At 59.3% G+C, this 56,897-nt stretch carries 55 protein-coding genes (2 of these 55 cut by a window edge); 23 read left to right on the forward strand and 32 right to left on the reverse strand.

Going from position 1 to position 56,897, the window contains the following annotated elements; translation table 11 throughout:
• From NOR97_RS14335 to NOR97_RS14350, 4 genes are all read left to right on the forward strand, one after another.
• Positions 1-367, forward strand: partial view of a peroxiredoxin gene (locus NOR97_RS14335; protein WP_257599531.1) — the 3' portion only. 119 nt of this gene lie to the left of the window's left edge; only the last 367 of its 486 coding nucleotides appear in the window; the start codon falls outside the window, past its left edge; the stop codon is at positions 365-367.
• Positions 368-468: 101 nt separating this feature from the next.
• The gene (locus NOR97_RS14340) at positions 469-714 is read left to right on the forward strand and encodes a glycine zipper 2TM domain-containing protein (protein WP_170346723.1); all 246 of its coding nucleotides are present in this window, start codon (positions 469-471) and stop codon (positions 712-714) included.
• 11 nt (positions 715-725) lie between these two features.
• The gene (locus tag NOR97_RS14345; RefSeq protein WP_170346724.1) at positions 726-1,073 is read left to right on the forward strand and encodes a hypothetical protein; all 348 of its coding nucleotides are present in this window, start codon (positions 726-728) and stop codon (positions 1,071-1,073) included.
• A 21-nt stretch (positions 1,074-1,094) separates the two neighbouring features.
• Positions 1,095-1,403 carry a hypothetical protein gene (locus tag NOR97_RS14350; protein WP_170346725.1) on the forward strand — a complete coding sequence of 103 codons (309 nt, stop codon included), beginning with the start codon at positions 1,095-1,097 and terminating at the stop codon, positions 1,401-1,403.
• Here NOR97_RS14350 and NOR97_RS14355 read toward each other — a convergent pair.
• From NOR97_RS14355 to NOR97_RS14370, 4 genes are read right to left on the reverse strand one after another with little or no spacing between them, the layout of a single operon-like run.
• Positions 1,400-1,693 carry a 4a-hydroxytetrahydrobiopterin dehydratase gene (locus tag NOR97_RS14355; protein WP_152459417.1) on the reverse strand — a complete coding sequence of 98 codons (294 nt, stop codon included), beginning with the start codon at positions 1,691-1,693 and terminating at the stop codon, positions 1,400-1,402. The two genes, NOR97_RS14350 and NOR97_RS14355, sit on opposite strands and share 4 nt — an antisense overlap.
• Positions 1,690-2,877, reverse strand: coding sequence for a GNAT family N-acetyltransferase (locus tag NOR97_RS14360; RefSeq protein ID WP_257599532.1), 1,188 nt, complete (start codon positions 2,875-2,877; stop codon positions 1,690-1,692). Before NOR97_RS14360 ends, NOR97_RS14355 begins: the two co-directional genes overlap by 4 nt.
• Positions 2,878-2,922: 45 nt before the next feature.
• Positions 2,923-3,690, reverse strand: a complete 768-nt coding sequence (locus NOR97_RS14365) for a glycerophosphodiester phosphodiesterase family protein (RefSeq protein WP_257599533.1) — start codon at positions 3,688-3,690, stop codon at positions 2,923-2,925.
• Positions 3,687-4,142: a RidA family protein gene (locus tag NOR97_RS14370; RefSeq protein ID WP_171172046.1), complete on the reverse strand. Its 456-nt coding sequence runs from the start codon at positions 4,140-4,142 to the stop codon at positions 3,687-3,689. Before NOR97_RS14370 ends, NOR97_RS14365 begins: the two co-directional genes overlap by 4 nt.
• Positions 4,143-4,487: 345 nt before the next feature.
• Between NOR97_RS14370 and NOR97_RS14375 the strand changes: the two genes are divergently transcribed.
• Together NOR97_RS14375 and NOR97_RS14380 are read left to right on the forward strand one after the other, a co-directional pair.
• Entirely contained in the window at positions 4,488-5,258 is a 771-nt protein-coding gene (locus NOR97_RS14375; RefSeq protein ID WP_257600881.1) for a VacJ family lipoprotein, read from the forward strand.
• Complete coding sequence (locus tag NOR97_RS14380) at positions 5,248-5,847, forward strand: phospholipid-binding protein MlaC (RefSeq protein ID WP_257599534.1); 600 nt, start codon at positions 5,248-5,250, stop codon at positions 5,845-5,847. The genes NOR97_RS14375 and NOR97_RS14380 overlap by 11 nt, the downstream gene beginning before the upstream one ends.
• Positions 5,848-5,949: 102 nt before the next feature.
• Here NOR97_RS14380 and fliP read toward each other — a convergent pair whose 3' ends face one another.
• From fliP to fliF, 4 genes are read right to left on the reverse strand one after another with little or no spacing between them, the layout of a single operon-like run.
• Complete coding sequence (gene fliP / locus NOR97_RS14385) at positions 5,950-6,678, reverse strand: flagellar type III secretion system pore protein FliP (protein WP_257599535.1); 729 nt, start codon at positions 6,676-6,678, stop codon at positions 5,950-5,952.
• Complete coding sequence (locus NOR97_RS14390) at positions 6,678-6,965, reverse strand: FliM/FliN family flagellar motor C-terminal domain-containing protein (RefSeq protein ID WP_171229950.1); 288 nt, start codon at positions 6,963-6,965, stop codon at positions 6,678-6,680. Before NOR97_RS14390 ends, fliP begins: the two co-directional genes overlap by 1 nt.
• Entirely contained in the window at positions 6,958-7,557 is a 600-nt protein-coding gene (locus NOR97_RS14395; protein WP_257599537.1) for an ABC transporter ATP-binding protein, read from the reverse strand. Before NOR97_RS14395 ends, NOR97_RS14390 begins: the two co-directional genes overlap by 8 nt.
• Positions 7,554-9,137: a flagellar basal-body MS-ring/collar protein FliF gene (gene fliF, locus NOR97_RS14400; RefSeq protein ID WP_257599538.1), complete on the reverse strand. Its 1,584-nt coding sequence runs from the start codon at positions 9,135-9,137 to the stop codon at positions 7,554-7,556. Before fliF ends, NOR97_RS14395 begins: the two co-directional genes overlap by 4 nt.
• 119 nt (positions 9,138-9,256) lie before the next feature.
• Between fliF and fliL the strand changes: the two genes are divergently transcribed.
• The 5 genes from fliL to NOR97_RS14425 are packed head-to-tail and all read left to right on the forward strand — an operon-like array spanning position 9,257 to position 13,870.
• Positions 9,257-9,754, forward strand: a complete 498-nt coding sequence (gene fliL / locus NOR97_RS14405; RefSeq protein ID WP_254440083.1) for a flagellar basal body-associated protein FliL — start codon at positions 9,257-9,259, stop codon at positions 9,752-9,754.
• Positions 9,755-9,763: 9 nt separating this feature from the next.
• A complete protein-coding gene (locus NOR97_RS14410) occupies positions 9,764-10,240 on the forward strand; it encodes a hypothetical protein (protein ID WP_170346734.1) in 477 nt (158 codons plus the stop codon).
• Complete coding sequence (locus NOR97_RS14415) at positions 10,237-10,821, forward strand: MotE family protein (protein ID WP_257599539.1); 585 nt, start codon at positions 10,237-10,239, stop codon at positions 10,819-10,821. The genes NOR97_RS14410 and NOR97_RS14415 overlap by 4 nt, the downstream gene beginning before the upstream one ends.
• Positions 10,822-10,868: 47 nt before the next feature.
• Complete coding sequence (gene motA, locus NOR97_RS14420; protein WP_170346736.1) at positions 10,869-11,738, forward strand: flagellar motor stator protein MotA; 870 nt, start codon at positions 10,869-10,871, stop codon at positions 11,736-11,738.
• A complete protein-coding gene (locus NOR97_RS14425; protein WP_257599540.1) occupies positions 11,735-13,870 on the forward strand; it encodes a hypothetical protein in 2,136 nt (711 codons plus the stop codon). Before motA ends, NOR97_RS14425 begins: the two co-directional genes overlap by 4 nt.
• A gap of 166 nt (positions 13,871-14,036) precedes the next feature.
• Here the strand turns inward: NOR97_RS14425 and NOR97_RS14430 are convergent, their stop codons facing one another.
• Both NOR97_RS14430 and betB read right to left on the reverse strand, forming a co-directional pair.
• Positions 14,037-14,381, reverse strand: coding sequence for a hypothetical protein (locus tag NOR97_RS14430; RefSeq protein WP_257599541.1), 345 nt, complete (start codon positions 14,379-14,381; stop codon positions 14,037-14,039).
• A 77-nt stretch (positions 14,382-14,458) separates the two neighbouring features.
• Positions 14,459-15,913, reverse strand: coding sequence for a betaine-aldehyde dehydrogenase (gene betB / locus NOR97_RS14435; RefSeq protein WP_257599542.1), 1,455 nt, complete (start codon positions 15,911-15,913; stop codon positions 14,459-14,461).
• Positions 15,914-16,100: 187 nt separating this feature from the next.
• Here betB and NOR97_RS14440 point away from each other — a divergent pair, with 187 nt between their 5' ends.
• Positions 16,101-16,430, forward strand: coding sequence for a hypothetical protein (locus tag NOR97_RS14440; RefSeq protein WP_257599543.1), 330 nt, complete (start codon positions 16,101-16,103; stop codon positions 16,428-16,430).
• A gap of 7 nt (positions 16,431-16,437) precedes the next feature.
• Here the strand turns inward: NOR97_RS14440 and NOR97_RS14445 are convergent, their stop codons facing one another.
• Entirely contained in the window at positions 16,438-16,947 is a 510-nt protein-coding gene (locus tag NOR97_RS14445) for a potassium channel family protein (protein WP_257599544.1), read from the reverse strand.
• 65 nt (positions 16,948-17,012) lie between these two features.
• A complete protein-coding gene (locus NOR97_RS14450) occupies positions 17,013-17,918 on the reverse strand; it encodes a rhodanese-related sulfurtransferase (protein ID WP_257599545.1) in 906 nt (301 codons plus the stop codon).
• A gap of 96 nt (positions 17,919-18,014) precedes the next feature.
• Here NOR97_RS14450 and pncA point away from each other — a divergent pair, with 96 nt between their 5' ends.
• On the forward strand, positions 18,015-18,608 hold the full coding sequence (pncA, locus tag NOR97_RS14455) for a bifunctional nicotinamidase/pyrazinamidase (protein WP_257599546.1): 594 nt from the start codon (positions 18,015-18,017) through the stop codon (positions 18,606-18,608).
• On the opposite strand, the gene NOR97_RS14460 is transcribed toward pncA, so the two are convergent.
• On the reverse strand, positions 18,605-19,135 hold the full coding sequence (locus NOR97_RS14460) for a hypothetical protein (RefSeq protein ID WP_257599547.1): 531 nt from the start codon (positions 19,133-19,135) through the stop codon (positions 18,605-18,607). The two genes, pncA and NOR97_RS14460, sit on opposite strands and share 4 nt — an antisense overlap.
• Before the next feature lie 164 nt (positions 19,136-19,299).
• Here NOR97_RS14460 and pncB point away from each other — a divergent pair, with 164 nt between their 5' ends.
• Positions 19,300-20,592 (forward strand): nicotinate phosphoribosyltransferase, encoded by a 1,293-nt coding sequence (gene pncB / locus NOR97_RS14465; protein ID WP_257599548.1) that lies wholly within the window; start codon positions 19,300-19,302, stop codon positions 20,590-20,592.
• An 87-nt stretch (positions 20,593-20,679) separates the two neighbouring features.
• Positions 20,680-21,840, forward strand: coding sequence for a hypothetical protein (locus NOR97_RS14470; RefSeq protein ID WP_257599549.1), 1,161 nt, complete (start codon positions 20,680-20,682; stop codon positions 21,838-21,840).
• Between the two features lie 16 nt (positions 21,841-21,856).
• Here NOR97_RS14470 and NOR97_RS14475 read toward each other — a convergent pair whose 3' ends face one another.
• The 6 genes from NOR97_RS14475 to NOR97_RS14500 form a co-directional block, all read right to left on the reverse strand.
• Positions 21,857-23,308 carry an aldehyde dehydrogenase family protein gene (locus NOR97_RS14475; protein ID WP_257599550.1) on the reverse strand — a complete coding sequence of 484 codons (1,452 nt, stop codon included), beginning with the start codon at positions 23,306-23,308 and terminating at the stop codon, positions 21,857-21,859.
• 33 nt (positions 23,309-23,341) lie between these two features.
• Positions 23,342-24,940, reverse strand: coding sequence for an ABC transporter ATP-binding protein (locus NOR97_RS14480; protein WP_257599551.1), 1,599 nt, complete (start codon positions 24,938-24,940; stop codon positions 23,342-23,344).
• The gene (locus NOR97_RS14485) at positions 24,937-25,752 is read right to left on the reverse strand and encodes an ABC transporter permease (protein ID WP_257599552.1); all 816 of its coding nucleotides are present in this window, start codon (positions 25,750-25,752) and stop codon (positions 24,937-24,939) included. The genes NOR97_RS14480 and NOR97_RS14485 overlap by 4 nt, the downstream gene beginning before the upstream one ends.
• Positions 25,749-26,696, reverse strand: a complete 948-nt coding sequence (locus tag NOR97_RS14490) for an ABC transporter permease (protein ID WP_257599553.1) — start codon at positions 26,694-26,696, stop codon at positions 25,749-25,751. Before NOR97_RS14490 ends, NOR97_RS14485 begins: the two co-directional genes overlap by 4 nt.
• A gap of 40 nt (positions 26,697-26,736) precedes the next feature.
• Complete coding sequence (locus tag NOR97_RS14495; RefSeq protein ID WP_257599554.1) at positions 26,737-27,807, reverse strand: hypothetical protein; 1,071 nt, start codon at positions 27,805-27,807, stop codon at positions 26,737-26,739.
• A 62-nt stretch (positions 27,808-27,869) separates the two neighbouring features.
• Complete coding sequence (locus tag NOR97_RS14500; RefSeq protein ID WP_257599555.1) at positions 27,870-29,357, reverse strand: ABC transporter substrate-binding protein; 1,488 nt, start codon at positions 29,355-29,357, stop codon at positions 27,870-27,872.
• Between the two features lie 169 nt (positions 29,358-29,526).
• Between NOR97_RS14500 and panB the strand changes: the two genes are divergently transcribed.
• From panB to glpK, 3 genes are all read left to right on the forward strand, one after another.
• On the forward strand, positions 29,527-30,366 hold the full coding sequence (panB, locus tag NOR97_RS14505) for a 3-methyl-2-oxobutanoate hydroxymethyltransferase (protein WP_257599556.1): 840 nt from the start codon (positions 29,527-29,529) through the stop codon (positions 30,364-30,366).
• Positions 30,363-31,214, forward strand: coding sequence for a pantoate--beta-alanine ligase (gene panC, locus NOR97_RS14510; RefSeq protein ID WP_170346753.1), 852 nt, complete (start codon positions 30,363-30,365; stop codon positions 31,212-31,214). The genes panB and panC overlap by 4 nt, the downstream gene beginning before the upstream one ends.
• Before the next feature lie 69 nt (positions 31,215-31,283).
• Positions 31,284-32,762, forward strand: a complete 1,479-nt coding sequence (gene glpK, locus NOR97_RS14515; RefSeq protein ID WP_257599557.1) for a glycerol kinase GlpK — start codon at positions 31,284-31,286, stop codon at positions 32,760-32,762.
• Here glpK and smpB read toward each other — a convergent pair.
• The 10 genes from smpB to NOR97_RS14565 all read right to left on the reverse strand — a co-directional run bounded on the left by smpB (position 32,759) and on the right by NOR97_RS14565 (position 40,977).
• Positions 32,759-33,235, reverse strand: coding sequence for an SsrA-binding protein SmpB (gene smpB / locus NOR97_RS14520; protein WP_170346755.1), 477 nt, complete (start codon positions 33,233-33,235; stop codon positions 32,759-32,761). The genes glpK and smpB overlap by 4 nt on opposite strands.
• Before the next feature lie 58 nt (positions 33,236-33,293).
• A complete protein-coding gene (idi, locus tag NOR97_RS14525; RefSeq protein ID WP_257599558.1) occupies positions 33,294-33,836 on the reverse strand; it encodes an isopentenyl-diphosphate Delta-isomerase in 543 nt (180 codons plus the stop codon).
• Between the two features lie 201 nt (positions 33,837-34,037).
• Entirely contained in the window at positions 34,038-34,451 is a 414-nt protein-coding gene (locus NOR97_RS14530) for a cytochrome c family protein (protein ID WP_170346757.1), read from the reverse strand.
• Positions 34,452-34,564: 113 nt separating this feature from the next.
• Complete coding sequence (locus NOR97_RS14535) at positions 34,565-35,581, reverse strand: P1 family peptidase (protein ID WP_257599559.1); 1,017 nt, start codon at positions 35,579-35,581, stop codon at positions 34,565-34,567.
• Positions 35,582-35,663: 82 nt separating this feature from the next.
• Positions 35,664-36,410, reverse strand: a complete 747-nt coding sequence (locus NOR97_RS14540) for an SDR family oxidoreductase (protein ID WP_257599560.1) — start codon at positions 36,408-36,410, stop codon at positions 35,664-35,666.
• Positions 36,411-36,470: 60 nt separating this feature from the next.
• Positions 36,471-36,890 (reverse strand): alternative ribosome rescue aminoacyl-tRNA hydrolase ArfB, encoded by a 420-nt coding sequence (gene arfB / locus NOR97_RS14545; protein ID WP_170346760.1) that lies wholly within the window; start codon positions 36,888-36,890, stop codon positions 36,471-36,473.
• Positions 36,891-37,153: 263 nt separating this feature from the next.
• The gene (locus NOR97_RS14550) at positions 37,154-37,801 is read right to left on the reverse strand and encodes a queuosine precursor transporter (protein ID WP_257599561.1); all 648 of its coding nucleotides are present in this window, start codon (positions 37,799-37,801) and stop codon (positions 37,154-37,156) included.
• 91 nt (positions 37,802-37,892) lie between these two features.
• A complete protein-coding gene (locus NOR97_RS14555) occupies positions 37,893-38,777 on the reverse strand; it encodes an esterase-like activity of phytase family protein (RefSeq protein ID WP_257599562.1) in 885 nt (294 codons plus the stop codon).
• Entirely contained in the window at positions 38,750-39,613 is an 864-nt protein-coding gene (mepA, locus tag NOR97_RS14560; protein WP_170346763.1) for a penicillin-insensitive murein endopeptidase, read from the reverse strand. The genes NOR97_RS14555 and mepA overlap by 28 nt, the downstream gene beginning before the upstream one ends.
• Positions 39,610-40,977, reverse strand: a complete 1,368-nt coding sequence (locus NOR97_RS14565; protein ID WP_257599563.1) for an MFS transporter — start codon at positions 40,975-40,977, stop codon at positions 39,610-39,612. The genes mepA and NOR97_RS14565 overlap by 4 nt, the downstream gene beginning before the upstream one ends.
• A 128-nt stretch (positions 40,978-41,105) precedes the next feature.
• Between NOR97_RS14565 and NOR97_RS14570 the strand changes: the two genes are divergently transcribed.
• From NOR97_RS14570 to yaaA, 3 genes are all read left to right on the forward strand, one after another.
• The gene (locus NOR97_RS14570) at positions 41,106-41,393 is read left to right on the forward strand and encodes a YggT family protein (protein WP_005980077.1); all 288 of its coding nucleotides are present in this window, start codon (positions 41,106-41,108) and stop codon (positions 41,391-41,393) included.
• A 76-nt stretch (positions 41,394-41,469) separates the two neighbouring features.
• Entirely contained in the window at positions 41,470-43,509 is a 2,040-nt protein-coding gene (recQ, locus tag NOR97_RS14575) for a DNA helicase RecQ (RefSeq protein ID WP_257599564.1), read from the forward strand.
• A gap of 33 nt (positions 43,510-43,542) precedes the next feature.
• Positions 43,543-44,313, forward strand: coding sequence for a peroxide stress protein YaaA (gene yaaA / locus NOR97_RS14580; protein ID WP_170346766.1), 771 nt, complete (start codon positions 43,543-43,545; stop codon positions 44,311-44,313).
• A 90-nt stretch (positions 44,314-44,403) separates the two neighbouring features.
• Here the strand turns inward: yaaA and NOR97_RS14585 are convergent, their stop codons facing one another.
• A complete protein-coding gene (locus tag NOR97_RS14585; protein ID WP_257599565.1) occupies positions 44,404-46,662 on the reverse strand; it encodes a response regulator in 2,259 nt (752 codons plus the stop codon).
• A gap of 117 nt (positions 46,663-46,779) precedes the next feature.
• On the opposite strand from NOR97_RS14585, the gene NOR97_RS14590 reads away from it, so the two are divergent.
• Positions 46,780-52,206 carry an alpha-2-macroglobulin family protein gene (locus tag NOR97_RS14590; protein ID WP_257599566.1) on the forward strand — a complete coding sequence of 1,809 codons (5,427 nt, stop codon included), beginning with the start codon at positions 46,780-46,782 and terminating at the stop codon, positions 52,204-52,206.
• A 36-nt stretch (positions 52,207-52,242) separates the two neighbouring features.
• Positions 52,243-54,279, forward strand: a complete 2,037-nt coding sequence (gene pbpC / locus NOR97_RS14595) for a penicillin-binding protein 1C (RefSeq protein ID WP_257599567.1) — start codon at positions 52,243-52,245, stop codon at positions 54,277-54,279.
• On the opposite strand, the gene NOR97_RS14600 is transcribed toward pbpC, so the two are convergent.
• Together NOR97_RS14600 and NOR97_RS14605 are read right to left on the reverse strand one after the other, a co-directional pair.
• A complete protein-coding gene (locus NOR97_RS14600) occupies positions 54,276-56,318 on the reverse strand; it encodes a hypothetical protein (RefSeq protein WP_257599568.1) in 2,043 nt (680 codons plus the stop codon). The genes pbpC and NOR97_RS14600 overlap by 4 nt on opposite strands.
• Positions 56,315-56,897: the 3' end of a DUF4159 domain-containing protein gene (locus NOR97_RS14605; protein ID WP_257599569.1), read on the reverse strand. 2,180 nt of this gene lie beyond the right edge of the window; the window shows 583 of its 2,763 coding nt (coding positions 2,181-2,763); the start codon falls outside the window, past its right edge — the gene reads right to left on this strand; the stop codon is at positions 56,315-56,317. Before NOR97_RS14605 ends, NOR97_RS14600 begins: the two co-directional genes overlap by 4 nt.

Consider the following 56,897-nt stretch of genomic DNA (forward strand, 5'->3'; position numbering starts at 1 on the left):
GCCCGGCGCCTATACCGGCACATGCACCACCGCACATGTGCCAAGCTTCATTCGTACAAAAAAACAGTTTGACGACAAAGGCGTGGACGAGATCATGTGCCTGTCGGTCAATGACCCGTTCGTCATGCACGCCTGGGGTGAATCCACCGGCGCGACCGCGGCCGGATTGACGATGGTTTCAGACGCGGCTTCAGAATTCACCAAGGCCATCGGCATGGATTTCGACGCCCCGCCTGTGGGTTTGTTCGCACGCTCCAAACGCTATGCGATGCTGGTCGAGGACGGCAAGGTCACAGCCCTGAACCTGGAAGATAACCCCGGTGCCTGCGGGATCTCGGCGGGTGAAGGCCTGTTGGAGGCGATCTGAATTTGGCCGGCCCCGGTTTGTCCGGGGCCGCGTGAGCCCAATTTAACTTGAAGCAGCGCCCCAATGCGCGAATACTCGTCGCATAATTTGGGGAGATTTTTATGAAACTTAAGTTGATTTTTTCCTTCCTGACCGGCGCGGCCCTTCTGGCAGCCTGCGGTCCGGCCCCAACCCCGCAACAGCAAGCCGCACGACAGCACGAGATTGCCTGCCTTGGCGGCACACTGGGCGGCGCCTTGATCGGCGGTGCAATCGGCAACCAGTTCGGCGGCGGATCGGGCAAGACGATCCTGACCGCAGCCGGCGCTGCCGCCGGTGGCATTGAAGGCCAAAGATTTGCATGCTGAGGAGATTGGACATGAAACGGGCGATTTTTGTATTCACGGCTGCCTTCCTGGCCTCGGCGACCAATGCCGAAACCGTGGCTGAATTGCATGAAAAAGAATTGAACGCCATCGACGCGAACAATGACGGATTCCTGTCCAAAGACGAATTCGACGCTTTTTCGGACTATGCGTTTCAGGCCATGGACGAAGACAAGAACGGCACACTGGGTCAGGCCGAGGCCAAGCCGTTTCTGGACATAAAGCAGTTCCAGAATGTTGACCGCAACAAGGACAGCTTTATCTCAAGATCGGAATATGATGCACAGATGAATGAAGATTTCGGCGCGGCAGATCAGAATGGCAATGGTCAACTGGACTAAGCCCGTTTGAAGGAGCTTGCTATGAAAAAATGGATCGGAATGGGTGCTTTGGCACTGGCCGCGGCCTGTGACGTTCCGCAAGCTCCGGTGGTGACGGGGCCGAACGGACAGGCCCGCATCCAGATCAATCTGTCTGGCCTGACCTGCTATGAAAACCGGTGTCTGGATATCAACCCAGCGGCGCGCAGCGTGCGCCAGATCGGGAACAAGACCACGGGTATCCCAAGATCCATCGATGTCAGCGACGGCACCGTCACACCTGCTGAATTCAAGCAGATGGGCACGGCTGCGTCGCTGGCCGGTGGCCAGGGGTCAGGCAACGACCGTTAACACAGACTGTCCATCTTTCGGGCCAGCTTGGCGTCCAGTGACGACAGGCCACCTACGTCATGGGTGGACAGAACCACCTCGACCGTGCGGTAGACGTTGGACCATTCTGGGTGGTGGTTCCATTTCTCGGCCCAGATCGCCACTTGCGTCATCCAGCCAAAAGCGTGCACGAAGTTGTCGAATATGAAGGTCTTGGTGATCGCATCGCGGCCTTCGACCATGGTCCAGCCGTTTTTGAACAGCGGATCCAGCAGCGGGCCACGGGTCTCGGCGGACAAAAGTTCAGTCATTGCTGTTCCTCCGGGTTCGATTTCCTGAACGGGCCGTAATCCGTCAGAATCTCGATCTCTTCTCCCACTGCGCGGCCTTCGGCGTCCAGATATTTTTTGACGGCATCGGCAAAACCCGGATCACCGACCCAGTGCAAGCTATGCGTGCGCGTCGGCAAATAGCCACGCGCCAGCTTGTGCTCGCCCTGAGCGCCCGCTTCCACCCGGGCCAGACCGTGGGCAATGGCAAAATCTATCGCCCTATAGTAGCACAGTTCGAAATGCAGGCAGGCATGATGTTCAATGCAGCCCCAGTACCGCCCAAAAAGCGTTTCGCGGCCTATGAAGTTCAGCGCACCCGCGATGGCGTGACCATCCCGTTCCGCCAAAACCAGGGCCATGTCATTCGCCATCGTCTCTTGTACGATGTCAAAAAACTGGCGTGTCAGATAGGGTGACCCCCATTTTCGTGCACCGGTATCCTGATAGAACCGCCAAAACGCATCCCAGTGTTCCGGGCGCAGGTCATCGCCTGTCAATGTATGGATTTCGCCGCCAAAACCGTTGGCCTGCGCCCGTTCCTTGCGGATGTTCTTGCGCTTGCGTGACGACAACGCGGTGAGGAATTCGTCGAAATCAGCATAGCCATCATTCAGCCAGTGAAACTGTTGCGAGCTGCGTGGCATAAGCCCCATCTGCTCACCGGCCAATGCCTCGGCTTCCGTACAGAAGGTCACGTGAACCGAAGAAACCTGATTGTCGACCGCCAGTTGAACGGCACCCTGCACCAAAGCCGACATTCCGATCCTGTCATAGCCCGGACGCACCAGAAACCGCCGCCCGGTGGCGGGTGTGAACGGCACCGCAATTTGCAGTTTGGGATAATACCGCCCGCCTGCGCTTTCATAGGCATGGGCCCAGCTGTGGTCAAAGATGTACTCGCCCTGGCTGTGCGATTTGGCATACATCGGGGCCGCTGCGATCAGGATCCCGTCAAGAAAGGCTGTCAGGTATTGCGGTTGCCAACCCGTACCGTGCCCGACCGAGCCGCTTTCTTCAAGCGCCAGCAAAAAGCGATGCGTGGTGAAGGGATCAAGGGGCCGCCCACCATCGGCGGCCTCGGGGCAGGCGCAGGCATCCCACTCTGCCGCTGAAATCTGCGACAGAGACCCAAGTGCCTGAACTTCGATTTGAGCCTGATCCATGTATCCTCCGCGCCAGCCCTTTATCTGTGACCGAGGCGCCAAGGTTCAAGCTGAATGCGCAGCCAGATACCCTTCGAAGGTCACATTGTCGGCAACCATGCGGGCCTCTGCCTCTTGTTCGGGCGTCCGAACGGTCCAGCACAGGATCGGCACGCCCTGCGCCTTCAGTTCGGCCACACGCGGGCGGGAAAGGTCTTCCGCCTCATGGCTGATGAAACCGGCCCCGACACGGTCAAAATCAGGAACATCGCGCAGGGTGTCGCAGACGGCTTGCGGAAGAAGCTCGACACTGGGCTCATAGGCGCAGGTCGTGATGCCCCGCGGCAGATGCGGAGCCAGCCGCGCCAGTTCCGCGACCGAGTTGGGATTGAAGGACATCAGGGCCACCGGACCTTCGTACCCCTGCAATGCGCGCACGGTGTCGTGCTCGAGGGCACCGATATTCATACCCATAACGCCGTCCTGATCCTTCAGCTCGATCAGCAGCGGCACCTGGCCTGCCACCATATCCAGCACCTCATCCAGCGTCGGAATGCCGTCATCACCATACAGAAGGGTCAACTCTGACGCCGCCGCCGCCGACACCTGCCGGATCGGCCCGGGCTGGCCGGTCAGACGCCCCATATCGTAGTCATGGAACACGACGGCACGATCGTCAGCTGTCAGTTGAAGGTCGATCTCGATCCCGTAACCGGCATCAATGGCGGCACGAATGGCCGCCCGACTGTTTTCCGGGCGGTTGTTCGAGACGTCATGCAGCGCCCGATGAGCAATCGGGGCCTGCAAAAACGCAGCTGGCAGGGGCGGTATCATTCGATCTCGAAAATGCCTTCTATCTCGACCGCCACGCCCAAAGGCAGCGACGCGGCACTTACGGCAGAGCGCGAGTGGCGACCGGCGTCGCCCAGCGCTTCGACCAGAAAGTCGGATGCGCCGTTGATCACTTGCGGCTGCGCAGTGAAATCTGCGGTCGAGTTCACGAAACCGGTCAGCTTGATGACACGCACCAGTTTGTCGATATCTCCGCCACAGGCCGCCTTGACCTGTGCCAACAGATTGATCGCGCAGACCCGCGCCGCTGCCGCTCCGGCTTCGACATCCATATCATCGCCCAGCTTGCCGGTGATCAGTTCATCCGTTTTCGATATCTGGCCGGACACGTACACGATATTGCCCACACGTACATACGGCACATAGTTTGCCGCTGGAGCGGGTGCGTCGCCCAGCGTGACACCGAGGCTTTCCAGTTTTGCAGCGATGCTCATTGAAAGGGTCCTTCCCTGATTGACTCTGCCGGACGCTAACCGGGAAGCACAGCCGTGGAAAGACGGAATGCGGCAAATTCCGGCTTGCATGCGATCTGAGCATATCTTTACTTATTATGACTTTTAGATACTCAATTGCTTTACCCGGACCTGACGGACAGGTTACACGCTAGGTGTTTCATTTGAGACCTGAAACGACTATGTGACAAGAACTTGTGCCATACCGGCGAGTAAGTATTGGTAAATTGTGATTGTTTGCCCGACAGAACGTATGCCGGGCATTTGGGAGAAGCAAAGATCGTGTCGAGCAGATTTCGCCTGAAACACCTGGTTGTCCTGTCGCTCATGGCCATTCTGTCCGCCTGTGCAACGACACCTCCCGAGGGTGCCTCACGCAGCGACGTGTTTGACCCTTACGAAAACACGAACCGGGGAATTCACAAGTTCAATCTGGGCGTTGACCGGTTTCTGTTTCGCCCTGCGTCCAAAGGGTACGTGAAGATCGTTCCCGATCCCATGGTCACCAGTTTCAGCACATTCGCCGAAAACATTTCGCTGCCCGGGCAGGCGGTCGACTACCTGCTTCAGGGCAACCCGAAACAGATGGGCAATGCGCTGCTGCGCTTCGTGATCAACATGACCGTGGGCGGCTTTGGCCTGTCCGCGCCCGCAGATGAGCTGAACCTGCCGCCCGTCGATACTGATTTCGGCGAGACCCTGCACGTCTGGGGGGTCGGTGAAGGGGCTTATGTTGAACTGCCTTTCTATGGCCCGTCGACGCAAAGGGATGCCATCGGCGTCGTGATCAACCTGTTCTCGAATCCGATCAATTTTACCCCGGTCCGGCCCGCCGACAATCTGGGCGTCTATGCCGAAGTCGTTCGCCGCATGGGTGATCGTGGACGGTTCTCGGATACCGTGGACTCGATTCTGTATGAAAGCGCCGACAGTTATGCACAGGCCCGCCTGATCTATCTGCAAAACCGCCGCTTCGAACTGACAAGAGATGACGAAGACGCCTATCTGGATTTGTATTCTGACCCCTATGCCGAAACCGGGACAGACCCGGTTAGGGACCCCTATCTAGACCCCTACGAGGACCCCTATGCTGAATAACGAGTTGAACCGCCGTAACTTTGTCGCAGCTGGTCTGGCCTTGGCGGTCCTGCCCAAATCCGCGTTTGCCCAGACCGAAGCAACAGCCAAGGCACTGGTCAGCAGCGTGGTCAACGACATCAACAGGGTTATCGAATCCGGCAAGTCCGAGACTGCGATGCTGCGTGATTTCGAGAAGATTTTCGTGCAATATGCCGACGTCCCGATCATGGCGCGTTACGCCCTCGGTGCCGATGCCCGCACGGCCACCCCATCCCAGCTGAAGCAATTCACCAAGGCGTTTCAGGGCTATATCTCGCGCAAATATGGTCGCCGCTTCCGCGAGTTCATCGGCGGTGAGGTCAGCGTGCGCAATGCCCGCAAGATCAAGGCCGGATATGAAGTTCGCACATTGGTCAAACTGCGCGGCTCGGCTCCGTTTGATGTGACGTTCCTTGTTTCGGACAAGTCGGGGCGTGAAAAATTCTACAACATGTTCATCGAAGGCGTGAATCTGTTGCTGACCGAACGCACCGAAATCGGCGCGATGCTGGATGCCCGAAAAGGCAACCTGAACCAGTTGATCAAAGACCTGAAAAAGACGGGCTGATCCGGTTCACTTGCGGTTGGGTGTTGAAATACGCCTTTGACAACAGTGGACCAGAGGCATCTGACCACCTTTTTTTCTGCGCACCGGGGCTAAATGTCGAGGTCACGGCATGTAACTGCGCACCAACGCGCCCGCAATCAAAGCCCACCCGTCGGCAATCACGAAAAAGGCCAGCTTGAATGGCAAGGATACGATTGCCGGAGGCACCATCATCATGCCCATCGACATCAATACCGCAGCCACGACAAGATCGATGATCAGAAACGGCAGGAAAATCAGAAACCCGATCTGAAACGCCCGCGCGATTTCCGACAGCATGAAGGACGGCATCAAGACCGACAACGGCGCTTGTGCGGACAACTCCATAGCCTCACCACCGGGGCGCAAAGCCGCCATGGCATAGAACGTGTCCGCATCCAGTCGGGCCGCCATGAAGGCGCGGAACGGCTGCAACGCGCGCTCCAACGCAGGTTCCACTTCCATCGTCTCTTCCATCATCGGTCGTATCCCTGTCGCCCATGCTTCTGAAAACACCGGGTCCATGATGAAATAGGTCAGGAACAACGCCAGGCTGACCAACAGCATATTGGGCGGAGACTGTTGCAGGCCGATGCCTTGCCGCAGGATCGACAGAACGGTGATCAGGAAGGGAAAGCAGGTGATCATGATCGCCAACCCCGGAGCGATGCTCAGCACTGTGATTAGCAGAATCAGCTGGATCGTCCGGGCGGAAATCGACCCGCCCTCGCCCAGGGACAAGGTCAAATCCTGGGCAGCGGCCAGTGAGGGCGTCAACATGGCCACCAAAGCCAGGCAGATTACATAGCGCATCAACCGATTCCGTTGTGCAAATCCGCAATCTCGGTCAAGCGCACTGCAAGTTGCCCTGCCTGATCGCCGTCCATTTCTTCCAACAGCCCGCGCGCCACCAACTGATCCCCAACATAGAGGTCAACCGGATCTTCGATCCGTTTGTCCAGGGTCAGCACGGCATTCTCTCCCATGTTCAACAGGTCCTTGATCAATGGGCGCGCACGACCAACGGAAACGGTCACTTCAATCGGGACCGAGTCGAATGGGTTGGGTTTTTCAGATTTCGGGATCTGGGTGTCATTCATTGGACAAAGCCTCTCTTGTCTCAAAGACATAAGCGTCAAAGGTCTGTTCGATGGCGGCGAGCAAAGCGGTGCAATCAACCTCACGTCGGCTCGTGCCGACCTGAAGGCGGGCCTGGCCCGGCTCCAGGTCCGAGTGTTCGATCACCTGAGGAGTGGAATGCAGATCTTGCGGCAACAGCGCTGCGACATTCTCGGCACATCCCGGCGGCACCAAAATCTGCATCGGCTGCTCTATCCGCGAACGCGCCATTTCACAGAGTTGCTCCACAATGCGGGCTGCCAGGCCGCGCTCGGCCATCTCAGGCAGTACGGTCTGAACCAGGCTGGTGAACATGGGCTCCAAAGACAGGGTCATGCGCGCGATAGCTTCGTGATAGGTGAAAGACATATCCTCAAGCGACCTTGCCAATTCAGCCGAAATCTGGCCGCGGCTTTGCTCCTGCGCCCGCGAGGCATCTTCCCAACCGGCCCCATACCCGTCTTCGAAGGCAGCGAGCCGTTGTTCTTCCAGCGTGTCCTCATTCAAGATCAGAACAGGCCCCGTACCGGTCTGGGTGGTGAAATCCTCAAGAAGATGAGCAATCGACATCATACCCGCTCCTCACCTTCTTCAAGCCAACTGCGCAGGATCTCGACAGTTTCTTCCTGCTTGTCACCGATCATGGCGCGCAGCCGGTCGACAGGATCCTCCGTGGCGTTCGAGCCGAGGGCCGGAACACCACGCTCTGCCGGCAGGGTCGAGAACTCTGCCGGATCCTCCGGTGCGATCTCACCAGTCAGCGCCAGGGAATCCGAATCCGCCCCTCCTGCCGCCGTCAGCAGCGCCGGTGTCGGTGTTGCTTTCGTCAGGATCGGGCGGATCACGAACAGGGCCAGCACGACCGAAACCAAAGCCAGCACAGCCATCTGTATCAAGGACATGACATCCAGATGGATGTTCTGCCAGAGCGACGACGAAACCAGAGTGCCCTGCGGTTCGACCGACGGCAAATCCATGGATTTCAGTGTTATAACGTCCCCGCGCGCCGCATCGTACCCGACTGCCGACGCCACGAGCTCTTCCAGAGCGGCCAGCTCTTCCTGAGGCAAGGGCGTGAAGACTTCGGTACCGGAGGCGTCCACCGATCTTTTCCCGTTGACCAGAACTGCAACCGTCAGACGCTTGATCGCGCCGGGGGCCTTGTGAACTTCCAGTTCCGTCTCGGAGACTTCGTAGTTCACCCGCTCACGAGTCTGGGTAGCCGTCGAGTTCGATTCGTCCCCACCCGCCGCATCACCATCCGGCAGGTTCGACGCCACGGTGACATCCGATGACTGATTTCGGGCGCTGTCCGAACGTTCTTCGACATCCGTGCTGATCGCCACGCGGCCCTTGGGATCAAAGCGCCGCTCGCGAATGGATTCCGTCTTGGTCTCGGTATCGACACTGACCTCGACCACGGCGTTGCCGGTACCGACACGCGCCTCGACCAGTCGCAGAACGCGTTCCCGCAACTGACGCGACTTGTCGTCCGCAGTGTTCGCAGGCGCTGCGGTATCCTGACCGCCAATCACGGCCCCGTGCGAATCAACCACCGTAACGTTCTCCGGCGTCAAACCGCTGACGGCCGAGGCAACAAGGAACCGGATGGCCTTGGCCTGATCCCCGGTAATTTCGGTCCCGGATGGCACGAGGTAAACAGACGCTGTTGGCGACACGCTGCGCTGAAACGGGTTTGCTGTCCCGTTGGCAATATGGACGCGCGCCTGACTTATATGCGGACTACCGACAATCGTCCGTGCCAGTTCACCCTCTTTCGCGCGCCAATAGGCAGCATCGAACATCTGAGAGGTGGTGCCAAACCCGCTTAGCGAATCAAGCAGTTCGTACCCTTTATTGCCGTTTGCGGGCAGGCCTTCGCTGGCCAGGGTCATTCGAAGCTCGTCGCGCTGCGCGCCGGATACATAGATCGATCCACCCCGAATTTCATATGTGACGCCGCGCTGGTCCAGCGCGCGTACTATTTCCCCGGCGGCACCGCTTTCCAGGCCCGCATAAAGCAACGTCATGGACGGAGCCGTCACAAGGCGCGACATGCCAAGGATTCCCAGAAACACCAGCGCAACCGCACCGGCGACGATGATTTGTTTACGCCTGTCCAAATTAGCCCAGACAGTTCCGATCTGCTGCACGCTCACCTCCGACTCGCCGGCATTCTGCCCGACGCACCCTCTGTTTGGACGATTGCTCTTAACAATCGGTTAGTCCCTGCGCGGTTATGACGGAGTCGGAACGGATGAATGAGGACGTCATGACCGACGCAACCGATGAACTGGCGGAACCCACCGGAAAAAAAGGGAAAAAGGGAATCCTGATCGGGATGCTTCTTGCCATCGCCGGAGCTGCGGGCGGGTATTTCCTGACGTCATCCGGATTGATTCCGCTGGGTGGCAAGGCCGCGGTTGAAGCCGGCAAGGACAAGGCGAAAGAGGAACCTGCCAAAGCGCTGGCGGATGTCGGGTTCATTGATCTGCCGCCGGTTGTTGTATCGGTGAATTCCGGCAAGTCGCGACATTTGAAGTTCCACGCTCAGCTCGAAGTTAACGCGCCGTACATGGATGATGTGAAAAAAATGCAGCCACGAATCATGGATGTCCTGAACGGATACCTGCGAGCCGTTGAATTGAAGGACCTGGAGGATTCGCTGGCATTGACGCGCATCCGAGGTCACCTGCTGCGACGCATTGGAATTGTCGTTGGCGAAGGGCGCGTTCGCGATGTGCTGGTGATGGAATTTGTGCTGAATTAGGAGGCGGAATTGGAGCTGATTGCGGATATTTTGCTGGTCGCCGGTGCGTTGGGCGCGGGACTTTATTGCTTTGTGCTGTCGCGCCGCCTCAGGCGGTTCACCGATCTTGAAAAAGGCGTCGGTGGCGCGGTGGCCGTGTTGTCGACCCAGGCAGAAGAGCTGAAGAAATCTCTCGACAGCGCGCGAAATGCCTCTGATCAATCGGGGGATCAGCTTAAGGCGCTGACGCAAAGGGCTGAAACCGTGGCTCAGCGCCTCGAGCTGATGATGGCATCTCTGCATGATGTCATCCCCGAAGAAGAAACTGCCGCTCCGGAAAAAGCAAAGCCTGTCCAAGACGAGCCTCAGCCTGAAGAGCAACAGGGCACCAAGCACGAGAAAACAGCGGAACCGGTCGAAACTGGTACGAGTGAAGAGCAACCCAAAGCGCCAGAGGGCCTGATGTTCTTCCGGCATGACCGCAAGCAGAGCGGGGCGCAGGTATGAGCCTTGCGCGCAACGCCAAACACGATACGCGCCCGCGCGGCGGTGTGCTTGCTGTCATCTCATTGCTGATGATCGGCTCGGCTGCGATTCGCGTTGGCTTGGAGGCGGGACCTGCGCTTGCCAAACCGGCGATGCCCGAAGCCGTGGAAAACAAGCCCGCCGCATCCGAAACACGCGATGTTCAGGTTGTGTTGGCAGAGCTTTTGCGCCGGGAGGAACGCGTCAAGCAGCGAGAGGATGAATTGCGCGATCAGGAAAAAGCACTGGAGATCGCAACCCAAGCCGTTGAAACGCGTCTGACGGCCCTGAAGGAAGCAGAAGATGCCCTGCGTGCCACGTTGGCGGTTGCGGACAAGGCGGCAGAGAACGATCTGGCGCGCCTGACGGATGTTTACCAGAACATGAAACCAAAGGACGCAGCCGCATTGTTTGAAACCATGGACCCGACCTTTGCCGCAGGGTTCTTGTCCCGCATGCCGGCGGACGCAGCGGCTGGCGTACTGGCGGGCCTGAGCCCCGAAGCGGCCTATACGATCAGCGTCGTCATGGCCGGACGCAACGCCTCGGCCCCGCAGGAATAGTCGCCGGTGTTGCCCGGTATCGCACAGAACTCATCTGGAGATCTCAAATGATTGGAATTGTTGGAATTGTTGTCATCTTCGTAATGGTCTTCGGCGGCTATCTCGCGGCAGGTGGCAAGATGACCATCATCATGAAATCTCTTCCCTTCGAAATGATGATGATCGGCGGTGCCGCCGTAGGCGCCTTTCTGATCAGCAATGACATGGGCGGCGTGAAACATACGATCAAAGACATGGGCAAGGTGTTCAAAGGCCCGAAATGGAAGCCCGAAGACTATCGTGACCTTCTGTGTCTTCTGTTTTCGTTGATCCGCATTGCCCGCGCCAATCCGGTTGAGGTCGAGCAGCATATTGAAGACCCCGAAAACTCCAGCTTGTTTTCCGCATATCCCAAGATCCAATCAGACAAGGAGGTCGTCGACCTGATTTGTGACACCATGCGGTCGGCGGCGATGAATTATGACGATCCGCATCAGGTTGAAGAGGTTCTGGAGAAGCGCATGGAAGCGAATTTTCATCATGCCATGCACTCAAGCCATGCACTTCAAACAGTAGCAGACGGCCTGCCCGCGCTGGGGATCGTTGCCGCGGTTCTGGGCGTGATCAAGACGATGGGATCAATCGATCAGCCGCCCGAAGTGCTGGGGAAGTTGATTGGGGGCGCCCTCGTAGGCACGTTCCTGGGCGTTTTTCTGGCCTATGGTCTGGTCGGCCCCTTCGCAGGCAAACTGAAAGCCGTGGTTGAAGAAGACAACCACTTTTATCAGCTGATCAAAGAAGTACTGGTGGCCAATCTGCACAATCACAATGCCGCCATGTGCATTGAGGTCGGACGCCAGAACACCCCAACCCATAACCGCCCGGGCTTTTCCGAGCTGGAAGACGCATTAAAAGAGCTCAAGCAGGCGGCGGCATGAAGCGCATCGGGTTTCTGATTGCGGTTTTGGTCACGGCTGCGTCTGCCGTGACCGCAAAGGACGTGGTGGTGCGATCCGGAGAGCATGACGGATTCACACGTCTGGTTTTCGACGTGCCACCGGACACCCGCTGGGTGCTGGCGCAACGGAAGAACGGCGCAAGCCTTACCATTGCCCTGGACGACGTGACATTCAAAACCAGCTCGGTTTTTGGGCGTTTGACCACGAACCGCCTGGCTTCTTTGTCGCAGAAGAACCCCGGCAGCGCGTTGGAGCTGGAGTTCGGATGCAACTGCGTGGCGTCGGCGTTTCTGTACAGAAACTCGATGATCGTACTGGACATCGCGCCAGGGGAATTGTTACCGCCGCTTCTTGAGGATATACCGCCACCCTTGATCGGAAAAACAGCCCAAGACAAACCGCCATCGGTTGAGACAGGGTTGCATCTGCCGCTTCTCACCATGACTGAGCAGGGGATAAAAGACCAGCTGTCGACTCGTCTTCTGCAAGGGGCCGATCGCAAGTTGCTGGACTTGAAGCTTGCTCCTGTCGGGCCACGCAATACCGCCCCGTCCGGTACAAGCGTTGTGGCGCCCCAATTGAGTTCGAACTTACGTCTGACCACGGTTTTGGACGATTTACAGAATGTTTTGAACGCAGAACTGCAACCAATTGACCAAAGACCGGCCTGCATCTCGACTGCTGAGCTGAGTTTTGCGTCTTGGTCTGGGGACTCGCCTTTTCCAGATCAAGTGTCAGCTCTCCGTTCAGGGCTGTACAAAGAGTTTGACAAACTTGACGGCGAAAAGGCCATGAAACTGGCCAAGCTCTACGCCTCTTTCGGTTTCGGAGCCGAAGCGTTGAGTGTCTTGAGGCTGTTGGAGACGCCGCCAGAGGGCTTCGAACCAGTTGCAGCAATTGCCCGGGTTGTAGATAACCGGCCGCCGCTGCCCAGGAATCCATTCAACGACCTGCAACGATGTGACGGTGATGCTGCACTTTGGGCTGTGTTGTCCGAAAGCGAGCTGGCACCTGACGCGAATGTGGAAGCAATCGAACACACGTATTCAAGACTGCCGGATCATCTTCGCCGCCAGCTGGGGCCGCGGTTATCAGAAATACTGGTGAACGCACAACAACTGGAGGCTGCCCGCAGGATCCTTCGCTCGGTTGACCGGATTGAACCGGAAACGACATCCGGTGTCGCTCAGGCCAAAGCCAGCGTTGCCAAGGCGGAAGGGAACAGTGACCGCGAAGAAGAATTGTTGACCGAGGTTATAACCTCAACCAACGCCGCCACTGAATCACCGCTGGCTTTGGCGCGCCTGGTGGAAAAACGTTGGTCTGAACGTAAAGCTGTTTCTTCTCAGGAGCTTGAACTGGCGGCATCTTATGCGGTCGAGTTCAGGCGATCGGAACTGGGCCCGATGATGAACCGCACCTATGCGATCGCTCTGAGCCTGAGCCAGGAATTCGACCGCGCATTTGACGTGATCAAAGCGCAGCCACCCGGCCCCGATAGTGGCGGCGCGATCAATCGGCATCTGCAATTGCTTGCCGAAAGATCGGATGACGCAACCTTTCTACGCCAGACGATGGAGGCAATGCAGCCGGACATGGCGGCAGTGCTGACAACCGATACTGCAGTTGCATTGGCCAGCCGTCTTGCTGATCTGGGCTTTGCTCAGCAGACATTCGCTCTGGCGAACAGATCGGAAGACCAGTCGCGGCGCTTGGATCGGGCTCGATTGCGGGCTCGGGCCGCTTTGCTGTCAGGGCGCCCTCATCAAGCCCTGCTGGAGTTGGCTGATGACAATTCCGAGGAGGCGAATGCCTTGCGCGCGCAGGCGATGGTCTCAACAGAAGATTTTGCAGCCGCCGGCGATATGCTCCGAGATCTCGAGCAAAACGAAGCGGCAAACCGCTATTTCTGGCTGGCCGGGGTGTCGGATGAAAGGCTGGAACCTGCGGGCGGGAAATACGCGGCGTTGAACCAAACGACCCAAGCCTTGTCTGACCTGCCGGAACGATTGGCGGAAAAACCGCTGGCGGATGCTGAAAACCTGTTGAAGGACAGCCAGTCCGCCCGCCAGCGGATCGATGAAATGTTGAACGCAGTTGGTGTAAAATGACGTATATCGCGACTGTTCCGCCCGCACCCGGCAAAGTGAAGGCAGGTCCCGATCCCGGTATACCCTGCAATGCGTTTCAACCGCTGGGAGCCCGGCGCGTTGCTTCAAACCGAATCCAATCAGAACACCCGATCAGGCGGGGATGCAAATATGGCTCCAACTTCTTTCAAGGATGTTGGGTTCCAGACATGACGCCGAAGAACAGGCCGCCGAATTTCAGGCCGCGTTCCTCAACCAATAAGGTCACGACGGCTGACCGCCCGCGAAGCAACCGGTACCGTGGCATTTGCGGCAGATGCGTGAAAACGAGACACCTGATCAGCGATATACGGCGGTAATGGTTCCGCGTCTTCAATGAGTTCAGTGGCCAGAGAAATCGCGGACGAATCTCCTCATCAGGCCGGGCCAATCGGCCGAGGATGGCAACGTCTTTGAACAAAAATTCCGCAATACCTACCTTTTCCGGCACGCTGGCAGGCGTCGATGTTGTCAGTGTAGTATTGCCCGCCACTGGCTGGCGTTTCCTCTGCTCCCGGCGCCGAACACGGGGAGCAGAGACATCAAGAAAAGCGGACAACCGTCCTTGATTCAGTACGGAGCCTCAACGTCATTCATCGAGACATAGACGGTTTTCATTTCCGAGAAATGGTTGATCGCCAGTTTCGAGTTCTCGCGCCCGACACCGGACATTTTCGATCCGCCAAACGGCGCTTCGACCGGGGCAAGGTTGTAGGTGTTGATATAGCAAGTGCCTGCTTCGAATCCGGCCACGATTCGATGCGCCCGGGTCAGATCATTCGTGAAGACACCTGCGGCCAGACCGAACTCGGTGTCATTGGCGCGGGCCATCACCTCTTCCTCGGTCTCGAAATCCAGCACCGACATGACGGGGCCAAAGATTTCCTCGCGCGCGATGGTCATGTTGTCCGTGACGTCAGCAAAAACCGTGGGCTGCAAAAAATAGCCGTCCCGGTCGATCCGTTCACCGCCATAAATCAATCTTGCGCCTTCGGCTTTTCCCTTTTCGATATAGCCCAGGGCGATGTTCATCTGGTTCTCGCTGACCATCGGGCCAAAGCTGACGTTCTCGTCCATTGGATCGCCGATTTTCGCGTGATCCAGACGTTCTGACAGACGTTTCAGGAAGGCCTCTTTGATACTTTTCTGAACAAAGACGCGGGTGCCGTTGGAACAAACCTGACCCGAAGAATAGAAATTGCCCAGGATCGCACCTGAAACAGCGTTTTCGATGTCGGCATCGTCAAAGACGATCATCGGGGATTTGCCGCCAAGTTCCATGGTCACATGCTTCATGCCATCCGCCGCAGCAGCATAAACCTTGCGGCCCGTCGGCACAGAACCCGTCAAAGAGACTTTGGCCACACGCGGATCGGTGACCAGCGAAGCACCGACATCGCCGTAACCCTGGATCACGTTGTAGACACCCTTGGGCGCGCCGGCCTCGACAAGAATTTCAGCCACTTTCAATGCCGAAAGCGGTGTGGTTTCCGAAGGTTTGAACACCATCGTATTGCCACAAGCAAGCGCCGGGGCACCTTTCCAGCAGGCGATCTGCGTCGGATAGTTCCAGGCGCCGATCCCGACGCAAACACCCAGCGCCTCGCGGATGGTATAGACGAAATCACCCCCGCCCAGCGGAATATGCTCGCCAGTCAGTGAGGCGGCCAATCCACCAAAATACTCCAGCGCATCGGCCCCCGAGGTGGCATCGGCCACAGTGGTTTCCTGAATCGGTTTGCCGGTATCATGGGTTTCCAGAACGGACAGGTCGTAATTGCGTTCGCGCATGATATCGGAGGCGCGGCGCAGGATGCGGCCACGTTCCGTCCCGGACAGGGCCGCCCAAGCCGCCTGAGCGTTTTTTGCGCTGTTTAGAGCCTGTTCCACGATCGCCGGCGTCGCCGAATGCAAACGTGCAATCACTTCGCCTGTAGCGGGATAGATCACTTCAATGGCCGTGCCGTTTGTATCTTCGACATATTCGCCATCAATGAAATGGCTGGCCCTGGGCTGAAACTTCATACCGTGTCCTTTTCTTTCGCACCCGTCAGGACGGGACAAATGGTCAGTCGAAAATCGGCCTATCGGTTATTGATTGACCAGTCAATAAAATCATCGAAGGGGCGGTTTCACGCCTGTCAAACCCCATAATCCTTGAAATTTTTGGTTAATGTTCTATTTATGTTCTACATAGTCAGAGGACAAACCGATGACCCAGCAAACACGCCCCACAGCCCTGAACGGGCCGAACAACGACTATCACCTGCTTCCAGTCACCGACCGGCAGATGCGGTATGCGCGTGCGATTGCCGAGAAGTCAGCCCTTGAGATCCCTGTTGAGGCACAGCGCGACCGGCGGCTTTTGTCTGACTGGATTTCAGCCCACAAACCACGCGGGACCTCGCAGTTCGACAATTACCCGACGGGAAAACAAGTTGCGTTTGCCGAGCGGATTTCACGCAGCAAGCGCCGCCCGATCCCGTCCGAGTGTTTCCGCGACAAGAAAATGATGTCTCGCTGGATCGATCAGAACAAATAGACCCTTATTAGGGTCTTTCCTGAGTGTGATTGCGGGCGTAAAGCGAAACTGCTGCGGCAACAAACATCCCCAGCAGGATATAGCCCGTCACGGCCTCGGACACGGCGAGCCCACGGCACAGTCCGGTCGGGGACATGTCGCCATACCCGACTGTGGTAAAGGTGACATAGGAAAAATACAGGATATCCCCCGGACCCTGCGCACCGATGACACAGTGGTCGTTATACCCAAAGGCGCCGTAAACCGCGGCGAACAGGAAGGGGACAACCTGTATGAACGAAACACCCATCAGAAACAAAAGCCTGCGGGGCGACTTTACCTGGGTCACGTAATACCAGGACTGCGACACCAGCCAGATCAACAGGCCAACCGAAGCGATTGTGCCAATCGTGTCGCCCGCAGCTGCCTCGTTCAGGCGTGAAAGACCATACCAGGCAAGAAAGCTCGCCAGAACCAGCCCCAACGCTGCAATCAGGGTTGATTTCCATTCATCCAAAGTCGTGGGTTTGCGGTGCATGAACGCCCCTTCAATCCGGTCTTCGCGCAATCATCCGACCTAAAGGCATCGCCCGCAACCCGAATTCAGTCCTGGCGCAGATGCGCCTCACCCCGCTCGCGCGCCAGCAGGATCTGCTTTTGCCGTTCGCGAAAGCGCATTTTGTCAGCATCGGACGTCTCATCGATGCATTGATGGCATGAAACGCCATGCTCGTATTCCGGGCGCTTCACATCCTCGGGCAGGATTGGACGCCGGCAGCCATGACAGAGCTTGTGCGGCCCTTCAACAAGCCCGTGACCAACCGAAACACGATTGTCGAACACAAAGCATTCGCCCTGCCAGGAACTGTCTTCAGCAGGCATTTCCTCAAGATACCGCAGGATACCGCCCTTGAGGTGATAGACATCCTCGACCCCCTGACCCAGCAGGTAGTTGGTGGATTTCTCGCAACGGATACCGCCCGTGCAGAACATGGCGACCCGTTTGTTGTGAAAGCGGTCCTTGTTCTGTTCCCACCATGCCGGGAAATCGCGAAAACTGGCTGTTTCAGGGTCTATTGCGCCTTCAAACGTCCCGATTGCCACTTCGTAATCGTTGCGCGTGTCGATCAGCACCACATCGTCAGAACGGATCAGGTCATTCCACTCCTGCGGGTCGACATAGTTGCCGACACGGGCGCGCGGGTCGACATCGGGCTGACCCATGGTCACGATCTCTTTCTTCAGCCGCACCTTCATCTTGCCGAAAGGCGGATGCTCCGAGGTCGCTTCCTTCCACTCCAGATCAGCGCAACCGGGCAAGGATCGGACATGTGACAGCACGGCGTCGATTCCGGCACGCGGGCCGGCGATCGTGCCGTTGATCCCTTCCTGCGCAAGCAGCAGCGTACCGGTGACGGACTGCGCGCGGCACAGGTCCAGCAAAGGGTCACGCAACGCGGCTGGATCCGCGAAACGGGTAAAGTGATAGAGGGCAGCGATTGTGTACATACGCGCGATCTACCTTTGCAGACCCAGAGTCGCAAGGGATTGCATTGACGCCCCGCGCGCCGCCGCCTACCGATAGAGCGGTAAAAGGAGGCCGCCATGACCCATGCCCTGCTCGTGATCGATGTCCAGAACGACTTTTGCCCCGGTGGTGCGCTGGCTGTGGCAGAGGGGGACGAAATCGTCGCACCGATAAACGCCATGATGGGTGAATTCGATGCCGTGATCCTGACTCAGGACTGGCATCCGGCGGGGCATTCTTCGTTTGCCAGTTCCCACGATGGCAAAAACCCGTTCGACCTGGTCGACATGCCCTATGGCCCACAGGTTCTGTGGCCCGACCACTGCGTGCAGGGCACGCGCGGCGCCGGTTTTCATCCCGACTTGCGCACGGATGGCGACCTGATCCTTCGCAAAGGATTCCGCAGTACCATCGACAGCTATTCCGCATTCTTCGAGAATGACCACCAGACACCGACAGGCCTGAAAGGCTATTTGGATACACGCGGTATCGACCGTTTGACCCTTGTGGGATTGGCCACCGATTACTGCGTGCGTTATTCCGCGGTAGATGCCGCCAGGTTGGGTTTCGATGTCACGGTCCGCATGGGCGCGTGCCGCGCGATTGATATGGACGGTTCGCTGGCAGCCGCCGAGCAGGCGATGCGGGATGCCGGAGTCGTATTGACCTAAGGTGTGGCGCCCGCGGCGGCCAGAAGCTTGATCATCACGAACAGAACAACTGCCAGACCCAGCGCGAACCCAATGCGCCCTGGAATCGTGCGGCGTTCCGGATTGGTCTGGTTTGACGGAGGTGGCGGAACGCGCATCGATCGGCTGCGTACGATCCCAGCCATGGGTTGCGCGGTTCGCACGTAGTGCAAGAAATCCCAAAGGTTGAAATCGCCGCAATATTCACCCTGAATTCCACGCGTCCTGATGTTGTCAAACAGCGACCGCAGAATTCGCACCCGATCCGCATGGTCCTCGGCCGGAAAAACACCCGGCACGATGCCGCTGTTGCGCGACTCGAGGCTGAATCCTGCATCCATGAAAATCTTGCGGATTTTCGGCGATGTTCCACGCAACGCGTCCGCGGCTCTGATATCGCGGAACACCGCACATACCAGGCGTTCCGTATCAGAGGCAGACCCCAGCTTTTCGGGGTCCAGATCTTCCAGCGCTACGTTAACAATATCAAAATCGTACTCGATACCCATTCACAAACTCAGTTTCGACTTTCCATCCCCTCTTCTCACTAACCGGTAAAAACAATGCACAATATGCCGGTATTGTGACTTCAAACTGGCATTGTCACCAAATCAGTGACTCTTGCCATTTCCAGAGTCGATTGATCTAACTACGGAAATCGCAGGAGTTCCCCATGGTCGACATCGCGACCCGCGTCTACAATCACAAATGGAAGATTGACCCGATTGTACGGTCTTTGATCGATACTGATTTCTACAAACTGCTGATGTGCCAGTCAGTGTTTCGAAACAAGCCTCAAACAGATGTCGTGTTTTCGCTGATCAACCGGTCGAATCACGTACCTCTGGCGCGTTTGATCGATGAAGGCGAGCTGCGGGAACAGCTGGATCACATCCGCTCTCTCAGCCTCAGCCGTGGGGAAAGCACCTGGCTGCGCGGCAACATGTTCTACGGAAAACGGCAGATGTTCCGCTCTGACTTCATGGAGTGGTTCGAGAATTTGCGCCTGCCGCCCTATCATCTTGAACGCAAAGGCGACCAATATGAACTGACCTTTGAAGGCAAATGGCACGAGGTCATGCTGTGGGAAATCCCCGCGCTGGCGGTGTTGATGGAGCTGCGCTCGCGCGCGGTGCTGAACGATATGCGCCGGTTCGAATTGCAGGTCCTGTACGCCCGCGCGATGACCCGGGTTTGGGAAAAGATCGAAAAGTTGAGCTCGATAAACGGGCTTGGGATCGCGGATTTCGGTACCAGACGGCGGCATTCCTTCCTGTGGCAGGATTGGTGCGTGCAGGCGATGATCGAAGGGCTGGGCGCATCCTTTACCGGCACTTCGAACTGCCTGATCGCCATGCGACGCGAGGTCGAGGCCATCGGCACCAATGCGCATGAACTGCCCATGGTCTATTCCGCGCTGGCAGATACGGATGAAGCGTTGGCGCAGGCGCCTTATGACGTGCTCAGCGACTGGCATGACGAGCATGACGGCAACCTCCGCATCATCCTGCCCGACACCTATGGCACTAAGGGGTTTCTGGACAATGCTCCTGACTGGCTGGCGGGATGGACCGGCATTCGAATCGACAGCGGAGACCCGGCAGCGGCGGCCGAGGTCGCAATAGACTGGTGGAACGCACGCGGCGAAGACCCGACAGGGAAGCGGATCATTTTCTCTGACGGTCTGGATGTCGAGAAAATTCAGGAATTGCATGCCCAGTTCGCGGGCCGCGCCAATATTTCCTTCGGTTGGGGAACCTTGCTGACCAACGATTTTCGCGGACTCGTCCCCAATGACGCGCTGGCGCCATTCTCATTGGTCTGCAAAGCGGTATCCGCCAATGGCCGCCCGACGGTAAAACTGTCGGACAACCCGGAAAAGGCTATGGGTCCGGAGGACCAGATCGAACGCTACAAGCGGGTGTTTGGTGTCGGAGCGCAAAAGGCGATCGAGGTGATCGTCTGAACCACGGCAGCGCATTCATCATTTATCGGCAACTCACCTGATGCTATTTTGGAAGGCATTCTCATTGAGCATTAAGGTTGAGACACAATGATTTTTGAACCAAGGAACTTCTACGATACCGGCGGATCCCGGGATGAGCTTTCACTTTTTTCCTACGCCGCATACCTGATATCCCGCGCGCAGTTTCTGCAAGCCGAAGGCGATGACAGCGACCTTTTACTGTTGGGCCGCGATTGGGAAGAAACCGACGATGCCGTTCTGTCCAAACAGCTTGTCATGCTCGGATTCCGGCCAATTGACGACCGCCAGACATCCGCCCACGAATACATGAGTTTCCTTGATGGCCCCGATGACCTAAGGCCCGTCGACCTGCTTACTTCGCCAGAACCTGAAGGGTATTACCAACATTTGTTCGAGGCGATCAAAGCAGCAGAGGAATGGCCCAGCGCCCAACATATTGGCGCTGCTTTGAAGCTTGGACTGGCGGCCCCGGATTCAATTGTTGCTCTTGCCGCACTGAGTTCATGCCTCAAACTGTATTCGCCGGATTCTTTTCCGCCACGTCTTTGGCTTGGTGTGTTTACGGCGCGTTGGGCGCAGTTGGAGCCGCTCTCGCAAGATTTGCTTACTGTGTTGTCGTCCGCTCTGATTTCCGTCCCGCCGGGCTCGAAGGTTCCACCGGCCCCCGCGCAACAGAAAGCCGATGCGCCGGGGTTGCTTCTTGTTCATGGCACTCACTTCGAAGTCGATCCCGACCCCACATGGTACTATCCGCATGTCGGAGATCTGCACAATTACATCAAGCCGCATCGCAACGATATCTTTTCAGGACAGAACTACTATGAATGGGAGGGCCGGTGGTCCGATCGCGGCCGCCATATTGCTGCCAAACACCTGAAAAACTGGATAGATCTTGAGGCCTATCACGGCTGCGATGTGGTTGCCCACAGCCACGGCTGCAATGTCGTCATGAAAGCCGCCGATATGGGGGCGCATTTCAACAAGGTCGTTTTCCTAAGCTGCCCGGTACACTGGCACAAGTACAACCTGAATTCAGGCCGGATCAATGCGCCGTATTCCGTTCGGGTCTGGTTTGACTTGGTGATCCTGGCAGACGGCGGCAGACAAAAGTTCCCCGCCAGTGCCAACGTTGCCGACGAGGTCGTCGGAGGTTGGTTCAGCGGGCATTCTGCCACGCGGACATCACGGATTTGGGGCAATCATACATTGGAAGCAAAGCTGATCTGAATTGCCCGGGTAAATGCTAACCGTGAAACGCGGCAACTGTCTTCAACTGTGAAAAGCCGTACAAAGCTTCGAACCCTTTTTCGCGGCCGTGTCCGGATTTTCCCACCCCGCCAAATGGCAGTTCAACGCCGCCACCAGCACCGTAGTTGTTTATGAAAACCTGACCCGAGTGCAATGCTTTCGCCAACCGCATCTGTCGCGCACCATCCCGCGTCCAGACGCTGGCGACCAGGCCATATTCCGTACTATTCGCTATGGTCAGAGCCTGTTCTTCGGTGTCAAACGGGATCAGAACCTGAACCGGGCCGAATATCTCGTCCTGTGCCAACTGATGATCTGGCGGCACGTCTGCGAACAAAGTGGGCCGGACATAGGCTCCGGTTTCTGGCGCGTCATCGACAATCTGTCCCTGCGCAGCGATCGTCAGGTCCGTGGCTGTTTTCAGAAAGCCGCTGACAATCTGTCTCTGCCGGTCCGAGATCAACGGTCCAACGCGCAGATCCTGCATCGCCGGGCCGACGGTCAGTTCTTCATAGGCCTTGGCCATGCGCGATCTGACCTGTTCATAGACGCCCCGCTGCACCAGGATGCGGGACGAGGCCGAACAGGTCTGGCCCGCGTTTTGGACACCCGCATTCACCAGAAACGGCAGCGCTGCATCCAGATCGGCATCGTCAAAAACCAATTGCGGGGATTTCCCGCCCAGTTCCAGCGTCACGGGCACCACGTTGCGTCCCGCCGCCTGCTGCACAAGGGCCCCGGTGGCAACCGAACCGGTGAACGAGATATGGTTGACTCCCCGATGCCCCGACAGCGCTGCACCCGCCTCGGCCCCCAGACCGGGCACGACGTTCAATGCTCCGGCTGGCAGCCCGGCCTGTTGCGCAAGATGGGCAAAGGCCAGCGCGGTCAGGCAGGCCTCTTCCGCAGGTTTCAGAACACAGGCGTTGCCCATGGCCAACGCCGCCCCGACGGAACGCCCGATAATCTGCATCGGATAGTTCCAGGGCACGATATGGCCCGTCACCCCATGCGGTTCGCGCAAGGTGTAGACGGTGTAGCCATCGAGATAGGGAATGGTCTCGCCCATCACCTTGTCGGCCGCGCCGCCATAGAACTCGCAATAGCGCGCCAGGGCGACCGCGTCTGCCCGGGCCTGTGTCAGCGGTTTGCCGACATCCATCGCCTCGAGCCGCGCCAGATCGTCCACCCGGTCCAGCACCAGCTGGCCCAACCGTGTCAGGATGCGGCCGCGTTCCAACGCCGTCTTTCGCCCCCAATCACCATACAACGCAGATCGGGCGGCTTGTACCGCCGCGTCGATATCCGCCTCGGACCCTCGGGCGATCCGGCAGATCTCGGTCCCGTCCGAAGGGTTGATCAAGGGCAGGCTGTCGCCCGCAGCCGCCCGGATCCAGCGCCCGCCGATCAGGCACAAGGTGGGATCAAACCAAATGTTCTGGGTCATTTTGGGCCTCCAATCAGGCTCTAACAAGGAACTTTACGCCGTCAGCGGCCTTATCTCGGGCAACCGGGGCGCAGCGGCAATCAGGGTTTGCGTATAGGGATGTTGCGGATTTTCGAACACCTGCTTGGTCTGACCCTGTTCGACGATCCGCCCGGACTGCATCACAAGCACACGGTCGGTGATCGTGCGGACAACGCTCAGGTCATGGCTGATGAACAGATAGGTCAGGTCATAGGCATCGCACAGTTCAGCGAGCAGATCGAGGATCTGTGCACGGACCGAAACGTCAAGCGCCGAAACCGCCTCGTCGAACAGGATCAGATCGGGCCGGATGATCAGGGCGCGTGCAATGGCGATCCGTTGTCGTTGCCCGCCCGAGAATTCGTGGATGTACTTGCCCGCGTCGCCGGGGCTGAGGCCGACGGCCGTCAGTATTTCCGAGATCCGATCCCGCCGGTCTGATCCGGTGGGCGGGTCGTCCAGCAAATGGAAAGGCTCGGTGATCAGGCGCGCGACACGATGACGGGGGTTGAAGCTGCCATATGGGTCCTGAAACACCACCTGCATCTTCCGGCGCACGGCAAGGTTGGGTTTGTGCCCGGTGAAAACCGGCTGACCACCCAGCCGGATTTGACCGGACTGAACCTCCTCCAAGCCCAAAATTGCCCGTGTTAGGGTCGATTTTCCGCATCCGGATTCCCCAACCAAACCCAACCGCTCGCCTCGGTTGAGTGAAAAACTGACACCATCCACTGCCCGGTGATGGCGCGGCGCGTCCAACAGGCCTTTTCGGGGCAATCGGTAGTCCCGGACAACCTGGGTTACCTCCAGCAACGTTTGCGGTTGCGCGGGTTCCGGCAAAGTGACCTGATGGCCAGACGCCTCGAACAGCATTCGGGTATAAGGGTGATGCATGTGACGCAGCAGGTGCTGTGTGGCCCCGCTTTCAACCACTTCTCCGTGGCGCATGACGATGATCTGGTCCGCCATATCAGAGACAACGGCCAGATCATGGGTGATCATCAGCAGCCCCATGTCATATTCACGCACCAGCCCCTTGAGCAGGTCGAGGATCTGCGCCTGTGTCGTGACGTCCAGCGCTGTCGTCGGCTCGTCCGCGATCAGCAGCCTGGGGCGCAGAGCGATGGCCATGGCAATGACCACGCGTTGCCGTTGCCCGCCGGACAGTTCGTGCGGATAGCGGGAAAGGGGGAACCGATCAGGTGGCAGGCCGACCCGGGTCAGCACCTCTTTGGCGCGTGTTCGGGCCTGGGTCGGGGGCATCGCCTTGTGGATCAGGATCGTCTCCATCACCTGATCACCGATGGTTTTCACCGGATTGAGCGCTGTCATCGGTTCCTGAAACACCATCCCCATGGACGCGCCGCGCAAGGCGCACAAATCGGGCTCTGACCGTGTCAACAGATCCTGACCGTCCAGCCAGATCGCACCTTCCGTGCTGGCCCCATGCGGCAGCAGTTGCATCACCGCCAATGCGGTCATCGATTTGCCCGAGCCGCTTTCACCTGTCACCGCCACGATCTGGCCGGGGTCGATCGACAAGCTGACCTGTTTCAGGATCGGCATCCCGTGGATCGTCAGCGACAGGTTTTCAATCTGCAACAAGCTCATACCCGCGCCACCCTGATCCGGGGATCCAGCCAGTCCCGCATTCCGTCGCCCAACAGGTTCAGACCCAGCACCGTGACGATGATCGCCAGACCCGGAATCAGAGCCAAATGCGGGGCAAAACTGACCATCGTCTGCGCGTCTGCCAGCATCCGGCCCCAGCTGGGCGTCGGAGGTTGAGCGCCCAGACCAACATAAGACAGGCCCGCTTCGGCCAGAATGCCAAGGCTGAACTGGATGGTGCCCTGCACGATCAGCAGGTTGGCCACGTTGGGCAGAATATGTTCAGCCGATATCCGCGCCACCCCTTTGCCCGACACACGGGCGGCGAGGATGAACTCTCTCTCCCAAAGCGACAAAGCAGCCCCGCGGGTGATACGGGCAAAGACGGGGATGTTGAAAATGCCGATCGCAACAATGGCGTTGATTGCTCCGGCGCCATAGACGGCCGTGATCAGGATGGCGATCACCAGCGAGGGGAAAGCGAAGACCAGATCGTTGCCACGCATGATGACCTCATCCAGCCAGGATCCTTTGCGCGCGGCCGCCGTCAGGCCAAGAGGAACGCCAAGTGCCATGCCGATGCCGACGGCCACCAATGCCACCGCAATCGACGTGCGTGCACCGACCATGATCATCGAGAATATGTCGCGGCCGAAATGATCGGTTCCAAACCAATGCTGCCCGTTTGGTGGCTGCAATTTATTGGGAATGTCCAGCGCGGCATGGTCGTAAGGGGTCCAGATGAACGAGACCAACGCGGCCAGAACCACCAGCGACGACAACAAGGCCCCAAGGATCAGGTTCCGGTTCATGTCCTGCTCCTCAGTCGTGGGTCCACGGCCGCATAAGCAAGATCGACAAGGAAATTGACCGTTATAACGGCAAAGACCAGCAGCATCACGACCGATTCCACGACGATGAGGTCTCGGGCAGAAATGGCCTGAAACACCAGCCGCCCGAGGCCCGGCAGATAGAACACCTGTTCGATGATGATCGACCCCGCCAGCAGAAAGGAAAACTGCAAGCCGATGATGGTCAGCACCGGGATCAGTGCATTTCGCACACCATGCCGCCACAGGGCCTGACGACGGGACAGGCCCTTGGCCCGAGCCGTGCGCATGAAATCCTCACCCAGAATGTCCAGCAAGGCCGACCGCATGACGCGCGCCAGAATCGCCGCCTGTGGCAAGGCAAGAGCCACGGCAGGCAGGGTCAGGGAATGCAGGCCGGCCCACAGACCGTCGTTCCAACCGGCAAACCCGCCCGCATTGAACCAGCGCAGGTTGATGGCGAAGATCAGCACAAGCATCATTGCAAACCAGAAATTGGGCACAGCAATCCCAAGCTGCGTCGCCCCCATCACTGCAAGGTCCCCCGGCTTGCCCCGACGCGCAGCGGCATAGATTCCGGCGGGAAAGGCGATCAATGTGGACAGTGTCAGCGCGTAAAGCGCCAGGGGCAACGACACCCACAACCGGTCCGCGATCATCTGCGACACTGGCGTGCGGTAGGTGTACGAGGTGCCGAAATCGCCCTCCAGCATGCCGCCCACCCAATTGAAGTACCGCTGTATCCTGGACGCATCCAGGCCCAGCTCGGCCCGCAACGCGGCCAGCGTGTCCTCCTGCGCGTTGACGCCCAGCATGAACGACGCCGGATCACCCGGGGCAACCTCGATCACGGCGAAGATGACCACCGAGGCGACGGCCAGGCTGACAAGCAAGGAAATCAGTCGTTTGAGGACGTAGCGGAGCATTGGCACCACGTTAGGGTCACATCAGGCATGGGTCCAGCGTCTAAGGCACCAGAAGGAAAGCGGAAACCGCATAGGCAACGATCGCGGCATACCCCAGTGGATAGATCCACTTGATCGCATAGTTGTCCAGGATGCGGGCCGTACCCTCCTTGCCGGACACTTTCAGCCGTCGCAGTGCGACGTTGAACACGATCAGCGCCCCGGTCATCAGAAACATGCACTGAAGGACAAAATCCAGAAAAGTCAGATAACCCAGCTTGGGCAGATCAGCGGATATCGCCCAGTTGAACGCGACAAACACCAGCAGGTTGCCGCCCGCGATCTCGATCCTCCGGCGGTATTCATCCAGAAAAAACAGCGCCCAGCCGACCGAAATCAAGACAAGCATCGGCAGGAAAACCCGTATGACGTAGTATGTCAGATGTCGTTTGCCCTCGAAAACAAGCGCGACCTGATCGCTTTCTTTGCCGGATAGCCCCAGAACCCTGGACGTTTCCAACCGTGCATTGTTCAGAATCCATTCTTCTTCGCCCAGTTGATCTCCGAGGCCGGAAAATTCATCCAGCGGATGGTAATTGACATATTCGGACGGAAAGACCGATACGACTTCGAAATGGAACTCCTGCGTGTCGAACGGGTATTTTCGGAAATCGAAATGAGGCGCCTGGAGTGTAAGAGACGATTTTTCGACATACAGCACCCGTCCGTCGTACCGCAGGGATGCGGCGGATTCGTGGATCCACTTGTTGGACTGCTGATTGTGAATGACAAAAGCCGGCAGAACGGAACCTATACTTGCCGCATGATCGGCAAGATCGGGCGGGTTGAAAACCCTGATATCCCTTCCCAGTTCCTCGGGATCAAACGCCAGCGCAGGATCGGTCCATTCCACCCGCAAGACCACAACCGCGCCGTAGTTTTCAGCCTTTTGATCAACGCCGGTGATCTGGTCGATGCGAATGCCGACGCCAACATCCAACGGGTTCTCGGGCGTTCCGGGCAGGGCATCCAGCCGCCCACCCAACACATTCTGAGCCGTGGCCACGACCGAAGAACCGAACACCAGGAAAACACCTAAAACCAAGACGGGAATGGCGCGGAGCAAGAACATGCGTGAGAACACCCTGACACAATGAAAGGCCCGGGCCGCCCAGCGCGGCCTGGGCAGTACTATTACTCGGACCAGCTGATCTGAGTCAGATCGATTGCGGCGGTGGGCGCGTTCTTCCAAAGGCCCTGAACTCCGACTTTCGCAACGCCCAGCTTGGCCAACTGGAACAGGTACCCATTGACATAGTCGCTTGCGATCAGGCGCTGCGCCTCACCCAGCAAACGGGTGCGTTCTTCGGGGTCGGTGGTGGTGTTCAGCATGTCCATCAGCGCCTGAAAATCCGTGCTGTCATACTGGAAGTAATAATCAGGTCGCGCATAAATGCCGATATCCATCGGCTCCGTGTGGCTGACAATGGTCAGGCCGAACTCCTTGCCCTTGAACACCGTTTCCAACCATTGCGCCCATTCCACATTGATGATCTCGGCCGTGATGCCGACCTCGGCCAGCTGCGCCGCTATGATTTCGCCCCCGCGGCGGGCATAAGACGGCGGCGGCAGATGCAACGTGGTCTCAAACCCGTTTTCGAATCCTGCCTCTGCCAGCAACGCCCTTGCTTTTTCAGGGTCGTAAGCCGAATTGCCCGTCAGATCGACATACGCCGGATGATGCGGCGCAAAATGGGTTCCGATCGGGGTGCCATAGCCGAACATCGCGCCGTCGATGATGGCCTGCCGGTCGATGGCATGGGCCAGTGCCTGCCGGACCAGAATACTGTCAAACGGAGGTTGTTTGTTGTTGGTGGACAGGATCGTTTCGCCTTCGGTCGAGCCGACCAAAACCTGAAAGCGTGGATCGGCCTCGAACTGAGGCAGGTTTTCCGGCGCGGGGAAGTTGTCAAATACGTCGACATCCTCGGCCATCATGGCGGCAAAAGCGGCAGTCGGGTCCGAGATGAACTTGAATGTTGCAGTCTCTAATGCAGGCTGATCACCCCAATAATCGGGATTGCGGTTCAGTGTGATGCTGTCACCCTGCACCCAGTTGCCAAAGGTATAGGCGCCAGTGCCAACTGGATTGGTCTTGATGTTTTCAATGCTCTCGGGCGCGACGATGACTGCGTCCCCCCAAGCCAGGTTGAACAGGAAATTTCCGTTTGGCTCTGACAGGGTGACTTTGACCGTAAGCGGATCAACGACCTCGACGGTTTCGATACCGGCAAACAGGGCCTTTTGCGCGTTGGCGCTGTCTTCCGCGGTTGCGCGGTCAAGGCTGAATTTGACATCCTCGGCGTCCATGGTGGTGCCATCATGGAAGATCACCCCGTCGTGCAGTTTGAAGGTATAGACCGTCCCGTCTTCGGAAATCTCCCAGCTTTCCGCCAAGCCGGGTACGACCGAACCATCGCCCATGAAACGTGTCAGACCTTCGAAGATATTGGTGTAAACCACCGAGTCGATGGCTTGCGCCGCCGCGCTTGTCGGATCCAGATGCGGAGGCTCAAGCTGCATCGCTATGGTGATGTCCGACTTGGCCAAAGCCTGCGTGGCAAGCAGGCTGGCCCCTACGGCCAGGGTCGATGCAAATGTCCGGAACAGGAATTTCGTCATGTGAACTCTCCCTACTGAAACGGGTTGCGCCCTTGTTTTCAGGGCCATTTTACTGACAGTCTTCCTGTAAACCTCAGGTCAATCAAGGGAATGTTCGCGCAACCGGGGTTTCTTCGGCCCCTTCCGATCTGCTATGCCGCACTGCAACATAATACTGCAGGAGCGATCCATGAGCGCCACCGCCCGCAAGAAAGCCCCGAACGCCGAGGATATTCGCGCCCGAAAAGGTGGCGAACCTCTGGTCTCTTTGACCGCCTATACCACGCCAATGGCGCGCCTGATGGACGCGCATTGCGATTTCGTGCTGGTCGGAGACAGCGTCGGCATGGTTCTGCACGGGCTGGACTCTACGCTGGGGGTCACGATGGAAATGATGATCCTGCACGGTCAAGCCGTGTCTCGCGGCCTGGACAGGGCGATGATGGTCATCGACATGCCTTTCGGAAGCTATGAGGAGAGCCCGGCACAAGCCTTTCGTAACGCCGCACGCCTGATGGCGGACACACGTGCGGGCGCGGTCAAACTGGAAGGCGGGGTCGAAATGGCTGAAACCATCCGCTTTCTGGTGAAACGAGGCATCCCGGTGATGGCTCATATCGGACTGACGCCGCAATCGATCAACACGCTGGGCGGCTACAAGGTGCAGGGCCGTGACGAGCAGGCCGAAGCCGTCATGGCAGACGCCCGCGCCGTGACCGAGGCTGGCGCGTTCTCGGTCGTTCTGGAGAAAGTGCCCCAAGGTCTGGCGAACCAGATCACCGAAGAGATTGCGATCCCGACCATCGGCATCGGTGCATCTGCGGGCTGTGACGGGCAGATTTTGGTCGTGGACGACATGGTGGGCTTTTTCACCGCCTTCAAACCCAAATTCGTCAAACGCTATGCCGAGCTGGGTCCGCTGGCCGAAGCGGCCATTGCGGAATACGCCGCTGAAGTCCGCGCGCGGACCTTCCCGGCGGATGAACACGTCTTTGCCGATCAGGCTCCGGCCAGAGGACAAAAGACATGACCGCACCGATTCTGCGCTCTCTGGCCGAGCTGCGTGCCAAAACCACCACTTGGCATCGAAACGGTGAGACCATCGGCGTGGTTCCGACCATGGGTGCGCTGCACGAGGGGCATTTGTCACTGGCACAGGCGGCGAAACAGGGCTGCGACCGGGTGATCGTGACGATTTTTGTGAACCCCAAGCAGTTCAACAATCCCGAAGACCTGGCAAATTACCCCCGCACCGAGCATGAAGACGCCCAAAAGCTGGCCCCGTATGGTGTGGATGCGATCTATGTGCCGGACCCGCAGGAAATCTATCCGGAAGGGTTTTCGACGACGGTATCGGTCGCCGGTCTGACCGACGTGATGGAAGGCCCCTTCCGCCCCGGACATTTCGAAGGCGTGGCCACGGTGGTCGCCAAGCTGTTCCTGCAAACACAGGCGGATCGAGCCTATTTCGGGGAAAAAGACTATCAACAGCTGCTGGTTGTCCGCCGGATGGCGCGTGATCTGAATATCCCCATCGAGGTGATCGGCTGCCCGACCGTGCGTGAACCCTCGGGCCTGGCGATGTCGTCGCGCAATCTTCTTCTTTCCCCCCAAGGGTTGAAGGTCGCAGAACAAATGAACGGCGTCATGCAACAGGTGGCTGACGATCTGGCCAAGGGCGCAGACTTTGCCAAACTGGCGCAGGATGCAAAGGAAACCCTGCTGAAGGTCGGGTTTTCCGAAGTCGAGTATGTCGACCTGCGCTGTGCCGAGACACTGGAAAGCCTGTCCAGCGCCACCCAGCCCGCCCGCCTGTTCGTCACGGCCTGGGCCGACGGCGTCCGCCTGATCGACAATATCCCTGTCAACCCGGCCTGATTTCTGGTCTGGCCCCTGCGCCATTGTTTGCGCTAAAGTCCGGCAAAACGATACCGGGGGAGAGCGGAAATGACCCATATTCTGGCAATCGATCAAGGCACTACGTCTTCGCGCGCCATTCTGTTTGACGCGCAGATGCGGCCTGTCGGCACTGCCCAGCAGGAGTTTCCCCAGCACTTCCCGCAGGAAGGCTGGGTTGAACACGACCCCGAGGATATCTGGTCCAGCGTTCTGCATGTGTGCCGTGAGGTGATGGAAACCACCGGCATTTCAGCGGACCAGATTGCCGGTATCGGCATCACCAACCAGCGCGAAACGACGGTCGTCTGGGACAAACAGACCGGCAAGGCCATCCACAATGCCATCGTCTGGCAGGACCGCCGCACCGCCGATATCTGCGCCCGCTACAAACAGGCCGGGTGCGAGGATGACGTTACCGCTCAGACCGGTCTGCTGCTGGATCCCTATTTCTCGGGCACCAAGGTCAAATGGCTGCTGGATACCGTTTCGGGTGCCCGCGCGCGGGCAGAAGCCGGAGACCTGCTGTTCGGCACGATCGACAGTTTCCTGATCTGGCGGCTGACCGAAGGCCGTGTTCATGCAACCGATGCGACCAACGCCGCCCGTACCCTGCTGTTCGACATTCACTCAGGCACGTGGAGCGCCGAGATTTGCGACCTGCTGGACGTGCCCCTGAACCTTTTGCCCGAAGTAAAGGATTGCGCCGCGGATTTCGGAACCACCACTTTGTTCGGGGGCGACATTCCCATTCTGGGCGTTGCAGGCGACCAGCAAGCCGCCACCATCGGGCAGGCCTGTTTCCAGCCCGGTATGATGAAATCAACCTATGGCACGGGCTGCTTTGCGCTGCTGAACACAGGAGCACAGCCGGTTCAGTCGAAAAACCGCCTGCTGACGACGATCGCTTATCAACTGGACGGCCGGCGAACCTATGCGCTGGAAGGGTCGATCTTTATCGCGGGGGCCGCAGTGCAATGGCTGCGCGACGCGTTGCAGATCATCGATGCGGCGCCACAAAGCGGCGAACTGGCGGCTCGGGCTGATCCGAACCAGCATGTGGTGCTTGTGCCCGCCTTCACCGGCCTCGGGGCGCCTTATTGGAAACCTGACTGTCGCGGAGCGCTGTTCGGGCTGACGCGCAATTCCGGCCGGGCCGAGATCGCCCGCGCCACGCTGGAAAGCATCGCCTTCCAGACCCGCGACCTGTGGCACGCCATGCAGGGCGACTGGGGCGCCGATGCCGATGTCATCCTGCGCGTCGATGGCGGGATGGCCGCGTCTGACTGGACCATGCAAGGCCTGTCGAACTGTCTTGGCGCGCCTGTGGACCGCCCTGTCATGCAAGAGACGACAGCCCTGGGCGCCGCATGGCTGGCAGGCATGAAAGCCGGAATTTATCCGGATCAGGCCGGGTTTGCGGAAACATGGGCGCTGGATCGCCGGTTCGAGCCAACGCAGGACCAAGCCAACCGCGATGCGGCCTATGACCGTTGGCAACGCGCGGTACAGGCGGCGATGGCGTTCTAGCTGTGGTCTTTCAACAAACGCTGTTTCTGCCGTGACCAATCGCGCTTGGCCTGGGTTTCGCGCTTGTCATGGGTTTTCTTACCCTTGGCGATGCCGATCTTGATCTTGGCCAAACCCTTGTGGTTGAAATACAAAACCAGCGGCACCAGCGTCATGCCCTTGCGCTGGGTTGCATTCCACAAATCGGACATCTGTTTGCGGGACACCAGCAACTTGCGACGGCGGCGCTCTTCATGCTTGAACACTTTGGCCTGCTCGTATGGCGCGATATAGCTGTTGACCAGCCACAGCTCGCCGTCATCGACGGTGGCATAGCTTTCGGCAATGTTGGAACCACCCGCGCGCAGGGATTTGACTTCGGACCCTTGCAGAACGATACCGCATTCGATGTCCTCTTCGATTGCATAATCGAAGCGGGCGCGCCGGTTTTCGGCGATTACCTTGTAATTCGGGTCTGTCTTCTGCTTGGCCATAACGCGTTGATTTAGGCGGCTTGCGCCGCCCTTGCAAGGCACGGATTTTCAGCCGGGGTCAGGATTTGGCCGAAATGATCAGATCCGGGCCAAAAATCGTGTCAGCGTGGTTGTGAAGGTATATCTTCAACCAGGGCGTAAACCGGTCCGGGTGGCGTTTCACCTCGGCCAACAGATCGTGATAGTCGATCCAACGGATATCCATGACTTCATCCGGGTTGGGCGCGATTTTCAGCGGGCCTCGGACATGAGCCAGAAAGACGTCGACAACCTCGTTTTCCACCATGCTGTTGCCCACATCGGCGTGGTATTCCAATCGGTGTCGGTATTCGGGATACAGACCTGCGATACCAAGCTCTTCGCCCAGGCGGCGCACGGCACAGGTGGAAGAGCTTTCATCCCAATCGGGGTGCGTACAGCAGGTGTTCGCCCAAAGGCCGGGCGTGTGGTACTTGCCCAGCGCCCGGCGCTGCAACAGGATCTCGGTCCCCCGAACGACAAAAACCGACACAGCCTTGTGCTTGAGTCCTTTTTCGTGAACTTCAAGCTTGTCTACAGGGGTCAACTCACCATTGACCCAAGCTGGGATCATGATACCCATATGTCCTCTCCTGCTGCCAATCCGCCTGACGAGCCCTGATTTTGATTATAGCTGTTGCCGGATCGGCTTGGCTTTGCGGCGTTGCTTGGCAATCCGCCGTCATATACCAAAGTGTCGCTGTTCCACACTGTTATCAATCGCACCAAAGGCCGCAGGGGCTGCGGCCTTTGGTCCTTGTGCATTGGTGCACAGTATCAGGTGTTATTCACCCGACACGCTTGCGATATAGGCATAGACGTCTTCACCGCCCTTTTTCAGCTTGAAGGTCATTTTCGATTTGGCAGACGTGTCATCCAGATAGGATTTCAAAAATGCCTTGGGGTCCTGAGCATACTCGACAAAAGTAGTCTCGTCCCAGACCAGACCCTTCTCACCGGCGGCAACGATGCTGTCTCCGTACTTGAAACCCTCAACGGTACCGGCGGTGCGGCCAGCGATTCCATAGAGGTTGGGGCCGGTTTTGCCACCCTTGACGATCACTTCGCCTGCCGGGTCAGCGATCATGTGGCAGGACTTGCACTTGTTGAAGGTTTTCTTGCCCGCCTCAGCGTCGCCTTCAGCATAGGCAGGAAGGGCCAGAAGGCCGACGATTGCAGTAGCGAGGATGCGATTCATAGCTTTTGCTCCGATACAAATTGGCTGCACCGAATGGACCGTCGGCGCAAAAAAGAGTCAACGCGCAGATTGCCGCGCGCGTTCACTGTGCCACTGCGACAAATAGGCTGTCCTTAACTTTTGTCATGCACCCCGGACCAGCAAGGCAACAGATCGCCTGCTGCCGGAGTCGCCAGATACACGGCGCGCGCGATGGCCCGCGCCAGGCAAAGCGAGGCCGCATGCCCGATGACACCAGGTTCGGTATCGGTGGCGACACCTCGCGCGCCCGTACTGATCCCGAATACCAGATCGCCATCCCCCGGCGTGTGGGCGGGTACAATGGCGCGGGCAATACCGTCATGGGCGGCAACGGCCAACCTTTGACATTGCGGTTTGCTCAGGGCCGCATCCGTCGCAACGATGGCAATCGTGGTATTGGCCTTGTCCGGGTTCGCCGACCGCATCACCTGCGCTTTGCGACTGACCGTTGGTTGGCCAAGCCCGGCATTGGGATCAGGTCCCAATCCACCGAATTCGCCGTCCACTTCAAATGGGGCGGCCCAGAAATGCCTGTCACCCGGCGTGGTGACACTGCCCAGCGGATTGACCGCAACCAATGCGCCAACGGTGACACCGCTGTCCAGAACAAGCGAGGCGGAACCCAACCCGCCTTTGTGCATCGCGGTCAGAGCCCCGGTTCCTGCACCTGCGGTTCCGAGTTCGAACCGGTCCGACGCGGATTCGAACGCCGCACGGCCCAAGGCGCGATAGGGATTCTGGTGCCACGCCTTGTCGCCGCCATTCAGCAGGTCGAACAGAATCGCCCCGGGCACGATCGGCACCACGGCGGAACCCACCTGAAACCCACGACCCTGCGCATGCAGCGCGTCCATCACGCCCGAACAGGCATCCAGCCCAAAGGCCGACCCGCCCGAAAGCACGATCGCATCCACCTGGTCAACGGTCTTGTCGGCGGCCAGCAAATCTGTCTCGCGCGTGCCGGGTGCGCCGCCCATCACGTGCACCGAGGCTCGGAGTGGTTGCGCGCCGGTCAGAACCGTGACGCCTGATTTCAAAGCTGCGTTCTGTGCGTTGCCGACCATCAGGCCGGCGACATCCGTGATCAGGTTTCTGGGTCCGGGGATCATGCATACCTCGGTGGTCGAGCGGGAAAGCGCGCTGGCGCGCGCTGCCTCCGGCGGGGATATTTTTGGCTAGATGAAGAACGGATCAGATGCATCGGCCTCCGTCCACCTCGAGCGCGGCGCCGGTGATCATGCTGGCCTCGTCCGAACACAGGAAACAGGCGGCATTGGCCATGTCTTCTGGGGTTGAAAAGCGGCCCAACGGGATGGTCGACAGGAATTTGGCACGGATTTCGGGTGTGTCTTCACCCATGAAAGACTTCAGCAATGGCGTTTCCCCGGCGACCGGGCAGATCGCGTTCACCCGCAGCCCGGAGGGGGCGAGCTCGACTGCCATCGTTTTGGTTGCGGTGATCATCCAGCCCTTGGAGGCGTTGTACCAGTTCAGGTTCGGGCGCGGCGACAGGCCCGCGGTTGAAGCCACGTTCAGCACTGAACCCGCCCCGCGTGCCTTCATAGGTGGAACCAATGCGCGGGCGGTCAGATAGACGGATTTCATGTTCACGTTGAAAACACGGTCGAAATCCGCTTCGCTGACCTCCTCCAACGGCGCCGGCAGGTGGGTCACACCGGCATTGTTCACAAGGATGTCCAGATGGCCGAAGGTTGAGAAAGCCGCATCCGCCATCTTTTGAACCGAAGCGCCCTCACCTACATCAACCTGCTGAGCAACCGCTTCGGACCCAAGCTGGGTTGCAAGCTCATGGGCGGCATCGCCATTGATGTCAGCAATCATGACACGCGCGCCTTCGGCCAGGAACTTCCTTGCGATCCCCGCACCAAACCCGGATGCACCGCCAGTGACGATTGCGGTTTTTCCCTCCAGCCTCATGGCGTTACTCTCCTGCACCTATTGATGGCCAGACTATCAACGCCCAGACGAGATGCCAGATCATTCTTCGGACACCTTGCCGCGCAGCGCCTTGACGTCGCCCCTCGCCTTTTTCGCCGCAAGCCTGCGTTTGACCGAACCATAGGTGGGTTTCGTCGCGATGCGCCGCTTGGGTTTGACCAGCGCCTTGCCGATCAGTTCCGCCAGTCTTGTACGTGCGATTTCCCGGTTGCGGGCTTGGGAACGTGTTTCTTCGCACTGGATGATGATCGCGCCATCCTTGGTCCAGCGCCGCCCGGCCAGCCGTTTCAGCCTGTTCTTGACCGGATCGGGCAAAGAAGGGGAGCGCGCGGCCTCGAACCTCAGCTCAACGGCGGTTGAGACCTTGTTCACATTCTGCCCACCAGGGCCGGAAGAACGCACGAAGCTCTCGGTCATTTCCCAGTCTTGCAGAGTGATATCGTCAGAGATGCGCAACATGGGTGAGACCATAACTGGCGCGGGTAAAAACAGAAAGGGCCGCCCCGGCGGGACGGCCCTTCGAAAGTTCAGGAGGTCGGGTCGGTTAGATCAATCGACCAGCCGGAGCGCACGCTCGGCCAAGGGCTGCCCTAGCAGGCGGTCCCCCCGGTTGTTCCGACACCTCTCTCCAATCTCTTTCTTGACACTGGATCACCTCCTTTTCTATCTGTTGCGGTTGAAAAGAAGCGTGACACAAGATGCGCCATTCTCAAAGCACTTTTTTACGCAGGCTGTGCAGCGGTCAGTCGCGCAACGATCACCTTGAACGGGATCAGAGCGATCAGGGCCAGCGACAGTTTCACCATCCAGTCGGCAAAGGCCAGCGTCACCCACAGCGGCGCCTCGGGACCCGACAGCATGAAGGGCACGGGCTCCCACGCCCAGTTGATGGCAGCATCCGCATCGGCGCCAAAGAAGGTGACCGAGGCCGAGAAGGCGATGGTGAAGAACAAAGCGGTATCCAGCGCTGAACCTACCAGAGTCGATACCAGCGGCGCACGCCACCATTGACCGCCACGCATGGCGTTGAACACGGTGACGTCGGTCAGTTGCGCAATCAGGAAGGCGGTGCCCGAGGCCACGGCGATGCGCAGCGGCACGGCGGCATAGGTGAAGCCGTCGCCCTGAAGCATGATCTGGCTGCCGATCAGCGAGCAGATCACCCCGGTGACGAAGCCCGCGAAAACGACCTTGCGGGCCGGGCCCACACCATAGACGCGGTTCATGATGTCAGTGACCAGAAAGGCCAGCGGATAGGTGAAAGCACCCCAGGTCAACAGCCCGTCAAGGATCAGGAACTGGACCAGGATGTTCGAGGCCACGACGATGGCGGCCATGGCAATGATGCCGGGAATAAAGTTGCGTTGCATTTTTTGATGCCCGTTTTGACAAGGTAGCGGCGACTTGGCCAAGGGACCGTCCCGAGGCAGGCTGTGCGTTTAGACCTTCATCTGCCGCGTGTCAATCGGGCAGCAGATACTCGACCAACTCGGTCCGTTGCAGCGCCAGAAAGTTGTCGTCCGAGATCATCGTGGCCCGCAAACGTCCCTGATCATCCCGCCAGATCGACAAGCCTTCGAGGTTGTCATGCGCGCCCGTTCCGGTTTCGAACAGGGTTTTCTCGGCGTTTGGCATGTCGCCTGCCAGATCCCACCGCCGCAGGCGCGAGCGAAACCCGATTGCCGAGAGGCTTCGCTCCAACACATAAAACCGCCCATCAGGACCGAAATCAGCGGCAACCGGCTTGAACCAACCGCGCTGGGGCAGAACAAAAGGGGTCGACCAGGTTTGGCCATTCCAGCGATAGACGGGAATATCTCCGCCCGAGGTGCGGTTTGTTTCCGGCAACGTATACAGCCGCCCGCGCCCATCGATGGCCAAACCTTCAAAGGACCCGTTGTCGGCGAGATGCTGAAATGCCTGCGGGCGTGGCAATACACGCGCCTTCGTGCCCGGTGCGGGGTAATGGGCGACGCGGTGCACCCCTTCGAATGAGATATAGAACCCACCGTCAGGAGCCGCCGCAATCCCTTCGGAATCGCCAACGCCGCCTGACATGATATGACCATTGCTGGACAGAACCGGCCATTGCCCCAGAATGCGAAGGCCGGTGATCTCTCCATCAAGACGCTCAATGCGCGCCGTCACCAACCGCGCCCGGTCGCTCAGCGCCATCATCTGCTGCCCATTGTCGGAAATGTGCAGCGCCGAGAATCCACCGAACCAATCCGCCTTGTCACGCCATGCAAAACTGCTTTGATGTGTGGCGGTTTTGACATCCACTCCAAGGGCCGCCGTGGCCAGAAACAGTGCCGCACCTACTTGGATTGCAAGACTGAGGCGCATTGTTTCGGCAAATCGGCCAGCACATATTCCCGGCGTTTCTTGGGCGGCGGCGCGTTCGGGTCGGGCGGCGGCGGGTTCAGGATGTTACGCACCCATTGTTGCGCCTCGGCACAGCCATCGCCCTTGGGAGGTGCGTCCTGGTTGACGCATCCCTTTGATCCTCTTGGGCATTTCAGGCGCACATGGAAGTGGTAGTGATGCCCCCACCAGGGCCTGATCTTGCGCAGGTAGGCCCGGTTGCCTTTTTCATCGTTGCACATCTGAACTTTCGCGCCGGGGAACACGAAGATACGTGCCACGCGCTTGTCCTTGGCGGCTTCGCGCAGCACCGCGTGGTGCTGTTTGGTCCAGTTGCTGTTGACGTAGGCACCGTTCGAGCGGCGCAGCGATACGGACGAAATATTCTCGCGCGCCTTGCGCGACAGGCGCATGTTGTCACCCGGAAGCATCCAGATATCGATATCCAGCCCCAGCTGGTGCGAGCGGTGGCCCGAAGTCATTGGCCCACCCCGCGGCTGGCTGATATCCCCGATATAGAGACCGTTCCAACCCGGCTGTTTCGCCGCGAACCGGCTGAGGTCCTGCACGTAATCGATTGCCTCGGGATGCCCCCAGTTGCGATTGCGCGACAGCCGCATTGCCTGCCACGTGGGCCCGGTTTCGGGCAATTGTACCGATCCGGCCGCACATCCGCGCGAATAACTGCCGAACGCCGCTGCTTTTTGTTGCGAGCTTACCTTCTGTGCCCCGAACAACTGCTTTGCCAAGGGCTGCGCTGATGCCGTATGTGCCAGCGCGGCTATTACCAGTAGTGCAAAAAAACGTAATAAAATCATCTGCTCTGATCCCCTTCAGGTCTGACCCAGCGCATCAGGAATAGACCCAGAATAAACAACAGAATGATTGGTGACACCCCCAGACGCGCACTGCCGGTTGCGGTTGTTGCAATCCCGATCAACAACGGGGCCGCAAAAGCGGTCGCGCGCCCCGACAGACCATAAAGACCAAAGCTTTCGACCGGGGTTTCGGGGTCGGTGTGGCGCACCATCATCGAACGGCTGGCCGATTGCAGAATGCCTCCCATGCCACCGATCAGCACACCACAGCCAAAGAAGACCAGATCAGGCAGGTTGGATCCGTCAGGCAGGCCGATGCCGTAGATCTGCGCCCGGTCCATCGACACCACTGTGACACAGACGAAAATCAATACCCAGATCGCCACCAATATCACCGGTTTCGGGCCGTATTTCTTGTCTGCCTTGCCCCCAAGCCACGCAAAAACGGCCGAGGCGAGAACGCTGACGATCCCGAATACTCCGATCTTGATCAGATCCCATTCCAATACCAGCCGCGCGTAGACACCACCAAAACTGTACAGCCCGTTCAGTGCGTCGCGATAGAACATGGACGAACCGAGGTAACTGGCCAGACTGACGCGATAGCGCAAGTTAGACACTGATTTCGACAACAGGCGCAGCGCCTCACCCACGCTTCCCTTCCTGTCCGTCGCCGCATCGTCGCGGACCCACAGGAAGTACGGCACCATGAACAAAATGAACCACATTGCGGTAAAGGGGCCGACAAAACGCGTGCCTTCCCGGGTGGCGGCATCCAGACCAAAGGCGGGCGTCATCCCGATCAGGGTTTTGCCGTTTGGCTGTTCCACAAACAGCGCCAGCATGATCGCCAGCGAAATCAGCCCTCCAAAATAGCCAAAGGCAAAGCCCGAGCCCGAGATCTCGCCCACTTCGCTGTCATCGCCCAAATCGGGTAGCTGCGAGTTGATGAAGATCAGCGCATATTCTGCACCTACGAAGCCGAAACCGAAAGCCGACAGCATCAACCACATGTTCGAGCCATCGGGCATCGTATACCAAAGCGCCGCAGACCCGACCGCATACATGACCGAAAAGGCAAATATCCACGGGATACGCCGCCCCGAAACATCCGCCATCGCCCCCAGCAGCGGCGCGCCAAAAGCGATGATCAACCCGGTGATCGTCAGACAGTTGGCCCAAACGGTCTGCGCGCGCGCCGCGGCCGCCTGCGCATCCAGCCCTTCAGTGGTGAAATACCCGGCGGCGACGCCTGCGAAGTAGGGGCCAAAGACAAAGGTGACCAGAAGGGTGTGATAGGGTTGGCTGGCCCAGTCAAAGAACCACCAGCCCCAGATGCGCCTGCGCTTGGATATTTCTGCCATCTCTGCCCCTGTTTATCGTTGCGATTATATGACTGGGCTTTAATTCAAATCGCAAGCGTTGAGTGCCAGGCACTTGCTCTTTGTCGCCATGGTGCTTAGGTCTCGGCCAACAAGAATACGGAGAACCCATGCTGTCGCTGATCCAAATCCTGCTGCTGATCCTGGACATTGTCTGGTTCATCATCCTGGCCCATGTGATCATGAGCTGGCTGATCAACTTTCAGGTGCTCAACCTGCACCAACAGCTGGTCGCGCAAATCTGGTACGGGCTGAACCGCCTGTTAGAGCCTATCTACGGCCCGATCCGGCGTATCCTGCCCAATATGGGCGGTCTGGACCTGACGCCGCTGGTGGTGCTGATCGGGGTCTATGCGCTGCGGATCATCCTGATCAACAACGCGGTCTATTTCTACTGACCTCTTGTTCCCCGATTCCGACTGTGTGATTGTCCGTTCAAGAGCAGTCAAATCTTGAAACAGGGCACCCCCGCACATGTTCGACGCCGCGCCTTTGCTGCGAGATGTCTTTGGATTCGATGAATTCCGCCCCGGGCAGGAAGAGATTGTCGATGCCGTGACCGCTGACCAGAACGTGCTGGCGATCATGCCCACGGGTGGCGGCAAATCCCTGTGTTTTCAACTTCCTGCCCTGCTGCGTGACGGGGTGACGGTGGTGATCTCGCCGCTGATCGCGCTGATGCGAGACCAGGTGCGCGGGTTGCAGGAGGCCGGGGTCGAGGCCGGTGCGCTGACCTCGGGCAACACCCCCGAGGAAACCGACGCCGTGTGGGAGGCGCTCGAGGCCGGGCGGCTGAAACTGCTGTATATGGCGCCCGAACGGCTGGCGGCGGGCTCGGCGCTGGGCATGTTGCGGCGGATCAATGTCAGCCTGATCGCGGTGGACGAGGCCCATTGCGTCAGCCAATGGGGCCATGATTTCCGGCCTGATTATTTACGGATCGGAGAATTGCGGCGCGCCCTGAACGTGCCTCTGGCCGCCTTCACCGCGACCGCCGACGCCGAAACACAGGACGAGATCGTCGAGAAACTGTTCGACGGCACGCCTCCGCGCAAGTTCCTGCGCGGCTTCGACCGCCCGAACATCCACCTGGCCTTTGCCGCCAAGGACAGCCCGCGCAAGCAGATCCTGGATTTCGCCGATGCGCGCCGGGGCCAGTCGGGCATCGTCTATTGCGGCACCCGCAACAAGACCGAAGTGCTGGCGCAGGCGCTGCGCGAACAGGGCCACAGCGCCTGCCACTATCACGGTGGGATGGAGGCCGAGGACCGCCGCATCGTCGAAACCCGCTTCGTGCGCGAGGACGGGCTGATCGTGGTGGCCACCGTGGCCTTTGGAATGGGCATCGACAAGCCCGACATCCGCTGGGTCGCCCATGCGGACCTGCCGAAATCCATCGAGGCCTATTACCAGGAAATCGGTCGCGCCGGCCGCGACGGCGGGCCGGCCGAGACCCTGACCCTGTTCGGCCCCGACGATATCCGCCTGCGCCGCTCTCAGATTGACGAAGGTCTTGCTCCGCCCGAGCGCCGCATGGCGGATCATGCCCGGTTGAATTCTCTACTGGGGCTGGCCGAGGCGCTGGAATGCCGCCGCCAGACCCTGCTGGGCTATTTCGGAGAACAGGCGGCACCCTGTGGCAAATGCGACCTGTGCGATACACCGCCCGAAGTGTTTGATGGCACAACACCCGTCCGAATGGCCTTGTCCGCGATTCTTCGTACCGATGAGTGGTTTGGCAGCGGTCACCTGATCGACATTCTTCTGGGGAACGAGACAGACAAGATCCGCGCGCGCCGTCATGATGGTCTGTCCACCTGGGGCATCGGCAAGGACTGGTCGCGCGCGCAATGGCAGGCGATATTCCGCCAGATGATGGGGCACGATCTGGTGCGCCCCGACCCCGAACGCCACGGGGCCTTGCGGATGACCGAGGCCGCCAAACCAATTCTCAAGGGCGAGGCAAAGATCAACCTGCGCAAGGACGCCCTGCGCAAGGCAACCCGTCGCCCCGCCGTGAAAGCCATGGTGTCCGATGAAGATGCGCCCTTGCTGTCGGCTCTCAAGGCCAAAAGACGCGCTTTGGCAGAATCCGCCCGGGTCCCGGCCTATGTCATTTTCCCGGATCGCACCCTGATCGAAATGGCGGAAAAGCGCCCCATGACGCTGGACGAGATGGCCCGGATCGGCGGCGTCGGCGCCAAGAAGCTGGAACGCTATGGCGACACCTTCCTTGAAGTGATCGCGGGCGAGGTCCAGGCGTTGCACCCGGCGCGCCGCAAGCTGGCCGGTCGCGATCAGGGCGACATCTATGACCGCTTGCTGGAAGTACAATCTCAATTGTCCCGCGGCCCCGACGGGATAGACAAACCCCTGACCTGCTCGGCCTCGCAGCTGGCAAAGGTGGCGCAGATGCGCCCTGACGACCTGCGTGGACTTGAACAGGTGCTGGGCGACCGGCGTCACGAAAGGTTTGGCACTGCCTTTCTGGACGTGTTGCGTGGGGCGGGCTAGATACGTCAGAGCAGGCAAGAAAAGAGGGCAGGTATGCTGGTAGTGATTTCTCCGGCCAAGCGGCTGGACTGGGCAGAGCGGGACGTTCAAGTCACACAGCCGGATTTTCAGGATGATGCGATCAGACTGTCCAAAACCGCACGCAATCTGACCCTTGGCGATCTGAAGAAGCTGATGGATCTGAGCGATGATCTGGCGCGTCTGAATCGCGATCGTTATCGTGCTTTTTCCGACATGCCAGACGCCGATGCGACGCGCCCGGCCGCGCTGGCCTTTGCAGGAGACACCTATCAGGGTCTGGAAGCAGCTTCGCTCGACCCTGACGAACTGGCATGGGCGCAGGATCATCTGCGCATCCTCTCAGGTCTCTATGGTGTTTTGCGGCCACTCGATGCGATACAGCCCTACAGGCTGGAGATGGGCAGCAAGCTGAAAACACGGCGCGGCAAGAACCTGTATGAGTATTGGCGCGACCAGCTGAGCAAAGCCCTGAACGCACAAGGCAACGTGATCGGCAGCGACGTTCTGATCAACTGCGCCAGTCAGGAGTATTTCGGCGCCGTGGACCCGAACGCTCTGAAATTGCGCGTCATCTCGCCGGTTTTCATGGAAGACAAAAACGGCACTCCGAAAATCGTGAGTTTCTTTGCCAAAAAGGCGCGTGGCGCAATGGCGCGATATGTCATTCAGCACCGCCTGACCGACCCCGATGCCCTGCTGGATTTCGATACGGGCGGTTACGCGTATCGTGCTGACCTGTCGGAAAAGGACAAACCTGTCTTTGTTCGACCTTATTCGGCCTGAGACGCTGACAGCCTGATTGATGTTTCCTTCCACGGTTTCGGGCCGTGGGTCCGAGCGAGGGGCCAGCCCCTCGCGCTCCCCGGGATATTTTCAGCCAGATGAAGTGGGATTCTGGTTGTGGTCACACATGGGTGCATGTTCCTGGGCGAGGTGATTGTCCATGACTTCGCTTACGCCATCCGGTTGGTGTTGCAGGATCATTTGATGAATATGGTTTTTGCGCAGCGGTTTCGTCATGTAGTGATCCAACCCCGCGGACAGGATACCCTGATCGTCACCGGCCATTGCATGAGCCGTCAAGGCCACGATCGGGACATGACGCCCTGTTTCGACCTCAAGCCTGCGGATTTCAGCAGTGGCCTGTTTGCCGTCCATTTTTGGCATGGAAATATCCATGAAGATCAAGTCCGGGTCAAACTCCTGAAAGATCTCAACGGCTTCAATTCCATTGGACGCAAATCGCAGGTCTATATGCAGGTCTTTGACCATCTTTTTCAGGATCAGCTGGTTGGTAAGATTGTCCTCGGCCGCAAGTACTTTCATGCTCCTTGTTTCCAAGACTTTGGTTTCTTTGTTGTCAGGGGCGGAATTTCGCTGCGTCGAGCGACGTTCCGGCCGCGGAGTGTCCTTGAGAGCCACGAGCCTGGAATACAACTCGGCCCTGGGGATCGGCTTCTGCAACACACCGTCGATCAGTTCACGGGCTGGGTGCGTGTGGATCAGGGATGGATTTGCAGACATCACGATGACCGAGGCGTCGCCCCACCCACGGTCTTTGAGGGTGACGGCAAGATCCAAGCCATCCATATCCGGCAGATCATGGTCGCACAGGACAAGTTCAATCGCGTCATGCATTTCTGCCAGCGCCTCGGCCCCTGACGCGCAAACCGTCACTTCGGCTCCTAAACGGCCAAGTTGTTTCGCCAAAATGGCACGGTTTACGGCCAGATCCTCGACCACCATGACGTGTTTCACGCAATCCGCCAGTTTCGGAGGTTCGGGCTGTGGGCCTTCTGCCGTGGGCAGCGACACCCTGAACCCGAAACAGGACCCCTGACCCGGTTCGCTTTCGACCCAGACCGAACCGCCCATCATGGTGATCAGGCGCCTGCTGATGGCAAGACCCAATCCGGTACCTTCAAATTGGCGATTGCGTTCATCTTCGACCTGATTGAACTCACCAAAAACGTGGTTGATCTTGTCCGCATCGATACCGATGCCGGTATCTTCGATGGCAACATGGATGTCGCATGTCTGAGCCTGGGCATGCGGAACGCCTGTCACACGGACCAGTACATGCCCTTCCGTGGTGAACTTGACTGCGTTGCCGACCAGATTGGTCAGAACCTGCCGTATTCGGCCGGGATCGCCCACAAAAAGGGTGGGCAGGAACAGGTCGTAATCCACAAGCAACGTGAGCCCCTTGTCGCGCACGCTTGGCTGCAACAGCATCGCGACTTCAAGAATGCAGCGCTCCAGATCGAAGGGTTCAGGGTGCAGAACCAGTTTGTCCGCCTCGATCTTGGAGTAATCAAGCACGTCGTTGATGATGACCAACAGTGCCTCACCCGAATTGCGGATCGTGTTGACATAGAGCCGCTGTTCTTCGTCCAGCGGAGATTCACCAAGCAGTTCGGCCATACCCACGATACCATTCATCGGCGTGCGGATTTCGTGGCTCATATTGGCGAGAAAGGCTGATTTGGCCCTGTTGGCCGCTTCCGCCCGTTCGCGGGCAGCCTTCAGTTCTGTTTCGTGCCGGACCGACGCGGTGATGTTGAGCGCCAGGCTGACCACGTCACCGCCGCTGCCACGCTGGTCGATCAGGCGGATGTAGTGGCCGTTCCACAGCTGCATGACGATCGGAGGTGGATTGGCCCGGTTCCAGCGTGCCTGCATTCTGGTCTGCCATTCCTCGGCAGTTTCGTCACCGGTATCGACAATTCCTTCGGTGGTCAGCAATTGCAGAATGCGCTGGTAGGAAATCCCTGGCGCCACCTCATCCAGCCCTTCAAATACGCTGAGATATGCAGCGTTTGCGCTGATGAGCCTGCTGTCGCCGTCAAAGAAAGCAAACCCGTCCTGAATGGTCTGGATCGAATGCCACAGGCGGCGTTCGGCAATTTCGATCTTGGCATGGGCGACGGTGAGATCGGATTTGACCTTTTCGTTTTCGCCGCGAACAGTTTCAACTTCGGCCTGAGTTTCACCAATACGCCGGGTCAGCGCCATGGCGTGTTGGCCCAGTTTTCGATTTGCAGCCGATAGTTCGGCCTGTTTCAAGGCAAGCATTCGTTCGGCTGCCAGACGCGCACGCCGTTCCTGTGCCAGTTTGTTTGCAAGACTCATTTTGATCGATTCCGGGACGTTCGGAATTCAGCATCGCCACAGAGAATGAAAAACTGTTTAAGCCGTTGCGTTACAGGCGCGCGCCATGCAAGGCTGAGCCCGAATAGGAGGGCACCTATGCACCGCTTTGTTTTTATTTCAATGACTTACATAATTTTCCTTCTGATCCTTCCCGCTGCCGTTCTGGCGCAGAGTGCGGTGCCTGAGTTCCGCTATGTCACCTCTCGGGACACGGATTTTTATGGCTCGGATTTGGATGCTCTGTTCGACACCGATCTGAAGTCCTGCATTCAGGCCTGCTCGGCAAACGCGCAATGTACGGCGTTCACCTACAACACCCGGTCCGATGCCTGCTTTCCCAAAAGTGGCGTGAACCGGCAAGAGGCGTATCAAGGCGCATTGTCCGCGCAAAAGGTGCCAAGCGCTGAACAGACCCTAACCTTGGGAAAAACGCGCGAGCAAGCACTCAGCGTCCTGAGTTCTGACGATCTGGGTCACGCAAGAAAACAAGCCCGCGATCTGGGGTTCCTGCACCCGGCAGGAGGGTATGATCTGCAAGCCGTTCTGGATGCCGCGCGCGACGCGGGCAGTGTCACGCAAGCGATGCAGTGGACCGGCGTCGCCGTATCGCTAAGCGACCGCGCGGATCTTTGGGTGGAATATGCGCGCCTGCTGCTGGCCATGAACCCTTCGGGTTGGAACGAGCGGCGCGACCTGCGCAACCGCGCGCTGAATGCGGCGATCAATGGCTATCTGCGCGCCGATGGTCCCGGCTCCCAGATCCCTGCGCTGATGACCCTTGCGGAGGCCCTGGAAGAGGTTGAGCGCGGGCGCGACATGATCCCTGTTCTTCGGCTGGCCGAGCAGGTGCAACCGCGGGAAGACGTATTGGCCGCCTTGGACAACGCCATCGGTAAATATGGCTTCCGCGTGGTTGACAGCTCGGTCGAAAGCGATGCGGCTGCCCCCAGGATTTGTATCGAATTCTCGGAATCGCTGGTCAAGGCCGGGGTTGATTATGATCCCTTCGTTCAGCGTGACGCTGACGGGCTGGTCGTGCAGGCCGAGGGCAGGCAGCTTTGCGTCGATGGGGTTGCGCATGGCCAACGCTATCGCCTGACATTGCGCGAAGGCTTGCCTGCCGCCTCGGGCGAAGCACTGAACCGCAGCATTGAACTGACCCATTATGTTCGCGACCGGGCACCTTCGGTTCGGTTTCCCGGGCGCAGCTATGTCCTTCCGAAATCTGCCGACGCGGCCTTGCCTGTCGAAACGGTCAATGTCACCGAACTTGACCTGACCCTGCGGCGGGTCAGTGATCGGAACCTGTTGCGTGCCGTGCAACAGGGTTTTTTCGGCCGCCCGCTCAGCGAATGGCAGGAAGAGGAATTCTCGGACCAGATTGCCCAGGACATCTGGACGGGTACTGCCGAGGTTTCCAACCAGTTGAACCAGACCATGACGGCACGTCTTCCCATGGCCGAAGCGATCTCGGATCAACCTGCCGGTATCTATGCATTGACCGCCCGCGTGCCGGGGGCCGATCCCTATGACGATCCTGGCGCAACACAATGGTTTGTTCTTTCTGATCTGGGGATCAGCACCGCCCTTGGCACTGACGGGCTGCACGTGACCGTGCGCGGGCTAAGCGATGCAGTACCGCGCCAAGGTGTCGAAGTTTCGCTGGTCTCAGAGGCGAATGCCGTCATCGCATCGGCACAGACCGATGAAACCGGCTATGCAAGATTCGATCCGGGCCTTACACGCGGCAAAGGGGCCAGTGCGCCTGCTCTGGTGACGGCTGCACTCGATGATAGAGATTTCAGCTTTCTCTCGCTGACCGATCCTGCCTTTGACCTGTCGGATCGCGGCGTTGAAGGGCGCGCGCCGGCGGGGCCGGTCGATGTCTTTCTGACCACCGACCGAGGTGCCTACAGGGCCGGCGAAGTGATCCACGTCACTGCCCTGTCCCGCGATGGCAAGGCGCTGGCCATCGAGGGCCTGCCTCTGACTGCGATCCTGTATCGCCCGGACGGGGTGGAATACCGCCGGTCGGTCTCGGATGGCGGCGTTGCCGGGGGCCATGTCTTTGCCCTGCCCGTGGCCGCAGACGTACCGCGTGGCGCATGGAGGGTTGAAATCAAATCCGATCCCAAAGGCGATGCACTGGCGCGTCATACCGTGCTGGTCGAGGATTTCCTGCCCGAACGTATCGATTTTGACCTGACCCTGCCCGACGCACCTTTGCGCCCCGGCGACAGTCCACCGCTTTCGATCGACGCACGCTATTTGTTCGGAGCGCCGGGGTCGGACCTGAGCATCGACGGGCAGGTCATCGCGCGCCCGGCGGACACGGTTCCGGGCTACGACGGCTATCGCTTTGGTCGCTATGATGCAGAGACCTCGATCAAGAGCACATATTTCGGTGACATGCGAACAGACACGGCGGGGCAAGCAACAGTGGCCGTCGAAGTCCCTGTATTAGAGACTGAAGGAAAGCCAATCGAGGCCGAAATCATCGCCCGGCTGGCCGATGGCTCGGGCCGCCCGGTCGAGCGTCGCCTGACCGTGTCCGTCCTGCCGCCGCACCCTGTTATTGGTGTCAAACCCCTGTTCGACGAAGTCATCCCGGAAGGCACCGAGGCTGCGTTTGAGGTTGTCGGCCTCTCGCCTGAGCTGACGCCCATTCCGATGCGCCTGCGCTGGACGCTGAACAAGATGGAAACGCGCTATCAATGGTACCAGCTTCACGGCGACTGGAATTGGGAACCGACAACGCGCCGCACCCGTGTCGCCACTGGCGAAGTGGACGTTTCCTCCGACCCTCTGACGCTGACACAGCCTGTGGAATGGGGGCGCTATGAACTGGTGGTGCAACGCGTAGACGGAACATATACCGAAACCGCCGTCGATTTTTATGCGGGCTGGTATCAGGCCGCCGATGCGTCAACCACGCCGGACCGGCTTGAAATGTCATTGGATCGCGACAGCTATCGCATCGGGGATACGGCGCAGTTGCGGATTGTACCGCGAATGGCCGGTGTCGCTCAGATCGAAGTCCTTTCGAACCGTCTGATCCATCGCCAAATGGTGGAAGTGCCGGAAGGTGAAACTCTGATCCCCATTGAGGTAACGAAGGATTGGGGCGCAGGGGCTTATGTCACCGCAACCGTGATCCGCCCAATGGATGTTGCAGCCGGTCAGAACCCGGCGCGGGCAATGGGCGTGGCCCATGCCAGCATCGATCCAGAGGAACACAAACTCTCCGTAACTGTCGATGTGCCCGAGGTCACTGCACCACGTCAGACGCAAAAAGCCCGTATCAGGGTCGAAAACACCGTGGACGACGAACCGATCTGGCTGACGCTGGCCGCTGTCGACGTGGGCATTCTGAACCTCACCGGGTTCGAAAGCCCGGACCCGCAAGGATACTATTTCGGGCAGCGCCGTCTGGGCGTTGATCTGCGGGATGTCTACGGGCGACTGATCGACGGCATGACCGGAGCCATGGGCACCGTGCGCTCGGGCGGCGACAATGACAGCGGGATGCGTCGCCAGTCTCCGCCGCCGACGCAAGACCTGATGGCCGTGTTCAGTGGCCCGGTCGAGATCGGCGCGGATGGTGAGGTTGAGATCGACATTCCCCTTCCCGCTTTCAACGGAACCGTCCGCCTGATGGCCGTCGCGTGGTCGCACAAAGCCGTCGGCCAGGCCGAAGCCGAAATGATCGTCCGCGACCCTGTGGTCGTCACCGCCAGCCTTCCGCGCTTCCTTGCCCCAGGCGATCAAAGCCGCATGCGTCTTGAGATCGTCCATGCGGATGGCACACCCGGGGCAATGGCACTTGGCCTGAGCGCCTCCAACGGTTTGGAGCTGGGTGCGGCACCATCCAGCTTTGTGCTGGAGGACGGCGGCAAGGCGGTTTTCGAGATCCCGATCACGGCCAGCGCCGTCGGCGATCCTGAAATCAGCGTCTCGATCACCACTCCTGATGGGCGCGACCTGTCGCAAACCCTGCGGATGCCCGTGCGGGCCAATGATCCGGTGATTGCCCTGACACGGCGTTTTGCCTTGGGCGCAGGCGACAGCTTCCTGTTTTCACAGGACGTGTTTGACGGGTTCCAGCCGGGTTCGGCCAAGGCCATCCTGTCCGCCGGAGCGTTGGCAAAATTCGACACACCCGGACTGCTGGATCAGCTGAACCGTTATCCCTATGGCTGCACCGAACAGATCACCAGCAAAGCGCTGCCGTTGCTGTACCTGTCATCCGTTGCGCAAGCCGCGGGGCTGGGGGATGGTCCGGTTGTGCATCAACGCATCGCCGATTCGATCCGCAGCATCCTGACCCGTCAGGCCGCGAACGGCGCCTTTGGTCTGTGGCGCGCAGGCAGCGGGGATTTCTGGCTGGACGCCTATGTGACCGACTTCCTGTCCCGTGCCCGCATTCAGGGACATCCCGTGCCGGACCGGGCTTTCGCTCAGGCAATGGACAACCTTCGGAACAGGGTCAATTACGCGCCTGATTTTGACGAAGGCGGTCAGGACATTGCCTATGCTCTGATGGTTCTGGCGCGGGAAGGCGCGGCCTCGATGGGCGATCTGCGCTATTACGCGGATGTCAAAGGGGATGCCTTCGACACCCCTCTGGCGGCGGCACAACTGGGCGCAGCTCTGGCCTCTTACGGCGACCAGACCCGAGCGGATGCGATGTTCAACCGTGCCGCGCGGATGCTGGATCGGCAACGGAACCAGCAACAGAACGTCTGGCGCGCTGACTACGGCACCCACCTGCGGGATGCGGTCGGTCTGTTGACCCTTGCCACGGGCGCGGGCAGCGAGGCGATTGACCGCGATGCTTTGATCCAACGGGTGAGCACGGGCCGCACGCCGCTGTCTCCTCAGGAGGCCACGTGGTCGTTGCTGGCGGCGCACGCGCTTGTGTCTGACCCAACGGGGTCGGGCTTGATGGTCAACGGCGCACCGGTTTCCGGTCCGTTCGTGAAGGTTCTGCAATCCGGGCAGGCGGATGAGATCAACATCACGGCCGCCGACGGTCAGGCGACGGATATCACCTTGACGATCACGGGCATTCCGGAGGTTCCGCCCGAGGCGGGCGGCACCGGCTACGCGATCGAACGGCGGTACTATTCGATGGATGGCGATTTGATCGACGCAAACAGCTTTGCCGTGGGTGACCGGTTCGTCACTGTACTGCAAGTAACACCGTTCGAAAGCGGCGGTGCGCGGTTGATGGTGGACGATCCACTGTCCGCCGGGATCGAGATCGACAACCCGAGCCTGCTGCGCTCGGGCGATGTGCGGGCACTCGACTGGCTGGACCTGTCCGACGCCACCCATACCGAGTTCCGTTCGGACAGGTTCCTGGCCGCCGTTGATTTGTCCGGTCGTGAGACGGTAACGCTGGCCTATGTGGCGCGCGCCGTAACACCGGGCGTGTTCCATCATCCTGCGGCCTCGGTCGAAGACATGTACCGCCCGCAGAACCGTGCGCGTACGTCGACCGGACGGGTCGAGATCCAGTGATCAGCCTTGCGCCATATCGCTGCTTGGATGGCTGTCATGCCTAGGCGGTCGCGACTTTTGTTTGCGCTGGCCGGAGCACTCTACCTGACGGCATTGGCGCGGGATGGTGTTGACCGCTGGGTCGACGCCACAACCCTCCCTCCCGTTCTGGCTGAAACTTCGGTCGAGATGCGAGACCGGAACGGCGACCTTCTGCGTGCATTTCCAGTCGAGGATGGCATCTGGAGGCTACGGCCCGGCGCCGTCGATCCGAATTTCATCGCCATGCTGATCCGGTACGAGGATAAACGGTTCTGGACCCACGCCGGAGTGGACCCCATCGCGATGCTGCGGGCCGCCGGGCAAAGCCTGTGGAACGGGCGCAACGTGTCGGGCGGGTCCACCCTGACCATGCAGGTGGCGCGGTTGATCGAAGATGGCCCGACCGGGCGCTGGAGCGGGAAATTTCGCCAGATCAGAGTCGCATTGGCGTTGGAGCGGCATCTGAGCAAACAGCAAATCCTGAACCTTTATCTGACCCACGCCCCCTATGGCGGCAATCTGGAAGGGCTCCGTGCCGGTGCCCGCGCGTGGTTTGGAAAGGACGCCGCCCGGCTGACTCCCGCACAGACAGCCCTGTTGGTCGCACTGCCGCAATCCCCCGAGGCCCGGCGTCCGGATCGCAACCCACAGGCCACCCGAGAAGCGCGTGACCGGGTGCTGCGCAGGCTTGAACGCCATAACGTCCTGACCGGTGCTGAGGCGCGCGCGGCCATGACCGAACCCCTTCCGGGTCGGATGAATCCGTTTCCGCGCCTTGCACCGCATCTGACTGACCGTGTGGTGCGGCAAGCACCCGCAATCCAGGCCTTCGACCTGACCCTGGATGCCGGATTGCAGGCCCGGCTGGAAACCTTGGTGGCCCATGCCGCCACCCGTGTCGGACCACGCGTTTCCGGGGCCCTGATCGTGGCCGATCATCGCAGCGGCGAGGTTCTGGCATCGGTCGGATCTGCCGGGTACCAGGATGCGCGTCAGGGGTTCGTGGATATGACCCGGGCCGTACGGTCGCCCGGATCGACCCTGAAACCTCTGGTCTACGGGCTGGCCTTCGATCAGGGGCTGGCCCATCCCGAGACCCTGATCAGCGACAGCCCCGTCATGTTCGGTCGGTACGCGCCGCGCAATTTTGACGGCGCATTCCGTGGAGATGTCCGGGTGCGGGAGGCATTGCAATTGTCGCTGAACATCCCCGTTGTACGGCTGACGAATGAGCTGGGGCCCGTTCGTGTGATGACGGCATTGCGGTTGGCCGGCTCGGAACCGCGTCTGAAGGGCGGCACACCCGGATTGGCGATTTCTTTGGGCGGCGTGGGGTTGAGCCTGCACGATCTGGTACAGGTCTACGCCACCCTGGCAGCTGGAGGCACAGGCCCGATCCTGCATCATGACGTTCTGGCAGACGCCCAGCGCACCCGGCGCGTTCTGTCGGATACCTCGGCCTGGCAGGTTTCGGACATTCTGGCCGGGCTTGCGCCACCGGCAGGCGGTGCAACAGGGTCGCTGGCCTACAAGACCGGCACGTCTTATGGCCACCGCGATGCCTGGGCCATCGGCTTTGACGGGCAGCACGTCATCGGGGTCTGGCTGGGCCGCGCCGATGGAACGCCTGTTCCCGGTGCATTTGGGGGCGATGTTGCCGCGCCGCTTCTGGCCGAGGCTTTCAACCTGTTGAAACCCGACCTCACGCCCCTGCGTCCCCCGCCACCCTCGACCCTGCTTGTCGGCGCGGCCCAATTGCCGCAACCGTTGCAGCGATTTCGCTCCCGCACGACAGCTTTCAAGGATGATCCCTCGGCGCCGGACCTGCTGTTCCCGCCAGATAACGCCGTGTTAGAGACGTCAGGAGCACCACTGACGGTCAAACTGCGTGGGGGCGTCGGGCCGTTTTCCGTGCTGGCAGATGGCGTACCGGTGCTGACCGGTCAGCGGCGACGAGAGTTTGAAATCCCCAATCCGGGGACCGGCTTCACCTCGCTTGTCGTGGTGGATGCGCAAGGTCAATCCGACAGGGCGTCAATCAGGATCGATTAGCGCCGCCCTTCGCGCAGCCAACCGCCCAACAGGAAACCTCCTGCCAACAGCAAAACCAGCCAAGGTGGCAGCAGACCCGCCTGGGTCACATCCCGTGTCTCGTAGGCATCGCGCGGGGTCAGACCGATCCAGCCCCGACCAGCCGCCGGACGCCCGGCGCGCACGTTGCGGATCGACGGCAATCCATCTTCCAAACGGATCACGCCGCCACGCATGCCGGCCAGAACCGGTTCAAGAACATCCCCCGTTGCAATGGTGCGTTCAAACTCCTTCGGCGCGGCGGGACCAAGGCCAATCACGGCTGTATGGTCGCCTTCCTGCAAACGGTAAAGACCAATCTCAGGCCCAAAATATTGCGCTTCGAACCGCCCCAGAGAGACCTCTTGCAAAGTGATTTCCAGCGTTTCGCCGTTCGGACGCGTCACAGTCACCGGACCCACATCATCCCCAAGCGTCTGTCGAATGATGCGCATGGACTGCCCGTTGGCTTCGGCCCACAGCGCCTCTTCCTCAAGCTCGGGTTCCTTCATCATCCAATGGGCCAGCCTGCGCAAAAGCTCCAGTTGTGGGCCGCCGCCTTCAAAGCCACGGCTCCACAGCCAGGCGTGGTCCGAAGCCAGCATCGCGACACGCCCTTCGCCCACTCGGTCCAGAACCAGCAGGGGGCGTTCGTCAATGCCTGTCATCAGAACCTCGCCCGAGCGATGGTTCACATCGATCTGGCGCAACCAGGCCCCCCAATCCTCGGAATCGCCAAGATTTGTTGTTACCGGATGGCGCTGACCCAAGTCGCTGACCTTCGGAACATAGCGTTCCTCGAAGACACGCGCAGAGGGTTGAGCCGGCAGGATCGGTGCCAGCGGCGACCGGAAAATGCTGTCAGCTCCGGCGAAATCGGGACCGGCCGCAATCAGAACGGCGCCGCCATCGTTGATATAACTGGTGACGTTGTCCAGATAGATCGCAGGCAGGATGCCGCGCCGCTTGTAGCGGTCGAAGATGATCAGATCGAAATCGTTGATCTTTTCCAGAAACAGTTCACGCGTTGGGAAAGCGATGAGTGAAAGCTCGTCGACGGGCACGCCATCCTGTTTCTCGGGCGGACGCAGGATGGTGAAGTGCACGAGGTCTACGGAACTGTCGGATTTCAGCAGGTTGCGCCATGTGCGCCCGCCGGGATGCGGCTCACCCGAGACCAGCAGAACGCGCAGGCGATCCCGAACGCCGTTCATCTGGATCAGCGCGGTGTTGTTGCGGTCGGTCAACTCACCTTCGGCCTGAGGCACGGAAAACTGGATCACGTTGCGCCCGCCATGCGGCAGGGTGACAGGCAGTTCGACGTCCCGACCGATTGGAATACTCAGCTGCTGCGGCTCGCCACCATCCACGGAAATCTCCAGCGGCGCTGTCGCGGCACCCGCGGGGGCTGCACCGCTGTCTTCCACGCGCAGGGTCAAAGTCACTGATTCTCCGATGATGGCAAAGGCCGGCGCGTTTCGGACGATAAGCCTGCGATCCCAGTCGTCTGCACGCCCGGTTTGCAACAGATGCATCGGCGCCGGCAATTCCGGGGCCTGATCGGCATCATGCACGATCCCGTCCGATACCACCAGAATGCCCGCAATGCGCGCGCGCGGTTCTTCGGCCAGGGCTTCATTCAGGGCGGCCATGACCTGCGTGCCCTCATCCCCGTCACCGTCGCCGACCCGAATGCGGCGCAGTTCCGTATTGTCCCGCGCCTCGATCTCGGCGGCCAGATCTTCGGCGGCCTGCGCAGTTTGACGGGCCCGGTCCGAAAGTGTCTGGCTGGCGCTTTCATCCTCGATCATCAAAACGATATCCGTCAGCGGCGCGCGGTCCTCGACTTGATAGACCGGACCGGACAGTGCCGAGATGACAACCAAAGCCGCCAATCCCCGCAGGGCCCAGCCCGACAAGCCGCGCCACAAGGCCAGAGCTACTCCGACAGCAGCAATCGCCCCCACAGCAGCCAAAAACGGCCACGGGATCAGCGGGTCGAATATGACGGTTCCGGTCATTGTCCCAACCTGTCCAAAAGGGCGGGCACGTGGACCTGATCGGATTTGTAGTTCCCGGTCAGAACGTGCATCACCAGATTTACGCCAAACCGATTTGCCAGTTCGCGTTGCCGTTCCCCGGCATAGCCACGACCGACAGGCAACAGGGCCTGCCCGTTGCGATCCACGGCCCAGGCCCCGGCCCAGTCATTGCCGCCGATAACCACCGGCGTCACATTGTCGTTGAGGTTGCGGAATGGCATCCCCTCGATCTGTTCGGCATCCCCGGGCGCAGCTTCGACCCAAACTTCTGCGCCGGAATAGCGACCCGGAAAATCCTGGAGCAAATAGAATGTTCTGGTCAGGACGTGATCGCGGGGTATCGGCTCTAATGCAGGGATATTCAGCGGTCCGGCCAGTTGCTGCAACTTGCGGCCATTCGGGCTGGATGCGCCAAAACCGGCGATGTCCGCGTCGCGCGTGTCAAACAGGATCATCCCACCCGAACGCAGATAGGCGTTCAGTTTGATATACGCCTCGGCCGAAGGTTGCGGCTGGTTCGGTGTTATGGGCCAATAGAGCAGCGGAAAGAATGCCAGT

This window comes from Ruegeria sp. YS9, assembly GCF_024628725.1.
In the GTDB taxonomy this organism is placed as follows: domain Bacteria; phylum Pseudomonadota; class Alphaproteobacteria; order Rhodobacterales; family Rhodobacteraceae; genus Ruegeria; species Ruegeria atlantica_C.

Excerpts from the sequence above, each read along its gene's own strand:
- panB (WP_257599556.1), top strand. The coding sequence starts at position 29,527 with ATGAGCGCCACCGCCCGCAAGAAAGCCCCGAACGCCGAGGATATTCGC.
- NOR97_RS14500 (WP_257599555.1), bottom strand. The coding sequence starts at position 29,357 with ATGACGAAATTCCTGTTCCGGACATTTGCATCGACCCTGGCCGTAGGG.
- NOR97_RS14350 (WP_170346725.1), top strand. The coding sequence starts at position 1,095 with ATGAAAAAATGGATCGGAATGGGTGCTTTGGCACTGGCCGCGGCCTGT.
- NOR97_RS14590 (WP_257599566.1), top strand. The coding sequence starts at position 46,780 with ATGCACCGCTTTGTTTTTATTTCAATGACTTACATAATTTTCCTTCTG.
- NOR97_RS14355 (WP_152459417.1), bottom strand. The coding sequence starts at position 1,693 with ATGACTGAACTTTTGTCCGCCGAGACCCGTGGCCCGCTGCTGGATCCG.
- NOR97_RS14440 (WP_257599543.1), top strand. The coding sequence starts at position 16,101 with ATGACCCAGCAAACACGCCCCACAGCCCTGAACGGGCCGAACAACGAC.
- NOR97_RS14490 (WP_257599553.1), bottom strand. The coding sequence starts at position 26,696 with ATGCTCCGCTACGTCCTCAAACGACTGATTTCCTTGCTTGTCAGCCTG.
- NOR97_RS14340 (WP_170346723.1), top strand. The coding sequence starts at position 469 with ATGAAACTTAAGTTGATTTTTTCCTTCCTGACCGGCGCGGCCCTTCTG.
- betB (WP_257599542.1), bottom strand. The coding sequence starts at position 15,913 with ATGAAGTTTCAGCCCAGGGCCAGCCATTTCATTGATGGCGAATATGTC.
- NOR97_RS14375 (WP_257600881.1), top strand. The coding sequence starts at position 4,488 with ATGGCCATTCTGTCCGCCTGTGCAACGACACCTCCCGAGGGTGCCTCA.
- NOR97_RS14470 (WP_257599549.1), top strand. The coding sequence starts at position 20,680 with ATGATTTTTGAACCAAGGAACTTCTACGATACCGGCGGATCCCGGGAT.
- NOR97_RS14565 (WP_257599563.1), bottom strand. The coding sequence starts at position 40,977 with ATGGCAGAAATATCCAAGCGCAGGCGCATCTGGGGCTGGTGGTTCTTT.
- NOR97_RS14535 (WP_257599559.1), bottom strand. The coding sequence starts at position 35,581 with ATGATCCCCGGACCCAGAAACCTGATCACGGATGTCGCCGGCCTGATG.
- mepA (WP_170346763.1), bottom strand. The coding sequence starts at position 39,613 with ATGATTTTATTACGTTTTTTTGCACTACTGGTAATAGCCGCGCTGGCA.
- NOR97_RS14585 (WP_257599565.1), bottom strand. The coding sequence starts at position 46,662 with ATGAGTCTTGCAAACAAACTGGCACAGGAACGGCGTGCGCGTCTGGCA.
- NOR97_RS14395 (WP_257599537.1), bottom strand. The coding sequence starts at position 7,557 with ATGATGTCGATTGCTCATCTTCTTGAGGATTTCACCACCCAGACCGGT.
- NOR97_RS14570 (WP_005980077.1), top strand. The coding sequence starts at position 41,106 with ATGCTGTCGCTGATCCAAATCCTGCTGCTGATCCTGGACATTGTCTGG.
- idi (WP_257599558.1), bottom strand. The coding sequence starts at position 33,836 with ATGGGTATCATGATCCCAGCTTGGGTCAATGGTGAGTTGACCCCTGTA.
- NOR97_RS14555 (WP_257599562.1), bottom strand. The coding sequence starts at position 38,777 with ATGCGCCTCAGTCTTGCAATCCAAGTAGGTGCGGCACTGTTTCTGGCC.
- NOR97_RS14550 (WP_257599561.1), bottom strand. The coding sequence starts at position 37,801 with ATGCAACGCAACTTTATTCCCGGCATCATTGCCATGGCCGCCATCGTC.
- NOR97_RS14540 (WP_257599560.1), bottom strand. The coding sequence starts at position 36,410 with ATGAGGCTGGAGGGAAAAACCGCAATCGTCACTGGCGGTGCATCCGGG.
- NOR97_RS14380 (WP_257599534.1), top strand. The coding sequence starts at position 5,248 with ATGCTGAATAACGAGTTGAACCGCCGTAACTTTGTCGCAGCTGGTCTG.
- NOR97_RS14460 (WP_257599547.1), bottom strand. The coding sequence starts at position 19,135 with ATGGGTATCGAGTACGATTTTGATATTGTTAACGTAGCGCTGGAAGAT.
- NOR97_RS14475 (WP_257599550.1), bottom strand. The coding sequence starts at position 23,308 with ATGACCCAGAACATTTGGTTTGATCCCACCTTGTGCCTGATCGGCGGG.
- pncB (WP_257599548.1), top strand. The coding sequence starts at position 19,300 with ATGGTCGACATCGCGACCCGCGTCTACAATCACAAATGGAAGATTGAC.
- pncA (WP_257599546.1), top strand. The coding sequence starts at position 18,015 with ATGACCCATGCCCTGCTCGTGATCGATGTCCAGAACGACTTTTGCCCC.
- panC (WP_170346753.1), top strand. The coding sequence starts at position 30,363 with ATGACCGCACCGATTCTGCGCTCTCTGGCCGAGCTGCGTGCCAAAACC.
- motA (WP_170346736.1), top strand. The coding sequence starts at position 10,869 with ATGATTGGAATTGTTGGAATTGTTGTCATCTTCGTAATGGTCTTCGGC.
- NOR97_RS14370 (WP_171172046.1), bottom strand. The coding sequence starts at position 4,142 with ATGAGCATCGCTGCAAAACTGGAAAGCCTCGGTGTCACGCTGGGCGAC.
- smpB (WP_170346755.1), bottom strand. The coding sequence starts at position 33,235 with ATGGCCAAGCAGAAGACAGACCCGAATTACAAGGTAATCGCCGAAAAC.
- NOR97_RS14415 (WP_257599539.1), top strand. The coding sequence starts at position 10,237 with ATGAGCCTTGCGCGCAACGCCAAACACGATACGCGCCCGCGCGGCGGT.
- fliP (WP_257599535.1), bottom strand. The coding sequence starts at position 6,678 with ATGCGCTATGTAATCTGCCTGGCTTTGGTGGCCATGTTGACGCCCTCA.
- yaaA (WP_170346766.1), top strand. The coding sequence starts at position 43,543 with ATGCTGGTAGTGATTTCTCCGGCCAAGCGGCTGGACTGGGCAGAGCGG.
- recQ (WP_257599564.1), top strand. The coding sequence starts at position 41,470 with ATGTTCGACGCCGCGCCTTTGCTGCGAGATGTCTTTGGATTCGATGAA.
- NOR97_RS14365 (WP_257599533.1), bottom strand. The coding sequence starts at position 3,690 with ATGATACCGCCCCTGCCAGCTGCGTTTTTGCAGGCCCCGATTGCTCAT.
- NOR97_RS14390 (WP_171229950.1), bottom strand. The coding sequence starts at position 6,965 with ATGAATGACACCCAGATCCCGAAATCTGAAAAACCCAACCCATTCGAC.
- NOR97_RS14485 (WP_257599552.1), bottom strand. The coding sequence starts at position 25,752 with ATGAACCGGAACCTGATCCTTGGGGCCTTGTTGTCGTCGCTGGTGGTT.
- NOR97_RS14480 (WP_257599551.1), bottom strand. The coding sequence starts at position 24,940 with ATGAGCTTGTTGCAGATTGAAAACCTGTCGCTGACGATCCACGGGATG.
- NOR97_RS14345 (WP_170346724.1), top strand. The coding sequence starts at position 726 with ATGAAACGGGCGATTTTTGTATTCACGGCTGCCTTCCTGGCCTCGGCG.
- fliL (WP_254440083.1), top strand. The coding sequence starts at position 9,257 with ATGACCGACGCAACCGATGAACTGGCGGAACCCACCGGAAAAAAAGGG.
- NOR97_RS14360 (WP_257599532.1), bottom strand. The coding sequence starts at position 2,877 with ATGGATCAGGCTCAAATCGAAGTTCAGGCACTTGGGTCTCTGTCGCAG.
- glpK (WP_257599557.1), top strand. The coding sequence starts at position 31,284 with ATGACCCATATTCTGGCAATCGATCAAGGCACTACGTCTTCGCGCGCC.
- NOR97_RS14530 (WP_170346757.1), bottom strand. The coding sequence starts at position 34,451 with ATGAATCGCATCCTCGCTACTGCAATCGTCGGCCTTCTGGCCCTTCCT.
- NOR97_RS14450 (WP_257599545.1), bottom strand. The coding sequence starts at position 17,918 with ATGTACACAATCGCTGCCCTCTATCACTTTACCCGTTTCGCGGATCCA.
- NOR97_RS14445 (WP_257599544.1), bottom strand. The coding sequence starts at position 16,947 with ATGCACCGCAAACCCACGACTTTGGATGAATGGAAATCAACCCTGATT.
- NOR97_RS14600 (WP_257599568.1), bottom strand. The coding sequence starts at position 56,318 with ATGACCGGAACCGTCATATTCGACCCGCTGATCCCGTGGCCGTTTTTG.
- NOR97_RS14495 (WP_257599554.1), bottom strand. The coding sequence starts at position 27,807 with ATGTTCTTGCTCCGCGCCATTCCCGTCTTGGTTTTAGGTGTTTTCCTG.
- NOR97_RS14425 (WP_257599540.1), top strand. The coding sequence starts at position 11,735 with ATGAAGCGCATCGGGTTTCTGATTGCGGTTTTGGTCACGGCTGCGTCT.
- arfB (WP_170346760.1), bottom strand. The coding sequence starts at position 36,890 with ATGTTGCGCATCTCTGACGATATCACTCTGCAAGACTGGGAAATGACC.
- pbpC (WP_257599567.1), top strand. The coding sequence starts at position 52,243 with ATGCCTAGGCGGTCGCGACTTTTGTTTGCGCTGGCCGGAGCACTCTAC.